This window comes from Mechercharimyces sp. CAU 1602 (assembly GCF_024753565.1).
In the GTDB taxonomy this organism is placed as follows: Bacteria; Bacillota; Bacilli; order Thermoactinomycetales; family JANTPT01; genus Mechercharimyces.
In genome coordinates this window covers 57672-115342 of record NZ_JANTPT010000001.1, presented here as the reverse complement: position 1 = coordinate 115342, position 57671 = coordinate 57672, and the positions used below count along the sequence as shown (strand labels likewise).

Below are 57671 nucleotides of genomic sequence, written 5' to 3'. Positions count from 1 at the left end.
TAGTAGCCAGACGCTTTCTCTCTTTATACGGCCCTCTAGGCGCAGGAATCCAAAGCGTTCCGCATTTCATCTACTCCGAGCCCAAGCCTGGACATCTCGATTTAACGGGAGAAGGCGGGAAGCTGGCTGAACCATCCTCACGCGTAAATTTAGATATTCCAATTATATATAAGGATTTCCTTCTCTACTGGCGCGACCTCGAAATGGCAGATAAGCTGGATACTCCGATCGACCTCAGCGGTGCAGCTGACGCCGCTGCTTATGTCGCTTTTAAAGAAGATGATCTGATCTTTAATGGAGATAACAGCCTCCATCTTCAAGGCATCATGAATGTAAAAGGTAGACATACCCTGCTTCGCGAAGATTGGATCAAAGCAGGGCACGCTTTCCAAGATATTGTGGAAGCACGTAGTAAGCTCTTAGCGGCAGGACATGCAGGTCCATACGCTCTCGTCCTGTCACCCGATCTATATGCCCTCCTCCACCGCGTTCATCCAGGAACCCACGTATTAGAAATTGAACACGTGCGGGAGCTTGTTACTGATGGGGTATATCAATCTTCTGCTATCAAAGGACAAACCGGTGTGCTGCTTGCTACCGGATCACAAAACTTAGATATTGCTGTTGGGCAAGATCTACATGCTGTTTATGTAGATGGAGAAGATATGAATCATCGTTTCCGCGTTTATGAAACGCTCGTGCCACGCATTAAACGTCCTACAGCGATCTGTACTCTAGAAAGTCAACATGCATGATTGAAGTAAAGTTTAGCGAATCCTCCTCGCGAGGGTTCGCTTTTCTTTATAAAAATAACAAAAAACCTGCTCGAACATGCGGCAGGCGAAGCGAAGGATTTATTTAGGCACTTATGCCCTTTTGTAAGAATGTAAACTCTTTATACTCGTTAACCGCATCCCAGCCGATATCTTCTATGATACGTAAAACCTCATCCCTTACCCCCGGTGATTGAAAGCCATCGCTCACATCCATCAATCGTTTTAAATAACAAATTAATTCGTGTTCCCGTTGTTGACGATATACTTGATTGCGCAACTCTTTTACACAGACATGGCGTGGTTTTACAATCATAGAAATTTCCCCTGTGTGAACAATGAGATGCTCACCATCTTCTGTCACCAACCCTACCGTATACACGTGATCACGTGTCCGCTCAGCAGAAACCACTACCACTTGAGAGAAAGACTCTCCCGTGCGCAAACGGACGCTCTCCGCTTCAATCGCACCTCCCAGCTTGCGTCGGTGTTGCAAGATGGTACTCATATCAATCAAACCGTGAACTGGACTATTCATGGTTCCCCCACCTTATTGAAATCAATTCTCATTCTCATTATAATATTATCTTAGCTCATTTATACATGGAAATCAAGGCAAAAGAAAAAGACCAGGTGTCCATCCTGGTCTTCGATCATATAAGGACATAGGGTTAAGATAAAGGAGTTCAGAAGCGCAGTATCCGTGATCGCTTCACGAGCATCGCGCATCGAAAACTATGTTATCATAATATCATAAAAAAAGAAATTTGTCGATAATTGTTGGATATCTTTTTTACGATGGCCACACCCGTCTCAACCAAATACGCAACATCGGACCAACTGCAATCCGTTCTTCATACTGTTTGATCGCTTGACGAAACTGAGTACGCAATCGTTTATCATGAGGATCTTCCATTACTGCCAGGCGCAAGTGTTCCACCGCTTCACTTCCTCTTCCCATCCTCATCAACAGACGCGCGCACTGACGATGAAAACGGGCATCTTTTTCCATATACGTAAGTGCCAATTCTAGATGAAGCGCAGCTTGTCCCATTCGTGAACTGAGTGCATACACTTCCGCAAGCAAAATATGCGAAAGAGCATCGCGCGGATTTAACTCCAGACACCGTATGAGACCGTGCTCTACTTCCTCCACTCCACCTTGTTCTAATAAGCAGCGCGCATATTCGCGATAAGCAGGAGCATACTCCGATTGCTCATTTACTAGTGCCTTATACCTAGTAAGTGCATGCTCTATCTGACCTGTCGCTTCTAAAATTTGGGCATATAGGAGCTGCCCTTCAAGATCATCTCGGTCTCGTTTCAATAACTCTTCAACCGTCTCTTTAGCTCTATCCCATTCTTTTCTTTGAAACTCCAACTTTGCCAATGTTAGATAGAGAAGGGGGTGGGGGTTATCTATTAGTATCTTCTTCAGATGAGATCGAACTTTGCGGTAATTTTTCGAGGCTGGTAACATGTCCAATAGCTTTTCTGACTCTGCTTTTTGCTTCTCCGTGATCATCAACCTTGTTTCGATCAATATCGTCTCCTCCTCTAGCCGTATTCTACACCTAGATGGCTTAGCCGTTCTCCATTTCTTTTCTACATTTTATCGTAATAAATCCATACTGTCACTCACTTTCTCCTACTCTATTAGTGGTAGGCTCACTCTATGCAAAAAATAAAAGAGTGATGAAACAACTTCAATGTTGTTGTTTCATCACTCCTAACTTTCTTCATATCCTTATCTTCTCTGCATTCGCACACCTGTCATATAGTCCGTCTCGTAGTATTCTAGCTCTTCGCGCAAGCCCTCAAAGGCTTTTGATAACGAGATCGTCACTTTATGAAGAGACGGTGCGGGCGGATAGCGAAACCGGATCGCATCCTGACCTGTATACGTGTACCGTCCATCTTCTTCATAGCATTCATGACGCGGATAATAAAAGTTATATATACATGTGTGTACTACTTCATACAATACCTTGTCCGCAAATTCGCGATTAAATTTTGCCCTGCGCAATACCAAACTAATCGTTTCATATGCCATCTCACACGACACGTTAAGGTGGCGTAGATCAGATAAGAAGTGGCGGTAGTATTGTTCCATTTCAACTTCTTTTTCAGTGGCTGTGCCTGATTCTGCAATCAGTTGTGGTATGTGCGTATAATCCAAAAACGCAGCTAATTGTTCGTTTACTTCCTTCAGTGACTGACGTGTCATCTCACACAGCTGTTTCGTCTGCTCAGCTGGCATACGGTATAGGTCGCCTCCTCAGACAACTTCTCTGAATAGAATGTAAGTATCAGTATAGCATGTTTTGCAATAAAGTCCTACCGTTAATTTCTTATTTGTATAGATTCCAGAGACGATGAAGTGATGTGACTCAGGGGATGATGAAAGCGCAAACCACTACTATATAATTGTTTTAACATATCCATAAACTTGCCTTCATCAATTTTTTCCCACGCATGAGTGAGACGGAAGAGGAGCTCGTGTTCCACAGTGGGATCTTTTAACGATCCAGCTAAGTCCAATGCCTGCTCGTAATAGGAGATCGCGTCAGACACTTTCTCTTCGGAGATAAAAGCATCCCCTTTACTGATATAAGACTTCATCTCTAGCCGTCGATCCTTTAATTGCAGAGCGAGATTTGTCCCTTGATCAATCATTTCATGCGCTTTCGCCCATAACTTCTGCTGAAAATAAAGAAGACCCATCTGAAGATATACATGAACGAAGACGGGTGTAACCTCCCCTTTTTCCTTTTGACTAAGAAGAAAGAGATAGCACATCTCTGCTTTAGTCCAATTCTTCTCTGCGACATACACATCGCCCATCACTTTCCATAAATCAAACATTGCACGTTCATCGCCACTGTGACGTACTTTCTCTAGTCCATGCAATGCTGTTTTTTCCGCTTCTTGATATATACCCAACTGGCACTGCAGCCTTGCCCGCAATCCATATGCCCCCACCTGTAGACGTGAATAAGAAAGACAGAGTACTTCTTCCCACATCTGATCAAGAATCACCAATGACTCCCGATAAGAACCCATTTTTTCTAAATAAAGCGCTTTATGATATCTTAATTGAAATTGCGTATCTGCTTGCTCTTCATCTTGTTTAAGAACTTTTAACCCTTCTTCTACGAAAGATAATGCCTGCTCGTATTGGTGTTTATCACTATAAATATGAGCTAGCCCCAAGTGGGAGAGTGCAGACATCTGACTAGAGGCATTCTCTTCATTTTCCTCGCCCAACCGGATCGCATTTTGAAAAGCACGCTCTGCCCTTTTGTATTTATCTTCTTTCAACAAACACTGACCCTTCATATAATAATAGGACGCTGCTAATTCATGGTGATCGTCCACCGAGATTTTCTCTAGCATCTCCCAGGCCCACTTGGTTTGCCCTGCATCACAAAATGAAGCGGCACTAAGAAGATAAAAGCGAATCTCTTCCGCTTGACGCTCTTCGCTCTGCATCAATTGAGGAAGCTTGTCCCTTTGTAAATCCATCTTTTCCATCAGGTATTCCATTTTCTTTTTATGTACATGTGGCACCCCCCGCTCAATATTACTAATCGTTGCAGGGGATATATTTTCATCAGCCAAATCTTCCAACCGTAGATTGCGTTCTTTACGAACCTTACGTATGATTTCTCCAATTTGAGCCATCTGTAAGTGATTCATATTCCTCGCCCCTTTAATAGACTGGTATAAGATGCCTATGCTATTATACACAAGGTGAAAGATTTTGGGAATCTGTCCATTCATTTTAATAGATAAATAAAAAAGCACTCCCCCTCGTCAGGTCGTCCCTAATGATGAGGGGAGTTTTGATAAAATTCGATGGTATGAGCGATGATTTCATCAATATCCTCTTCGTTAATCTCAGACAGTTCACAACGAACAATGACTTCTGCTTCTAACTCTTCTTTTTTTAGCAATTTATATAGCTTAGGGGAAACAGTGAGCACTAAGGTGGAAAGCTTCATCGTTGCCACAATGGGTTCACCCGCCTCATCCACCCTTCAACCATAACAAATAGGGTTGACTATATGGCATTATATGTTGAAGAGAAGAATTGTGTCTCCACGTTTCTTTATTCACCCTTTAGATACCTCTTGCAACAAAAAGCATGCTTATTTTTTTCCTACTAAGACTGCATGATCAACCTTGATACAGTGATCTTGCACCACTTGGAGCCCATTTTCCACAGCTAGCTGCGCCGCCTCCTCATGAACAATCCCTTGTTGCAACCAAAGTACTTTTGCATTCGCCTTAATCGCATCTTCTGCAACAGGAAGCACATATTCACTACGGCGAAACACGTCTACTATATCCACTTGTTCAGGAATATCTGCTACGCTAGCATACGGCTGCTCACCCAATACAGGGGAAGTTAATTTTGGATTAACAGGAAAAACTCGATATCCCGCCTGTTGTAGAGCTTCTGCAATCATATAGCTGGTTCGCTCTGGATTGTCAGAGCATCCGACGACAGCAATATTTTTTGCGTCTAACAAAATTTGACGACGTTGTTCATTGCTCGAGTTTATACTCATCTATTGCTCACTCCTCAATATACTGAGATCTTTACCTTGCAATCCATTATAAGGGTTATGGAATCCACCATCAAGAAGACCCTCCAAGTCCCTACATAGATTTGTATAAAAATATTTAAAGTGTAAAAAATATCTATCTAGCCGTAAGGAGGGATATGCATGTCAAGATCAGATCAGCAACTACCAATAGAAGAGACAGCTATTCAAAAGGAGCCAGATCCACGTTCCGCCGATGGACTCATTTTTCCAGGTGGTTTCTTGGATGACGATCTTCAAGATATCGATGAAGTGATTTTTGAATCCATCGCCTTATTGGATGGTCCTCATGCTTAAGGAATAAACATAAATAAGCCGCATATGCTGCGGCTTATTTATGTTACTTTGATGACAGTACCATTTGATCAAAAAACTGTAGCACCTGACGATATACTTCAATCTCATTTTCTTTCTTTGAAAACCCATGACCCTCATCTTCCAAGACGAGATACTCTACCTCTATCCCTTTTTCCCGCAATGCTGTAACAATTTGATCCGATTCCTTCTGTACGACCCTCGGATCATTTGCTCCTTGAATAATAAAAAGCGGTTTCGTCATCTTGTCGATATAGGTTAGCGGTGAATCTGCTACTAAGCGCTCACGATCCTCTTCCGGATCCCCCAACCAGCGCTTCATCAATGGCTTCCAATACTCCGGTACGGATTCAAGAAAGGTAAACAAGTTAGAAGGCCCAAATATATCCACAGCTGCTTTCACATATTCAGGATGCCTCCCTGCTAAGAGTAGTGTCATATAGCCACCAAAACTACCACCCATCACCAAGATCTTATCCCGTTCCACATAACCCTTCTCTATCATCCATTCCATGCCTTCTACGCAATCAAGGCGTGGTCCTTCTCCCCAGTCCCTTTCCACCATCTTGGTGAACGCCAATCCATAATGTGTCGATCCGCGAAAGTTGGGAGCAAAAATGCTGTATCCACGATAGACAAGGAATTGAAATAGCGCCCGAAATGATTTTCTCTCTGCCCACTGTGGGCCACCATGTGGCCAGAAGATGAGGTGCTGATTATCATTCTCTTCATTTGCTTTAAAATAGAGCCCTTCAATTTCCAAACCATCGAAGGAAGGATAACGAATAACTTCTGGATCTACCATTTCTAACTCATCTACACCGGGAACACGATTATGGGTTAACTCCTCCCATGCCGCATAATGACCATCCAACTGATAGCGATACAGGTTAGATGGCTTAGTCGCACTCATGCCCAGAAGATACAAATTCCCTGACTCTGGTATCTCCAATTGCGTAATCTGATCCACTGGAATATCGAGTTGAACCAAGCGACTATGGGTAAGATCATATTGATATAAGCAATCTACTACTCCACGGGAAGCAATCAAGTATAATATGTGACGCTCTCGATCAAATTTTACTCTCATCAGTTCCTCGTGCTCCAAGCGGAGCACTTCCGAAAACTCTTTTGTCTGTAAATTAAACTTTGCTAAGTAGGAGTAATCAGATTGATAGTTCGTTATGAGGTATATCTCTTCATCAGAGACATACATCACGTCAGAAACAACATGTTCTTCCTCCGTTTGGGGCGTTAGCGGAATATCTTCATGCCCCTTGTGAACATATGCGGTTTGATAAGTATTAGACAACGCTTTTGAGTAGACAAAGCTGGACTCTTCTGGACCAACAGCTTCAATAATTGTCATTGCTTCATTTCCTTCTAAAATCAGCTCTTCTTCACCCGACTGGAGATAATAGCAATATCCATTAAGGAATTGAGCATTCTCTTTATTAGAAGAGTAGTAAAGGCGCTCTCCATCTTCTGATAAGAAAGCAAAAGAATGAAACGCATCTTTATGTGTTCTAAGAGGCAAGAGTGTTCCTCCCTGTGGTCGCATCGCATAAAGAGCCGTATTTTCATCCCCATCATGGTCATATCCTACGATGGCAAACCGACCTTGTTTATCAAAATGAGCTGTTTGTACACTTTGCCCATTAAAAGTAAGACGATAGGGGAAATGATTAGGAAGATCCATCGCCCACAAATCAAACTTCCCGCTTAGATTGGTACTAAATATGATTTGCGCTTCATCGGGACGAACAGCAAATGTTTCGATCTCATTTGTTTGATAAAATTGCTCTACGTCGGATCTTGAAAATGATAGCATAGGTCCCCATCCTTTACGTAGTTTTTATCTTCATTATTCATCTCTACTACTTCTTCATTTACGGTAAATCCCCTGTCTCCCCGATTCCATCCACCCCCAATTCCAACAACCTCGTCCTTTATTAGTTTTCTTGACGACGGTTCCATCGAAAATACTTAACCGCCATCAAAGTAGAAATAATGGCGATCCCACTTAACACCCCAATCTCCATTCCATTTTCCCATAGAGATGACTCATTCCACGTCTGTTGTAACAAGTATATAACGTAGTACAGCGGGAGAAATTTAGCCACCCATTGTAAAAAGGTAGGCATCATTTCAAGAGGAAAAGCGGCGCCGGACAAGAACATCATCAAGTTAAACACGACCGAACTTATCGCCGCAGCTGTGCGACTGTTTTTAGCTAATGAGGTAATCAAAACGGAGAAAGGAAAGATCGCTATCACAGATAATGCGAGCGCCAAAATCGTACTAAGAGGATACTGTGGAAACGACAAACCATATGCGATTCGGCCAAAACTAAGCAAAATTATCGCAGAAATTAGCAAGATGACTGCTCCTTGCATCATTTGCGCTCCCACTATTGAGAGGGGACGCAGAGGAGTTGCTTGATAGCGGCGCAAAATCTCTTTTTCGCGATACTCCGTCAATACTGTTCCAATACCAAACAAACCGATAGTAAGGACGTTTACGCCCATCCATGCAGGGATGTAGAGCGTAGCAAATGTTTCCATTCCCATTTGCTCTCCAAACAAACTACCCATTAACCACAAAATAAGTACTGGGAACATAAAAGTCCAAAAAACTGCCATTTTCTCTCGAAAAAATAGTTTTACCTCCATACTGGCCAAACGCATAAATGAAGTCACGATATTTCCTCCTCTGCCTCGATATCAAGAAAGAGATCATCCAAAGTTGCTTGCGCAAATCGCAGTCCCTCGATCTTCCATCCCTCTCGTTCCGCCTGCTGTAACAGGTGAAGGGTTGTTTGTTGAAGATTATCACTGTAAACCTTATAATCCATCTCCTCCACTTCCACTTTTTCTACCGAAGGCAGTGGCACGATCATACTTTCTTCTGCTTCACGAGAAGAAAACATAAGTACTTGGGAAGCCGTTAATTGTTTCTTCAGCTCCATCGGAGTATCTAGTGCGACCAGTTCTCCATGACGAAACATGGCAATCCGGTCACAAAGCTGTTCTGCTTCTTCCATGTAATGTGTCGTCAGCACAATGGTTTTACCCCTCCCCTTGACCTCTAAAATTAAGTTCCACAAGTCACGCCGTGCTTTCGGATCTAACCCTGTACTTGGCTCATCTAAAAACACAATATCTGGGTCATGAAGAAGTGCTAATGCCAAAGTTAATCTTTGTTTCCACCCACCTGACAAACTTTCAAAGCTGTTATTGAGATACTCTTTCAGCCCTAATTTCTCCACAATATGATCCATATCAGCTTTGCGCTTATAAAAAGAAGCGAAGAGACGTAATGCTTCTCCTACCTTCATTCGATCTTGAATCGAAGTGGACTGAAATTGAATACCGATAAGTTGTCGTAACCCATAGGGATCCTGATCTGGATCTATCCCCAAAATTTCGATCTCTCCTTCATCCCGCGGGCGAAGTCCTTCCAACATCTCAATCGTCGTTGTTTTCCCAGCTCCATTTGGGCCTAAGATTCCGAATATCTCCCCCTTCTCTACCTCAAAGCTAACCCCACGCACGGCATAATGCTCCTTATACCGCTTATGTAGATTGGTTACCTTAATAACTGATCCCATCTCATCACCTCTTAATTTTGCTATCAAGACTCACTTATTTAAGAATACTTATAAAAGATAAAATTGTACACCCGCGTCAGCCGGATCATCTCTCCATCCAAAGACGGAGACTCTACAGCCACGCACCCCACTCCATTTTAAATTGTAGAGAAAGAAACCCGCCCTCATTATTTTAAAGGACGGGGTTCGGTACACGATAATTTAGACCATATTATCCGACTTGCGGGGTTGACATCTGCCTTGTTAAAACGTGTGCCAGGGTTGTCACTGCTACCTTCACTTCTTCCTTTGTCACCAGTAACGGTGGAAGTAGGCGAATCACATTAGGACCTGCGGGTAAAACGAGTAACCCTTCTTTTTCACAGCTCGTAATGATCGGACCTGCTTCCTGCAGAAGTTGAATTCCAATCATTAAGCCCATTCCTCGAATCTGCGTCACCGCAGGGTGTTCACCTATCCTCTCTTGTAAGAGGGAACATAGATACTCTCCCATCTCACGCACCTGTCCAAGGAGTGATTCCTGCTCCAGCTCTTCAAGTACAGCATTCGCTGCTGCCATCACTAACGGATTCCCTCCAAACGTAGTACCATGACTCCCAACACCAAAGTGCTCTTTTAGTTCTGCTCGTGCCAGCATCGCTCCAACGGGCAGTCCATTGCCTAACCCTTTGGCCACGGTCATCACGTCAGGATGAAGGCCATACTGCTGTGCAGCAAACAGCGTACCCGTACGCCCCATCCCTGTTTGAATCTCATCAACCACCAATAACAATCCTCGCTCATGACAAAATAACACTAGTTCTTGTAAAAAGGTCGGGTCGATCGGACATACTCCGCCCTCCCCTTGCACCAGTTCTAACATTACTGCAGCCGTCTGCTCATGAGTTGCCTCGCGGACTGCTTCCATCTCCGGCGCAATCGTAACAAACCCTGCCGGAAGAGGGGAGAAGCCAGTTTTCACTTTTTCTTGCCCTGTAGCTGTCAGTGTAGCCAAAGTTCTACCATGAAATGAACCTTTAAAGGTAAGGATTTCTGGGTTGGTTATCCCTCGCTTCTCCTGTGCCGCCTTGCGTACAAGCTTAATAGCCGCTTCATTTGCCTCTGCCCCCGAATTACAAAAGAAAGCAGCGCCCATACCTGTAGCCTGCGTTAATCGTTCGGCTACTCTTTGCTGAATCGGGATCGGAAAAAGGTTAGAAACATGCCATAAGCACGACGCTTGCTCTGTTAGTGCGGCTGTCACTCGCGGATGACAATGACCTAGGTTACATACTCCTAAACCCGAAGTGAAATCAAGGTAACGCTTTCCTTGTTCATCTATTAGAACATTCCCTTCTCCTTTTGCAGGTACCATCTCACGCTTCACATAAGTCGGAAAGAGTGCCATCAGTCTTCACCTCCTCATGAATCAACCGTGTTCCAAAAAGTCCTGTCTCGCGCGTATACGAAAACGTACTTTTCCCCCCACAAATAATCACTTCTTGCAAAGAGTGAGTCAACGCCGAGACACCTGCCCTCACCTTAGGAATCATGCCACCAGTTATTTTTTTCGTAGCAATCCACTTTTCCACTTCAGAAGCCGTCAGTTGCAAAACCACCTCTTTTTCCTTCCCTTCACCGTGCAGAATACCGGGTACATCTGTTATCAGTGTCAAACTCTTTGCCTGTAACGCATCCGCTATCGCTCCTGCGGCCGTATCTGCATTCACGTTGTATCGCTGTCCTTCTTCATCCACCCCTAACGAGGCGATCACAGGGACCCATCCTTTTGCCATCACATGCGTCAAAATCTCTGGATTCACCTGCTTCACTTTGCCCACATAACCCAGCGCTTCATCTTGTTTTGTCGCTTGCAAAAGCTGACGATCAACGCCACTCACACCAACTGCTGGTACTCCTGCCCGCTCCATCTGTGCTACGAGCCTCTTATTCACCTTCCCCGCCAGCACCATTTCCACTACATCCATCGTTTCTGCTGTCGTTACGCGCATTCCATCAACAAAGCGGGAACTTAGGTTCATTTTCTCCATCAATTGGGTAATCCACGGTCCTCCCCCATGCACGATGACCGGTTGAACCCCTTGTCTCATCATCTCGACACAGACAGGATAAAAAGTGGGATGCAATTCTGCCATTACACTGCCACCCACTTTGATCACAGCTACTTCATTTATTCTACTCATGCTACACTCCTCTCCAAAAGCATTACACTGCGCTTTACGTACGGTAGCAAGCGTTGATCTTCACATACTCATAAGTTAAATCACAACCCCACGCAACTGCCTCCTCCGTTCCCTGATGAAGATTGACGGTAAGCACCACTTTTTCTTCTTGTAATGCCTGACTGGCCGCATCCTCATCAAAGGAAAGAGGCAAACCTTTTTGAACAACGGCAACCGGACCGATGAATGCATCCACGCTATCGGGATGGACTGAGGAGTCACCATAACCAACGGCACAAACAATGCGCCCCCAGTTGGCATCTTGACCAAATACAGCAGACTTCACCAAATTAGAGCCCACGATCGCTTTGGCCGCTTTTCTTGCCCCCTCCACACTACTAGCTCCTTTGATGCGAGCTTCAATCAAACGGGTGGCACCTTCTCCGTCCCGTGCGATATCCATCGCTAAGGAACGAGCAACATACAGAAATCCCTCACGAAAAGTCTGCCAATCAGGATGTTCTTCCGTCAGCTGCTCGTGTTCCACTTGACCGCTTGCCATCGCCAAAACCATATCATTTGTACTGGTGTCCCCATCTACGGTGATCATATTAAAGGATTCATCTGTCACTTCCTTTAAAAGTTGATGCAACATAGATGACGAAATATTCGCATCTGTTGTCATAAAACCAAGCATAGTAGCCATATTAGGATGAATCATACCCGATCCTTTGGCAGTGCCTGCAACTGTCACCGGCTCGCCATTCACTTGAACCGTAACCGCTGACTCTTTCGTCTTGGTATCAGTCGTCAAAATAGAACGGGCGAAATCATGATGCTTCGTTAGTCCTCTTCCTAATTGCGGAGCCAACTCAATCAACCCCGTCGTCACTTTCTCCATCGGCAGACGTGTTCCGATCAATCCAGTGGAGACAACAGCCACTCGATGTACAGGTAAACCAAGTAAATCGGAACCTACTTTTCTCATCTCATAGGCATCGCGCAACCCCTCTTCTCCTGTACACGAATTGGCAACACCACTGTTGACGAGAATTGCCTGCAACGTCTCTTCCTCTGCCAAGCTTGTCTGGGTTACCTTCAATGGTGCCGCCTGAAACGCATTGGTCGTGTAGACAGCTGCCGCAGCTGCTGGATTTTCGCAATAAATCATTCCTAAATCCGGATGCTTGCGGCGAATCCCACAATGCAACCCTGCGCTAAAAAATCCTTTGGGGGCTGTTATATCCGGCTTAGAAACAACTGTAACTTTCGATTCACTATCCAGGCTGGTCTCAAGCAGCTCTGTTTGACCCATTTGGAAAAATCCTCTCCTTCATCATAATCACACATAATGGTTTCTTTTTTAGCAACTTGCTTATTCTACCGTCGCCCTTATGGGAACATCGGTAGTCCTGTTAGCCCTGATGTTTCAGGCCAATCAAAACGCAGATTCGCATTTTGAATTGCCTGTCCGGCCGCCCCTTTAACCAAATTATCGATGACAGATACCACTGTCAGGCGACCTGTACGTTCATCCATGCTATAGGATATATCACAGTAATTGCTTGCCTGCACTCCTTTGGTCTGTGGCCAACATCCTTCTGGTAATAAGCGAAGGAACGGTTGATTCTTGTAATCCTCTTCATATGCCATACGAACGGAATCTATATGAACATCTGGTTGTAATTTTGCCACCATCGTTACCAATAACCCACGGTTCATCGGAACCAGGTGCGGAGTAAAGCTAACATTAATGGGCTTTCGCGCTATCTTACTAGCAAACCGTTCAATTTCAGGGATGTGTTGATGCCCTTCCACTTTATAGGCACGTAAGTTTTCGCTCGTCTCACAAAACAGTTTGGATTGCTGTGTCGAACGACCGGCTCCAGTTACCCCTGATTTTCCATCAATTACGAGAAAATCAGGATCAATTAGTTCGGCTCGAAGTAACGGCAATAGCGCCAAAAGAGTTGCTGTTGGATAACAACCTGGATTGGCGATAAGTGTAGCTTCTTTAATTTTCTCTGGGAACCATTCGCTTAATCCATACACTGATTCATCAAGCCACCGCTTTGTTGCGGCTTTTTTTCCATACCACTTCCGATAATCTTCGCTGTTTAACCGAAAGTCTCCAGATAAATCGATGCAAATCTTGCCTCGTTCGGCCAACAGAGGGGCCCACTCACGACTTACTCCGGCTGGTGTAGCGAAGAATACAACTTCACCCGCTTCTATAATCGCTTCTACATCCATCTCCGCCAAGGTCCACTCCAAGTGGGAGAGATGCGGATAAAGAGAAGCATATGACTTGCCCGCCTGAGAAAATGAAAAGAGACCACCGATTTCAAGGTGCGGATGTCCGTCCAATAATCGAACCAGTTCCACGCCTCCATAGCCTGTAGCCCCAATGACGACGGCCTTCATGACAACCACTCCTCGATCGTTCCCATCTTCCTATTCACTTGCAAATGACTTAGAATAATAAGAATGCCTCCTCAAGTTCGATTTGCTCCCTATTTCAGATAAGTAAGGGGACTACTCATTCCCTAACATGAAGGAAGCACACCTTTCTTCATCCCTTACCCACTTCTTAAGGATGACAAACATCCCTAGAGCAAATAATTTCTAATTACCACTCCAGAAAGCCGAGACAACAACCCTATTACACGGTAAGAAAAGTTTTGTTAAAAGCTCTTGGACTTTGGTTCACTTCGCACAGGATGGAGACAAAGTACTTCCCTGACGGGTTCCGACGAATCGTAGCAGAAAGAATGCGTCCTTTTACCTCACGGGACTTGGCAAACTTCACCCACCCGAGCTTCGGCAGTTTGATCCGATTACCACTGACTTCAATCGATGCACGCCCTTGTTTCGGATGGTTACATTGACTCGTGTAGGATTGAACCTTGTTTCGTTTACTTTTAAAGCGGGATCGATCCGATTGCTTTTTGAAGTAGCGGGAAAAGGCATCCGCTAGGTTCTTTAGGGATCGCTGGAGAGAGGTAGCATCCACTTCCTTTAGCCATTCCAACTCTTTTTTCAATTGCGTCAATTGACGCGAGCAGGCGGGATAGGAGAGTCCCTTTTCCGTTTCCTTATAGGTTTCATTCCACTTGGCTAGAAAGTGATTAAAGAGAAAGCGACTACATCCTATCGATTTGTTCATGAGTGTCGCTTGTTCCGTGGTTGGACAGATGAAGCTTGGACTCTTTTATCAGCAAAAGATCTCCACGAATAAACGATCGAATACTCTCCAGTTGCACTATTCTCTTAACATCGTCATAAAAATATAGTTTCGCGAGGATATCTGGTCAAATTTAATATTTCGTCTGTTTCCCCTCGCTCTCCTCATTCGTTGCATTCAATATTTCCTCACATGAAGTTATCATATATACTGGATGTTAAGAACTGGCTACTCGCGAAAGGAGCCTTCGATATATGCAGAAGTATAAGCGTTTCTTATTCATCATTTTACTCATATTTCCTCTCATGTTGAGTGGGTGCATCGATGCCGATACCCATATAACGGTTCATAAAGATGGATCCGGAGAATACGAGTTTAAGGTACTCTTGACACAATCCATGCTGAGTGATTATGTTGATGAATCTTTCGTTGAAATTAAACAAGCCTTCATCGATGAAGGCTTTAATGTCGCCCCTCTCGAAGAAGACGGAAAGAAAGGGTTTCTCGCTACCAAAGAAGTAGATAACATCGCAGATGAGCCTCCATTTGAAGACATGGACAAATTTAAAGGAAAGCTGTCCTCCTATCTTGATCCTGATTCAGCAGATCAGCTGATGGCTTCAACCAATTCTGCTATGCTACCCATGGGAGCAACTTCATCTTTAACCGTCCCACCCCTATTTCAGAATGGATATCAACTGGAACAAAGCTTCTTATTCTATACCTTCCGGATCAACACGGAGGCTGACCTCACAGATATGGGAGGGGACGGGAGTCTCCTGTCCGACTTGATCATGGATCAGGTCAACCTTCGCCTCTTATTTACCCTTCCAGTAGAACCGCAGGAGCATAATGCAGATACCGTGGTGGACGATGGAAAGACATTAATCTGGAATGTTGAGCCTGGAAAGAAGAATCCAGTTGCAATGACTCTTCAAGTTCCTAACCCCTTTGGGTGGATTGTTCTCGGTGCAGGAGGTCTACTCCTTATCATAGGCATAGTGGTTCTCATCATCTTCGTATCTAAACGAAAAAAAGCGAGCTAATCCCCTCTACTCTTCCTAGTAGAAAAACCTTCTTACTCAAAAAACCGCCCTTCTGTAAGGGCGGCTTCACTTCTAAACATTTAATCTCCATACTAGACTTATTATTTCTTTTGTAGAGGGGCAATCTTTTCCTTCATGCCGTCGACTTGCTGAGATTGCGCTAAAACAGATTCAACCATTCCAAAGCCTTGCGCATTCTTTCCTCCTAGACCCACTTGATATCCCATTTGCTTTAGGAAAGGATCGCCACTCATGCGAAACGTTCCATTCCATGCCCTAATGAGAAACCCCTTATACCAAATCCGCTTTTGCTGTCGTTCATGTACATCTCCTACCGGTCTAATAGCAAACGGGCGATCTTCGAGATTCCAATCAAAGATTGCTTTCGCCTTTTTTATTAAATTCAAACGAATCAGTTTAGAAAAAGAATCATCGCGAACGTCGTAATAATACGTCACTTTGCGCCCTTCTTCACTTTCATAAGTAGAGTAAACCGTAATGGGAGAAAGAGTACGTACAATCAAGTCACCTTCATCTAGTGGTGGCTCTGCCAGCACCTCTACGTGATTAATCATAATCGCTTGTCCACGTAAAGAGATAACCGATGTAGACAGAAACGCACGCGCAAGCTCTTCTATCAATGGTGGCCAACACGAGCTAATATAAAGTCGTATAGGTGGATAAAAGCGCACCTTATCCTTTTCAATCGAATACGAACCCTGCAGCCAGGAGAATACCATCGGCTTAAAACGGCGCTCTTCCCAAATGAACCCTTTATTGTGAAGGAAATCACGGATGTTTTCATTTTCTATCATATGATAAATCATGCCTTGCAACACTCGCTGATAATTCCTGGGCAACAGAATGGGACGTTCGCAGTCTAATTCAATTTGAAACCTCATCGCTCCTCCTCCATATAGATCCTATCCTGTACTTAAGTAATCTTATAGTAATCATAACATGATTACACATCATTTTCTATATTTTACTCTATTCTTTCATTCGAAATTACTTAAATATTGATGACTATTCTATATATTTATTGAAACCTACCGTAAGAGGCAGAAAACGGTCGCAAGTCCTATGGGGGACTTACGACCGTCAACTCGTTCTATATGTTGCGTTACCCTTTACGAAAGGATTCACACCCCTTAAACGTATCGTCCATAGAGGAAACACCTTGCTCATTAGCCTGCTGTTCTTTTTGTAACAAGCTCGTTAAGTGAATAAACCAATCCTTGTCATTACACGATAAAGAAATATCAATAAGGTTACGTAGCTGTCCCTCTTCATATGGCAAGACGTCATCGTGTGGGTTCAGTCGTTCTAGCGGACTAGTAATCACTTTGCCTATCACTCGTTCGTGGTCGGATTGAATGACGCGTACTTTGGCGGACTCGTGTTTCTCCTCCATCGACTCGATGTACCCTTGAAACATCTCGTCATAGATGGATGTTCCTTTCACCCAATCCCCTTCCTGAAATCCATGCTGTATCAATCTGGTCATGGACCTCACCACCTTTTTATTTAATATATATGAATGAACCATAGAAACAAAACATTTCCGATTCCTTCTCTTCAATGAAAAAGGTTCTCAATTACCCTTTATTTCATTGTAGCGAGAAACCCTCTGCCGAATCAAGTGGTAACCATTTGTTCATTTGTCAACATTTTTACCAAATGTCCCTATTAACTATACCTGTTCAGCTTTCTATTTTTTATTCCACGTCTTTCATAGATATAAACGTCTCACACCTCACAATAGATCCGTTTTCTTTATCTCGATTGCGTTACAATAGAAGAGCCGCTTAGAAGTTACATGAAAGGAAGAGGGTATATGCGACTAATCCTACGTCTATTGCTTCTACTATGTTTACTATTTTGTGGAGGGGTATCGTTTGCTTCTGCAGAAGAAACGAGTGAAAAAGAAAGAATCTCAGAGCTAGAGGAGGAAGTTCGTCGTCTACAATTAGAAGCCGCGAACTACGAGTATTTAAAGGAAGAGACCGAATCATATCGACAATCGGTCGAAGAAGAGATGAGCAGTTATCGTGAATTTGTACAAGCAGAACGGGAAAGTTTTTTAGATACAATCAATTTGCTCTTATATGTGGGGGGAAGTGTGATCGTCTTCATCGGCATTCTGATCACCTACTTCTTAGGTAGATCCGCTATTGATATGAAACAAACCATGGACAGCCACAAAAACACACTCTACAAACAACTGGGACAAGCTAAAAAACAGACCAATCGAGAGTTTCGGGAATTACTCCAGCAAGAGATGAATCACGCACAAGAACGAATTGAGGCTCTTACACACCTCGTCGATAAAGAGATGGCATATAAGAAAGCGCGTGTCCTAGTTACGGGTTCCACAGAGGATATCGAACGCATGAAGTCAGTTGAATTGTCCGAAATTCAAAAACGCGGCCTAACCAATATCGAGGTGGTATCGTATAGTTATGATAAAATGAAGCAATATATTCAAAATGATCTTATCGATATTCTTATTTTGCGTTATCGTCCAATTGACGGTGTAGATCCTCGCATGGGTGAATTAGTGGAGATGTTATCGCAACAACAATGCTCCATCCCACTTCTCATCTATACCTATCCTTTCGGAATGATGAGTCAGCACGAATACGAACAAGCGAATAGTTATCAATGGAGCATGATCGCAACATTACCCACGTCCCTTGCAGGTAACCTCTTTGTAACTGCACATGCATTCCACCGCTGAGGTTGGGTTAGTTGATGACATGATGTAAACAGAAGAAGGGAGCCCCCCTCTTCTACGCTTACATCATCCTTTCATCAAATTTAACCTTCTCTTATCCCTTCTCCCTTATTTTTCGTTTCTCCGCTCCAATGATCCGAAATGCTTTTTGAAAAGTCTCACGGTCAATCATGCCAAAATCCCTCATATCGCTAAGCTCGGACAATATTAGTTCTAAATCCCCGAGACCATCTCCCGTGTACACGTATACACCTACGCTATGTAATAAGCTTTTAATATCCTGAAGCGAATTCATCATCTTTCCTCCTTATCCATTACCCAGAGCCTGTTGTTTCATGTTACACTACCTGTTAAACATCTGTCGCCATCCTAATCAAAAGGAGATGACCCTATGTCTAACTTTATTAATGTCAAACCATTAGCCGGTGACCTCCTTATATACCAAAAACGCATTCATATAGGAACCACCCTAACCACAAAGGAGCTTATTTTGCAAAAACCATATATTTCATATCACATTATGCTCGATGATATGATTGGCATGGTTCCATTCACCCTACAGCGTGAGTCCGCACAAATGGAAGTTCCCTTTATAACAATAGGAGAAACAACCATTACACCCACCTTCTCTTCCCATTACTATCGCTTATCAACGACACGCTTACTCGTTATTAAGCCAAGCGGCCACTATGAACACAAAAAAGCAGATCTACTTGTTCCCTTAAGTGATCGCTTTGTCGATTATGTTCAGAAATACTCCCCTTTTATTTCTGTGCCTACACAATATTAATTCTTTAGTGATGATAAATCCCGTATGTACCCATTATCACAGGCATCCAAGGCTTTCTTCTCCGACATGCGCCCTTACCCTCCCCTATTGTCCTGCATACGATACTGCATAATGAAATAGCTGATGGGAGGACGACTATATGACGAGAAAACGAGCACGGGTGCCACGCCAATCCCCGTCTGAGTTGGCAGCACACCATCCCAGCAACTATTTTGTGCGTGTCGTTCGCCAAGTACGGAGCGGTGTGGCTACCATTGTTGCACAAGAAGAAGCAAAGCAAAACCTAACCAATCCCCTGCTTGGTCTCTTTCTACCCGAACTAAATCAGGAGACCACGCCTTCACAACACTTCGGCTCTGGCTTTGTCATTCACACTGATGGATATATTATTACCAACGAACACGTCGTACGCGACACTAGCAAGCTTTCCGTCAATCTCTATGGCTATAAAACCCCACTTCCCGCCCGAGTTGTCTGGCATGACTCCAAACGTGACCTCGCCCTCATCAAAGTGCACCCCCCCACCCCACTCAAACCTGTCCGTCTCGGCTCATCCAAAACAACCGAAGTGGGCGAATGGGTGATTGCCGTCGGCAACCCCTTAGGCCTCGACCATACGGTTACTCTCGGGGTTGTCAGTGGCAAAGACCGCCCCCTTAAGGTAGCAAATCGCTTCTACAGCAATGTTATTCAAACCGATGCTGCTATCAATCCCGGCAACAGCGGTGGCCCCTTAATAAACATTAAAGGGGAAGTGATCGGGATCAACACCCTTATCATCTACCCCTCACAAAGTATCGGTTTCGCTATTCCCATTGACGAAGTGAAGCGTTTGATGAGCATCGGATTCCGGGAATAGATCCATCAAAAATAAAGATTCCCATGCAAATGCCACCGCTAGACCTTCCTCCCAGTTACGAAGAAAACGACAGCCCCGTTATAGGCACTGGTCGAGGAATCCGCAACCATTCCAAATCCAACATCGCGAACGGTTCCACCAATAAACATGTCCCGATATAGTGAAGCCTCTCTGTAATGAATGAGATAGTCTATATCAAATGTAAATATATAGTAGTAAGATGATAGAGATACGGAAAATTTCGAGGGTGGCGCCATAAAAGTCATGCAGTGGGTGTATCGACAGTCCAACGTTACATGCGTCACATGCGTCACCTTCACGTACCGCGATACCCACGCAATCAATCGTATGCCTACTTAATTTATACGCCACCCCCGAAATAAAAAAATAACGCCCATCGTAATTTCAACGCCTTTCCCCATTATAAAAACGCTATCAACTGCCTTATCTCCGAGTTATCCGAAATTCTCAGTGACTCTATGAATACACCCTTACCCATACACCATCTTGTTTCTCAAGGAGAGAATGACAATTGCAATGGTACCTTTCTACATCAACCTCTACATTTAGTCTGGCGTCACAAAATGGACAGGTTACTTTTGTGACCGGATAACCGATCTGTTTTATTATGGCGAAGATGCAAAATGGAAGTAGCATAACAGCTATTGGAAATCCGATTATAGTTACAGTACTGAAAATGATGAATACACCAGTACCGTAAGCCATTTTCCACCACTTAGCTCGCCTGGGCATCCTCTCGGAAAGATATTTTAACATTAAAAACATTCCCCTCATTAATGTGTCTACTTTTAAAGCCGTTTTGAGAATACATGCATATTAATTTTATCAACAGAAGGAATTATATGTCTACCTTTCCTCGTTTCGTCGATAACGTAGCAATCACTTCGCGTATGTTCTCCCATATCGGTAAACGAAAAATGACAACGGTCCTTCCCGATGTTAAAGAACTTCTTTGCGGCTTCGATTTGCTGATGTGATTTAGCTTAAAATGGCCGGCCTGAATGATCAGCGTAGTTATTACCTCCTATCGAAAATAACGTTCCATCAGGTTTATCCAAACAGATACGACACATCCTCTCTCGTAACTCTTCGATTGGGTCATTGCCTCCTTTTTTTGTTTGCGGAATTAGGCATAAAAAAGGTGCCTGAAATGGCGATATGTTAAATTATACCTTTAAAAAGTCTTTCCCATCGATTATCCAATAACGTTTATTCTCTGGGACTTGATCGAAAAATTCCACGTAGTCTCCTTTCCAACCTTTCGGGACATAATGCTCAAAGGAAGCTGGCTCAGGATACCAAGAATACAAATGCTTGTTGTCGAAATCAACAAATAGTGACGGAAACAGATCGGATAAATCCCACCTATCGATTTTGGTCTCAGTATCATTTACAAACTCTCGTAATTGACTTGTGCTAACCTTATAATCGGAGACTCTATCCAAGAAATCTTCCAAAGTTTTGTCATTTACGACTGCTATATGAAACCTCTGAGAGTAATCAGTGTTCTCATCAGGAAAGACTGCATAGTCGAGAAACCACATTTCCTTCAGAGAGACATACCAATTCCAACCTCCCTTATATTTAACTAATACAATGATTCTGTTAGCATATTCCGGAAGAGGAATTTCGTCATTGTTCGGTCTCCGTACTTCTCGAACAAATCTCTCTTCAATAGCTTTAAACTCCATATAGTTTTTATATCCTTGAATTAAACTTACTTTATTAGCTCCACCAGTATATGTCATATCATAGTATTGAGTCGTGTCATCTTCCCAATAGCAGACAGGACAAACTTCAAATGTTCCAGGTGGCTTTGCTGACAAGGTTAGAAAATCACAACAAGGGCAAGGGTAAGTACTACTTTTTTTCACCGCTAATTCACACATCCAATTCGTTTTAGCCCATTATATCAGATTCATCGTGTCCCTCTAACTCTGTCGCCTTCTCTACGTTTTCTATTTCCGCTTTCTTGCGATAAGCCTCGAATTGACGAATGCTACAACTTTATGCGAATTTACTGGCGGGAATATGCGACACTCTCCGTTCTCGTCTACATACGAGTAGACGTCACTGAAATACGTGTTTTCATCGGTATAATCTTGATATGCCGGTATGGCCCCCTTTTAATAAATAAACAAGTCCGGATACTTGCGCTATCCGGACTTGTTTATTTATTAATATGTGAGATCTATGTGAGTATCTGTAGCGTTACTTTCTGTCGCTCCGGTCAATGCTATCGAACCAGTGGTAATCGCTACACTAAATCCTGTCGGCTGTAATGCATGGGTATAGTGACCGTACAGGTCAGCAGTATTATCATTAGTTTTATCCTGTTCAAAAGCAAACATCATAAACCCTTCATGATTATTTGCTCTTACAGTTGGAGTAAACAACTGTAAATCGAAAATATCAGCAAATCCGTGTTGATTCTTCACCTCAAAATCATATTCACTGTCATTGTAAGTCTTATTACCATTATAATCCGTATAACTGTGCATCGCGATCATCATATCGTCGAATTTGTCCACATTATCTCCATGAGTAATACCAATAACATCTTCAAAACCCAATACCGGCATCTTCAACCACTCATAACTCAATTTTGCGGTATAATACGGGCGACCATAGTCATTGTTTGGCCCGTCACCTCTATAAGATATAGTAAGAGTTTGCTTTAGCCAACTATCCTTTGATGTAGCAGAATCTTTTTGCAAAACACTACTTTCCATTTTCTCATTTCTTATTTGTTTTTCTGCTTGATCTTCCGTTACTTTTGTCACCTCAGGCGATCCTGTTCCTCTTTTATCGTCAAATTCGAATTTAAAAAACTCCTCTTTTTCTTCAATAACTTTCCAATCATCTCCTTTATATTTCTCTTTTATCTCTTGATATATGTATTCTGGTAAACTGTTAACCTCTTCTTCAGTAAAACCAAGTCCTTTAAGCCACTTTCTCTGAGATTTACTTCATCCCTATCTAATGTTGGCTTATTATGCTCATTCAGCTCATTCCCAGAGCCGTCTCCCAAACTAGTAGTATTATTTGCTATAGCAAGTGATGATCCCGGCATAGCAAACCATATACTAAAAATAGCTAAAAAAGATAATGAAAATATTTTATTCATTTTAATGTCTCCTTTTAATTTTTTTGGTTATATTACCATTGTTCACAGAGTAACATTCAATACTTATGTAAGTAAAGGGTTGTATTTGAATTTCTTTTTTACTAGAGTTTATAATATATATCTCATTTGCAAAGGGGGCTGTAAAATGGCAAGGAATCTTTTAATGTACACCTTACTCTTTTGTGCAATAGGGACTGGATTATTTTTTTTAACTGGGTGGATTATCGGTGGGATAGTAGCATTTGGATTAATAGGTGGATTGTTAGCTAGTATATTGAGTCATTTATTTGAGACATCGAAAACAGACGATAGAGAGCAGGATACATTTTCATAGAAAGTCCTTTATGGCAGAGGTTTGTGCCTTTGCCTCTATACTAATCCTGTCCATCCATTTTCCAACAGATGATGCATATTAAAAAACCCCTTCTATAACGTATAGCCGTCTGAAAGAGTGAAATACAGGTAGTTTACGGAAATTATTTTTTCCATGATAACGAATAGGTACATCTATATTACATAACAACTAAGGGTATCAAATCTGGCACAGACTCAACGTTTATGGTCACTTTACATGACAGCGGTGGCCCCTTAATAAATATTAAAGGGGAAGTGATCGGGATCAACCCCCTTATCATCTGCCCCTCACAAAGTATCGGTTTTGCTAGCGTAGTTATTACCTCCTATCGAAAATAACGTTCCATCAGGTTAATCCAAACAGATACGACACATCCTCTCTCGTATCTTCTCGATTAGTCATCGCCTCCTTTTTTTTGTTTGCGGAAATTTGCGCATAAAAAAAGCGCCATAAGCGCGATTGTAGTCAATATTACAAAATTACCTTATTCAATCCCAGGTTGTACCCCTATTAGTTAATAGCCTTTCACAACGTGAGCATCGAAACCTTTTAGCATTAAGCTCAACTTCCCATTTTTTATTGCAATACGGGCACGATATTTCTTTTACGGGTATACTGTACCTATAGAACCAACAGATTATCGCTGCAAGGAAAATAAACGGGGAGAAAACCATCCCAATAACCGTTATAAACAGGAAAATTGCCACCCCAACTAACGACCATGATAATTCAATTAACCCATACCTTCTTGGTTGTCTATCCCCTAGAGTTCCGAAGTTTAAAAATCCACGAATAATAACGCATCACCACTCTACTTTTTACGCGTAAGAAACGTTATCCAGACACCGTTCTCCGAAGGGAGCCAGCTATAGTTACGGTCTTCTTCTTATGATTTCGAACTTGATAGATTTCGATGATGACAGAGACTATACGGTACTTGACGAAAGATTTGTCGCCAAAAAAGGACAGATAATTCCAACACTCTATGGGACAACCTTTATTAAAGAACATGTACTCTATGTAATTCATTTGATAGGATCACGTTGTTTCAGTTACAGCATCCGAAGATCATTTCGCCTTTGTCTGTTGTAAAATAACGGTTTTCTTAGAAATGTTCATCAACACCCCCTTTTTTAATTCACAAATTTCGCATAAAAAGCGTCCGTTGGGATGACAGATTTCCTTCCTTTTCTCCTGGCAGACTTTTAGACAGAAATAAAACAGCCTAACTCTCGTAGATGTCAAGCTGTTAACGAAAATTTAATTCAAGTTTCTTTAGAGGCTTTATTCAACTACAAATTGTGTGATATTCGTATTGCTAACATCAAATGAATCCCCATTTAGATACAATGACCAGGGGCCATCACTAAAACGGAATGAATCAACCTCAGTAAAGGAGATTTGGTTTGTTTGGTCGATGCAGCTTGTTGAGTCAGAGTTGATATAGTACATATCCGACCCCATTCCTTTACCATAAAACACGATTGGGGTTTCTCCTGCTAGCGAGTAAACATAGTCACCACTTACGTCGTCGGCAATTGAAATTCTTACAGTATCACCATTCTCAATACAACTCTGACTGTTAAAAAAATTCTTGTACAACAGGTGGATATCCAATTTTGTCGCGTCAGTACTATCCGATGTCCCACTTAAAGTACCATGAATGGTTGGGTGCGAATAGTCCGTGTCCACTTTCACATATGTGTCGCCACTCTTCAGATAGACATCATTTAAGTCTTGCGATGTTCCAGCATAAACTGTCCCTGAAAAAGATACCACACAAACGAGAGCGAGACCTAACATGATTGACATCATTGATTTTTTCACAAATATAGCCTCCTTTTAGAAATTCATGAATATTATAGCATTTTATTTTGTCAATATCAAGCCAGTGGTACCTTTTATTTTATTAAGATAATAAAAATTGGATAAGTTTGATCCCTTTGGATGTGAATCTGTGTGGGCCGTTTGCTTTTTTCCTTCCGCTGTCCATTGAAACCTAACCAGTTTTCCTTCGTGGAGGAATCCTTAAAATACGCTACCATCCGAAAAAGGTGTAGGCATTACTAGCCTGTTAACTTTATTCGTGCTTGACCATCCTTCGCCCCAGTTCCGTTCTTCGTTTAACGCTTTCTGTTCGTTTTGCATGATCAAAAAAAGCATCCGCTTCGGGATGCCCTCTCCGTTATATAGTGTTAACCGCTAAACTCTCCTCCTCCACCAGTGCCACGCGGGCCTCTTGGCCCTCTTGGACCACGCCTTCCTCTTGGTCCTCTTGAACCTTGCGATCCAGTTGTTCCAGCTGGACCGGTAGGACCTGTTGGTCCGGTTGCGCCTACCGAAGTGAGTTGCCCTACTTTGGTGATGAAGGCATCATCTGACCCTCCCCCAAATTGACTCTGGAAAGCAGCGAGGGTGACAGGGAAATTAATGGATCGAGTCTCTCCAGTAAAATAGGCACTTTCAAGTGAATCAATCGCTACATCATCTCCTAAATCATCGGAAGTTCCACCTAGGTAGGAGGAAAAGGAAAGTCCTTGTCCTGAGAAGCTTACTTGTGTGACAAACGCATCGCGTCCTCCCGCCAAACTATCTTGGAAAGCATCCGAGGTAATAGGGAAATCAGTTGAATTTGTAAATCCTGTCACCCAAGCCGCTCCGAACGAATCAACCCCAATTCCAGTTCCCCGCTCATCAGAGGACCCACCTAAATAGGTAGAGTAGATGAGATCGGTTCCCGCCGTATTTAACTTGGTGACAAAGGCACCCGAACTCCCCAACAAGGTGAGTTGAAATGCATTCGGGGTGGTCGGAAAGTTGGTAGACGATGTATTTCCGGTTACATAAGCATTACCAGCACTATCTAAATCGATACCTCTTCCTACATCTATATCTACTCCACCCAAGTAAGTGGAATACACCAAAGCCGATCCCGACACATTCAAGCCTGTGATAAATGCATCCGTTGCCCCCCCAAACATGGTTTGAAAAGAATTAGTAGTTATAGGAAAGTTTGTCGAAGTCGTTTGACCAGTTACAAATGCTTGATTGTTGTTATCGAGTACGATCCCTCGTCCAAATCCAGTACCCGCTCCCCCTAAAAACGTAGAGTAAGCCAACGCTGATCCCGTTCCATTCAGTTTGGTTACAAAAGCCTCAATAATCCCACCAAAAACTGTCTGAAACGCACCTGTTGTCGTCGGGAAACTAGTGGAAGCTGTACTTCCTGTTACATACGCGTTGTTCGTCTCGTCTACAGTAATCCCAAATCCAGCATCTGTAAAGTTCCCACCTAAATATGTGGAATAAACGAGAGAGCTCCCGTCTACATTAACTTTACTTACAAATGCATCCTGAAATCCTGCGTTTACGGTTTGAAAAGCACTGGGTGTAACAGGATAATTAGTAGAGCTTGTTTCTCCTGTCACATAGGCATTAAAAGAACCATCCACTGCGATACTAAACCCATTATCCTGATTGCTACCTCCAATGAGGGTAGAGTAGACCAGTGAGCTCCCATTCACATTAAATTTGCTTACAAATACATCCCCATTTCCTGCGTTTATGGTTTGGAAAGCACCTGTCGTAATAGGGAAGTTGGCAGAAAATGTAGTGCCTGTTACATAAGCGTTTCGAGCAGAATCGACGGCAATACCCGCACCAACATCAGTAGAATTCCCCCCCAGGTACGTCGAATAAAAAACGACGGGGTCAATGACAAGTCCCTTCGTGGGATCATATGCTTCCCCCACCTCAAATCCGATCGATCCATCGGGACAAAGTTGAAAACGCGTTGGTACGTCTATCTTTTCCCGTTCCGTCCACTGAAAGCTAACCGGTCTTCCTTCGCGAAGAATCCCCTCTCGTTGATAGACAACCAAATCCCCTTGTTCGTTTAATGCGATCCCCTCTGCATTTTCATACCGAAAACGGATTTGATCCAACCTCGCACCCGGTTGGACCATGACATCATACTTTAGGTGCTCTTCATTTCCTGAGAAAACAAGGTCAATCCCTCTCCACACTTCGTTGTACGTCACCTTATCTGCAGCCGAATCTAGCCTCAATCCCACTTGAGGATTGGAGTCTACAAAACGCAAGATAAGATCGGCTTCCTTCTTCCCCAGGTCAAACAGAAATTCCACATAGTCTCGATAAAAGAAGAACCGACACCCTTCCCCCTCTGCGCGATAATGATGTCCCGCTTTCCCTTTCCTTTCATTCGCTACAAAAATAAGTGAATGCTTCACTTCTGGATTCACTTTGAATTCCCCTCCCGGATAGTTACATTCGATAATATAGACTATATTTTGCTATCCGATGGGTTATGTTGTCGTACAGGTTAATAACTTTATAACAGAAATAAAACAGCCTGACTCTCGTAGATGTCAAGCTGTTAACGAAAATTTAATTCAAGTTTCTTTAAAGGCTTTATTCAACTACAAATTGTGTGATGTTCGTATTGCTAACATCAAATGAATCCCCATTTAGATACAATGACCAGGGGCCATCACTAAAACGGAATGAATCAACCTCAGTAAAGGAGATTTGGTTTGTTTGGTCGATGCAGCTTGTTGAGTCAGAGTTGATATAGTACATATCCGACCCCATTCCTTTACCATAAAACACGATTGGGGTTTCTCCTGCTAGCGAGTAAACATAGTCACCACTTACGTCGTCGGCAATTGAAATTCTTACAGTATCACCATTCTCAATACAACTCTGACTGTTAAAAAAATTCTTGTACAACAGGTGGATATCCAATTTTGTCGCGTCAGTACTATCCGATGTCCCACTCAAAGTACCATGAATGGTTGGGTGCGAAAAGTCCGTGTCCACTTTCACATACGTGTCGCCACTCTTCAGGTAGACATCGTTTAAGTCCTGCGATGTTTCAGCATAAACTGTCCCCGAAAAAGATACCACACAAACGAGAGCGAGACCTAACATGATTGACTTCATTGATTTTTTCACAAATATAGCCTCCTTTTAGAAATTCATGAATATTATAGCATTTTATTTTGTCAAGATCAAGCCAGTGGTATCTTATATTTTATTGAGATAAGAAAAATTAGATAAGTTTGATCCCTTTGGATGTGAATCTGTGTGGGGGCGTTGGCTTTTTTCCTTCCGCTGTCCATTGAAACCTAACCGGTTTTCCTTCGTGGAGGAATCCTTAAAATACGCCACCATCCGAAAAAGGTGGAGGCATTACGAGTCTGCTATCTTTATACGCGCTTGACCATCCTTCGCCCCAGCTCCGTTCTTCATTTGATACCTCCGGTTCGCGTTTTGCATGATCAAAGAAAAAAGCATCCGCTTCGGAATGCCCTCTCCTCCATATAGTGTTAACCGCCAAATTCTCCTCCTCCACCAGCACCACGCGAACCTCGCGGTCCTCTTGGACCACGCCTTCCCCTCGACCCCCGTGGCCCTTGTTCCCCGGTGGCTCCGGTGGCTCCAGTGGCTCCGGTGGCTCCCGTTGGACCGGTGATCCCGATGGGGATGGATCTCCCTACTTTCGTAACCAAAGCATCCATCTCTCCCCCAAATATGGACTGAAACGCCGCAAAGGTGACGGGAAAGTCAGTAGAAGTCGTATAACCTGTAAAATAAGCAGACCCAACAGAGTCAACCGCGACATCCCTTCCCATATCACTTCCCCTACCCCCAAGATAAGAGGAGAGCATTATCCCCTGACTTGAAAAACTCATCTGTGTAACGAATACATCTTCACTTCCACCCAAGCTATCTTGAAAAGCATCCGAGGTAACAGGAAAATCGGTCGAATTTGTCAGTCCTGTCACCCAAGCCACTCCAAACGGATCCACCGCAATGCCTTTTCCTTCATCGATCTTACTCCCACCTAAATAGGTGGAGTAAATCAGGGCGCTTCCCGATGCATTAAGTTTCGTAACGAAAGCATCTAATTCCCCCCCAAAAACGGTTTGGAAAGCGTTATTTGTCGTGGGAAAACCAGCAGATGCTGTCCCTGTGACATAGGCATTGTTCGCTCCATCCAAATCAATGGAATTTACTATGCCACTTAAATAGGTGGAATACACAAGCGAGGAACCAGACACATTTAGTTTCGTAACAAACCCCTCAGCGGCTGTGGTTTGAAAAGCACCTGAAGTAACAGGGAAATCAGTGGATCCTGTAAATCCAGCTACATACGTACTTCCAATACTATCCACTGCTATGTCTTCTCCTATAGTATAAAAACTTCCTCCCAAATAAGTGGAATACACCAGTGCCGTCCCCGACGTATTAAATTTTGTGACAAATGCATCCTCCACTCCCCTTTTAAGGGTTTGGAAGGCACCTGATGTCGTCGGGAAGTTACTTGAATTTGTAAAGCCTGTTACATAAGCATTGAAACTATCGTCTACGACAATACTATTTCCTTGAGTCGCACAACTATCTCCCTCATCAAAACCACCTGGACCACTTAAATAGGTTGAATAAAGTAAAGAGCTTCCTGTCTCATTCAGCTTTGTAACAAAAGCTTTTCCAAATCCCTGATATACCGTCTGGAATGCTCCTGATGTCACAGGATAATCAATGGACTTTGTACATCCAGTCGCATATACATGATTTGCTGCATCCACCGCAATTCCCTTTCCTTCATCCTCGCTGCTTCCGCCAATTAACGTCGAGTAAAGGAGGGAAGCTCCCGCCACATTCAATTTACTGACAAATACATCACTAGATCCAGAAAGATTGGTCTGGAAAACACCCGAAGTAACGGGGAAATCAGTAGAAAAAGTTGTTCCTATGACATACGCATTATACATAGCATCCACCGCGATACTATTCCCCTCATCGCCACCCATTCCACCTAAGTAGGTCGAATAAAAAACAATGGGATCAATGACGAGAACTTTCGTTGTATCATACTCCTCTTTTTCCACCGCAAACCCAATCGATTGATCAGGATTCAAACGAAATTCAGTCGGAATATTACGATTCCCCTGCGACGTCTCTTGCAAGCTAATCGGCTTCCCTTCGCGGAGAATTCCTTGGGGTGTGTGGACAAACAAGTCGCCCTTATTGTTTATCGATACTCCATCCCCGCCTTCATAACGCAAACGGATATCCTCAATACATGCCTTTGGGTGAACGATAATATCGTACTTTAGCTGCTCATCATTCCCGGAGAAAAGGAGGTCAATTCCTCTCCATACTTCTCGATAAATCACCTTTCTTTCCGCCGAATCCACAGCCGTATTCACATGTGGATTGGCGCCTACAAACTTTAAAGTGAGGATCTCCTGCTTATCCACACCGACAAAACAAAACTTCACGCAATCTCGATAAAAGGTACATCGGCACCCTGCTCCATCTACGCGATAAAGATCGTTCATCTTCGTCCCTCTCTTCCCCCTCAGCTACAAAAACAAGCGAACAAAACACTCCCTCCTCCACTTTGTATCCTGGTATTGGGTATTTGGCTTGGTTCCATATGGACGTTCTTCCTTATAGTCAGCTTATGTCACTACCCAATAAGAGGTGTAGGTACAAATTTTCCCACTTTACAACTCTGCTGCGCTAACCGCCTCCCTCTGCCGTAGTCGAAACACCTACCGGAAGGGTTTGGATTTCGAAGAGTATGGTGTTCGCTTCTTTGGAGATAAGAGTGAAGTAAATCTATATCCCCATCAACTAACATGTTAAAAAATGGGTCAAACACTTCTTCATATAAAGTGTTTGACCTTCTCTTTTTCAGATATTCAAATCTTACAAAAAATCGATAAAAAACGAGTGATATAATAAACCTATTAAAGCCCCATCTCTCCTCCACCTGCGCCTCGCGGACTGAAACGCACCTGAAGTAACAGGAAAATCCATGGACTGGGTACTGCCTGTAATGTATGCATTTTGGTCTGAGTCTACACAACACTGGTTGCTTCGTCGACGCCACTTCCCCCTAGATAGGTGGAATAAAAAACGACTGGGTCAATAACGATCACAGCCGATGGATCGTACGCTCCTTGTTCAATATGAAACCCGATAGTCTCATCGGGGTTCTGCTGAAACTGAGTCGCTATTACCTTCCTCCCTTCCTCTGTCCATTGGTAGCTAACCGGCTTCCCTTCACGCAGAATACCTAGATGTGTATGAACGAACAAGTCTCCGTTCATATCAACGCTTACCGTATCTCCACCCTCATATCGTAAGCAAATATCGTCTATGCATGCTCCCGGATAAACAACGACGTCATACTTTAATTGTTCATCGTTCCCTGAGAAAATGAGATCAATCCCATTCCACACCTCTTTGTACGTAACTTGATGCTCATCGTCCAATTGAATATCTATATCTTGATTCGCGTCTACAAACCGCAGAGCAAGATTCGCCTGCCCATCATCTGCTGGAAACCGAAACTCCACGCGATCACAGTAAAAATAAAATCGACAACCCCCTCCCACTGCACAGTAGCAATACTCTTCGTCCCATTCATCTCTGGACTCAAATACAAGATTGGAGACGTTTCTCACTCCACACTTCCCCCTTATAGTCCCGTGACCCATAGTGTTCCTCACAATAACCATATTCCATGACCTAGGAGAGGGTGTAGGCGATCATTCCCCATAGAGGTTCGCAACACTATGGACTCAGTGTTTTTCGACCACTACGATTATTCGTCAACACTTCATCATTCAAGCTCAATTGAGCAGATACCTAGAGTGAAGCATCTATTCCTTTGATAAAGGGTTTACATAAGATGTAACCGAGATTTAATCTAATGGATGAAATGAGGAAAATTCATCATGGCCATAAAAATAGGATACAAGTGGAGAGTTTATAAACAACTTATGGGGAATAAGAGGTTGTCCTCTGCACTGCCTGAAACCAGACTTTGGACCATTCCAACCATGTGGAGAATGTTAAATAGACACAAATCTATTATTTTGAAACCGTCTGCTGGTACCGGTGGCTATGCGGTCATTCGTCTAACCTTCTTACAAAATGGGAGAGTGGAGGTAAGGTACGCGGGAAAAAGGTACGTAACCCGTCGCAAAAGAAAAGTTAATCAATTAATATGTGCACTTGTCGACTGGGGAGGTTCGGCATACATTGTACAACAATATATCCCCCTGGCAACGATTCATGGCTGCCCGATCGATCATCGAGTGATGCTACAGAGAAAAACGCTGCGTAGTCCTTGGGTGATTACAGGCTACCACTCAAGAAAAGCGGGAAAAGATGAAAAGGTGATTACCAATGTCAAACGTGGCAAGGCGAAGGTACTGCCAGTAGAAACTACCCTAATTCAAGCAGCCGTCAAAGAATCTCCCCAAAAAGTACTACAAAAGATGAAGAGATTAAGTATTCTTATTGCAAAACATACTGCACGATCTCCGCTCTGCAAAGAAATCGGGGTAGATCTGGGCGTAGACAAAAAAGGGAAAGTATGGATTATTGAAACCAACCCTCAGCCCGATGTTCAGCCCTCTATTGGAGGGTTTCGCATGCTCTCAACAAGAACGATGTTTAATAAAATCATTCAATATCGGGGTAGCCGCTATCCCAAAAAGTACAAAAAAGATAATAGAAAAGCGGATAAGTTGCTAGCAAAAATATTTGAAGGATTTAATCCTCTAAATCATTGATATTCTTTATATTCAATAGAACTCAGCCTACAGAGGTAAACAAACGTAAGCCCTCGGGTGACCGAGGGCCCTATAATAGATAACGCGCTATCGTGAAAACTCTCCACCCCCACTAAAACCACGAGGACCTCTTGGGCCTCTCGGTCCACGCCGACCTTCTGGCCCTCTTGGACCTTGCGGCCCGGTTACACCTGTGGCTCCAGTCGGCCCGGTGGCTCCCGTTACTCCCGTTGCCCCAGTAGGTCCCGTTGCTCCCGTTGCCCCAGCAGGCCCCGTTGCTCCCGTTGCTCCTGTGGCTCCCACTGATGTTTGTTGCCCTACTTTCATTACAAAGGCGCTGCCATCTCCAGGAGAGGGGTTGGATCTCTGAAACGCACCGAAAGTAACAGGATAATTAGTTGATTGTGTCTCCCCAGTAACATAAGCACTCCCCTGATTATCCACTGCAACAGCATTGCCTACATCAGTATCACTTCCGCCTAAGTATGAAGAAAAGGAAACCCCTCGACCGGAAAAACTCATTTGTGTGATGAAAGCATCAATATTTCCCCCAAAGCTATCTTGAAAAGCATCTGATGTAAGGGGGAAATTAGTGGAAGTAGTCGCCCCTGTTACCCAAGCGGAACCAAAAGAGTCCACTGCAATGCCCACTGCAAATTGATCGGAATTCCCACCTAAATAGGTAGAGAATATCAATGAACTCCCCATCGAATTTAGCTTCGTTACCAAGGCAGCGGATGAACCAGGTAAAGTGGTTTGAAAAGCAATCTTGGTTATCGGAAAATTGGTGGACCGAGTACTGCCAGTTATATAAGCATTGTTGGCACCATCTAAGTCAATAGCAAATCCACCATCGCCATCACTTCCGCCTAGAAAGGTAGAGTACACCAACGAGGAACCAGCAGGATTAAATTTAGTGATATAAGCATCAAGGGATCCTCCATATACCGTTTGAAAGGCACCAGACGTCACAGGAAAATCAGTAGATCCCGTAATACCTGTCACGTACGCACTTCCAGATGTATCAACCGAAATGCCATTCGAAGCGTCTGGCCCACTCCCCCCCAGAAAGGTAGAATACACCAACATAGAGCCTGCAATGTTTAGTTTTGTGATAAAACCATCAATTATCCCACCAAATACTGCTTGAAAGGCACCTGACGTCACAGGGAAATCAGTAGAGTCAGTCTGACCGGTTATATACGCAAAGTTGCTGTCATCAACATCAACCCCATTGCCCTGATCGCTTCCACTACCACCTAAAAAAGTTGAGTACACCAAAGAAGTCCCTGATGCATTCAATTTTGTGGCAAACACCATGGAATTCCCTGTAAATAATGTTTGAAACGCACCTGACGTAATAGGGAAATTAGTAGAGTCAGTCTCTCCAGTCACATAGGCATTATTTAAAACATCCACCGCAATTCCGTTCCCCATATCATCCTCAGTTCCCCCTAGATAGGTTGAATATAGAAGAGAACTTCCATTTGCGTTAAGTTTACTAACAAAGACATCCTCTCCACCCGCATTCATCGACTGAAACGCACCTGATGTCACTGGAAAATCAGTGGAATCAGTCTCACCGGTGACATATGCATTTCCTATGGAATCGACTGCAATACTAAGAGCTTCATCATCATCAGATCCCCCTATGTAAGTAGAGTAAAAGACAACAGGATCAATGATAAGAACGCTACTCGGATCGAATTCCTGTATCTTAATTTCAAATCCAATCGATCCATCTGAGAGCAGTTGAAAATTCGTGGGAATATCTCTTTTTCCTTCCTTCCTCCATTGAAAGCTAACAGGCTTTCCCTCACGTAAAACACCTTGGTTTGTATAAATTAACAATTCACCTTGTTCGTTAAGTAACACTTCGTTTCCGCCCACATACTTTAAACGAATATCTTCGACCGATGCACCTGGATACACGATGACATCATACTTTAACTGCCCCTCAAAACTAGAAAAGATAAGATCAATACCATCCCATACCTGCTTATAGATGACTTTCTCTTTCCTTTGATCTAACTCCATGTTCACATGTAGATTGGCGTGAACAAATTGAAGGACGAGATTTTCTACCCCTTCAGTAGTAGACAACCAAAATTCTACGCAATCCCTGTAAAAGAGGAATCGACATCCCTCTCCATCTGCACGATAGCAATTCCCATCCCGTATCTCTCCCCTGTTACTCAATACAAAACTAAGCGAACTAGGCACACACTGGTTCACTACACATTCCCCCACCAGATAATTTCCCACGCGGAATTAGATTTCCCTACACATACTGTATGTCGCCATTTATCGGATAGAAGATGTTGATCATGATCTAATGTCCTCAAAATTTTCACCAACAAATATGTTGATTCTCCCTTTAAGTCATAATAGCCAGCTTTGTTCCTACATGAAGAAAGATAGTAAACCACCGACCCAGTATTAGGTGGTGGTTTACTATCATACCAGATGATGATCATCATTCTTCCTAACAGCCGGTAAATTGGCCGATAGTAGTAGATCCGTTTTTTTTGTACATACACAAGGAACTGTTGATCCGTAGCAGGTACCTTGATGCAAAAACGAAATACGCTACTTTGATCATCTGCTATTGTTTTGATAGAACCACTTCCTTGCCCATTTAAACTAAGAGGAGCTCTAAGAAAATCTAATTCTGCACTATTTTCTTCCTTAGTATCTATATTAATTAAGGTTCCAAAGCCAGATAAAATTAAAATATCACTGTTGGTTGCTTGTCCGGATATCTGACGATTATTAGAGCGAAAAACATAATCGGTTCCTCCAATGTTAAAATTGATAAATAACGGACCCCCGACTACCGTTCCTGAAGGAGAGCTATAAAATAGGTCTCCTATAACAGCTATATCAACCGAACTTCCATTACTAACTCCTGAAAACGACGTTGGTGGCGAAAAAAAGCGAGCTCTTTCAGTGACAGACATCATTTCTCTCCTTTCTTCAACTTTATACTTATAGTGGAATAAAATATTTTAATAGGTTCTAAATAAACCAATAGTAGTAGACCCGGCATTTCTGCGCACATGCACAAGGAAATCCTCCACTGTATCCGGTACAGTAATCATAAATCGAAATACACTAACTTCATCTAAAGCAATCGTCCGCATCACACCATTTCCTGCAGAATCTATCAGAAGCGGCGCTCGGAGAAAATCCAGCTCTGCATCATTTTCTTCCCCAGTATCTACGTTAATTAAAGTTCCTGAACCAGATAAGACAAGAATGTCACTGCTGGTTTTCGTACCCGTTAACTCACCATCAGTAGAAAAAAAGCTATAATTGATGCCATTGATGCTAAAAGAAATAACCAATGGTCCACCTGTTGTGAGAGCCGAAGGCGAATTGAAAAATAGATCTCCTACAACGTTTATATCAACCACCGTTCCATCTCGTTCCACACCTGAAAACAATGTTGGTGGTGAAAAAAAGCGAGCTTCTAACTGAGTAGACATCACTTTTACCTCCTTTCTATCTACTCTATTATATGATTTAAAATCGTAATAGTTTCCAATATTAGTTATAGAGTGCGATAGGTCTCATAAGAGATACACTTATAACTGGAGTTGAACAAAAAATCATACAAAAAAGCATCCCTACAGCGGATGCTTTTTTGTATGATAGGTTTTAACCTCCAAACTCTCCTTCTCCACCCATACCACGTGGCCCTCTTGGACCTCTTGGTCCACGTCGTCCTCTCGGTCCACGTGCGCCCTGAGCCCCTGCTGCTCCCGTCACTCCGGTTGCACCCGTTGGCCCTGTAGGTCCTGTTGCGCCTACCGAGGAGAGTGGTCCAACTTTGGTGACAAAAGCGCTATCCACCTCAGGGGATGGGTTCATGGTTTGTATCGCTCCGGAGGTAACAGGAAAATTAAATGATGCAGTTTGCCCCGTAAGGTAGGCAGCCTCTAGCGGACCAACCGCAACACCATTTCCCTCATCTTCAAAGCTGCCTCCTAGGTAAGAAGAGAAGGAAATCCCTTGACCGGAAAAGCTAATTTGCGTAACAAAAGCATCAATAAGTCCTGCTAAGCTGTCTTGAAACGCATCAGAGGTAACGGGAAAGTTCGTCGAATTCGTTTGCCCGGTCACCCAAGCGCCTCCAAAGGAATCGACTCCAATTCCAAACCCTATATCATCTCCCAGTCCGCCGAGAAAAGTGGAGTAGATCAATGCACTCCCTATTGGGTTTAGTTTGGTGACAAACGCATCAGACGCGGTACTTGCTGAAAAGATTGTTTGGAAAGCATTATTGGTTGTGGGAAAATCCGTGGAGAAAGTCCTCCCAGTCACATAGGCATTATTGCCTCCGTCCAAATCAATTGCGTTTCCAGCATCCGTATTAGAGCCTCCCAAATACGTAGAGTAGACCAACGCAGATCCTGTCGTGTTCAGCTTGGTGATGAACGCATCGCCACCTCCACCAAACACCGTTTGAAACGCACCCGTGGTTGTAGGGAAGTTGGTTGAATCTGTTAAGCCTGTCACATAGGCTTGATTACTCTCATTGATCACGATCCCTCGTCCTCTATCATTATCTGTCCCACCCAGAAAAGTAGAGTAGACAAGCGCTGTGCCCGCAGGGTTTAATTTCGTGATAAATGCATCGATTCCTGTACCTGCATTCACTGTCTGAAACGCACCCGTCGTGATGGGGAAATCGGTTGAATTGGTCTCTCCTGCCACATAGGCATTGTTGGTATCATCAACATCTATCCCAAAACCATCATCATCATCCCCGCTTCCCCCTAAGTAAGTCGAATAGAGTAGGGAAGTTCCGGTAGCATTTAATTTTGTCACAAATGCATCTGCTAGCACTGAGGCAACTGTTTGGAAAGCGCCTGATGTTACAGGATAATTTGTTGAAGATGTTTGTCCTGTCACATACGTATTTCCCGTCGCATCTACTGCAATACTTCGCCCTATGTCACCACCCGTCCCTCCAACGAGAGTCGAGTAAACCAAGGAGCTGCCCGCTACATTTAACTTGGAGACGAAAACATCACCGCCGCCCATGTTTATCGTTTGAAAAGCACCTGTAGTCGTCGGGAAATCGGCCGAATCCGTTACCCCCGTCACATAAGCACTTCTGCTTGAATCAACGGTGATGCCATTCCCTATATCCGCTTCTGTTCCTCCTAAATAAGTGGAGTAAAAAACAACAGGATCAATCACAAGAAGCATCGTTGGGTCATACATCTCATTAGCAATAGCAAATCCAATGGAATCGTCTTTGTTTAATTGAAAATGAGTCGGAATGGATACTCTTCCGTTCTTCATCCATTGAAAGCTGACTGGCTTTCCTTCCCGAAGAACGCCATTTTGCATATGAACAAACAAGTCACCCTCTTCACTCAGTGAAACTTCTTCTCCGCCTTCGTACCGTAAACAGATATGTTCCACACATGCTCCTGGATGAACAATTATGTCGTATTTTAGCTGCTCTTGATTCCCTGAAAAGATGAGGTCGATGCCTTCCCATACTTCTTTATAGATGACTTGATGTTCGGTTGAGCTTATCTCCATGCCCGCCTGCGGCTGTACATTTACAAAGTGCAGGGATAAAGTTGCTGTCTCTTCATCAGTTGAGAAGCAAAACTCCACACGATCACGGAAAAAGTAAAACCGGCACCCGTCTCCATCTGCCCAGAAATGGTATACCTCGTCCCTTCGTTTCCCTTCACTTGGTATAAAAACAAGCGGACACAATACGTTTGAATTCATCTATAACTCCCCTTCAAGTGATTCCGTTTAATAACATCCTCACCATAACTATATTCACCAATAGAAAAGGGGTTTGGGCGCAGAGGTACTATACTTAACTTTTGCATCAAAAAAGATTGCCTATAGCCATTTCACTTCTGGTATACAGAATAAACGTTTAGCCACATTGACAAGGGGATTTATTCTATATATTCCTTTGTTAACGTCTTGCCTCATTTAAATAATCCTTCCCGTACGAGCAATCTATTAAATTTAAAGGAAAACAAAAGAAAATATAAGTAGGCGTCATCTATTATTCTTTAATACTATGGTAGTTTCAGCCTTATTTTTCCCCTAACTATTTCTTTATGTAGAAATAATCTTATGCTACTGGTATAATAATCATGGATATAAGTAGATTGTAAGAATTAATACTGTTCACACTATCGATCTGCTTACTATACTAACGAACTATTCAGAATTTAAGGAGGAACTTTATATGATCGCTCGTAAGGTTCGAACTTATGGATTACTATTACCTCTTGTGTTTGCCCTACTTAGTGGCTGTGCTTTAATTGAGTCTCAAGCAGACGAGGGCAAACAAGCCAACGAAGCGGGAGAAGAGGCAACACCAGTGGAAGATGAAGCTGTAGAAGGGGCACAAGAGGCAAAGTCGGTGAAAAATCAAGTATGGTATAAAAAACAGGAGGTTTTAAGCGAAGCCCTCCCTCATATGTCAACAGGGGGAATATGGTATTTCAATGAGTTCGAACACCCTGGGAACTCATCTGAAAAATTTAATTTTGATGAGTACGATATTCTTCACATCCAATTGTCAGATAAAGAGTACTATGGACACATCATCGATCCCCTTGGTATAGAAATAATTAATGACTCTACCGTACGTGTTGTCCTCACTATGAAAGAAGACAGTGGGTTTGTCTTCCAACGTGAAGCTAAAGAAAGTGAGCCTGCTCGAGTCTACATCAAAGTGAAAAAAGGCGCCCTTAAAGGTAAGAAATTCTTAGTAGAGACAGATCAAGGTGAGAAGCTGAGCACGAATTAACCTGAATATATAAATAAGCCCCTCCGATTCTAAATAACGGAGGGGATTTCCCCTATCAAAGCTCCAGATTATATTATTATATATCACTCTCTCCCACCCAATTATCTATGTAGAGGTTCCTTTACTCCCCTTTTCCTATTTTCTTATCTAGCTCTTCTTGCTGCTGCTTCTCTGTCTCTTGAATCTCCTTTAAGCGCTCTTCCTCCTCCATTATCAATAAAGACTCAATCTTGTTGTCACGGTCAATAAAGTACTTGCGTAATAGCTGTTTTCGATTTGATACCTGCTGTAATACCCCTGACTCACTCTGAATTTTCCCCTTGTCCGCTAGGAAAGAAATCGCTTCTTTAAATTGCTGATATTCACTATCTACTAAACCAAGTGCCTTTTTTTTAATTAATTTATCTAACCCTAATTGATTATCTGTATCACCACTATCCACCTGCTTCTCACTCATTTGTCGCCAGTCGCTCCATGCTTTTTTTAAGCGTTCATATTCTTTATCGAAGTAACGCTGCATATCCTCTTCATTGTCTGCCTCGATGTACTTCCCACCACCTGCAAAAGCTACTTCCTTTAGTTGTACTTGTCCTTTGTTATCCATATCTAATCCAATAATATTCACTACAGCTTCAATATTAGATTCATGTAAGGATTTAGCAGCTGCCACTGGGTCTCCATCACAGGTCTCAACGCCATCGCTCACGATATAAACAACATTTTGCGCGTTACCATCGCTAAAGTCACTTTTTGCTGATTGAATCGCTTTCGCTAGGGGAGTCCATCCCACAGGCTTTGCCAAATCTAAAGCTTTGCCAAAAGATTTGCCATCATACTCTTTCATCCCATATACCATTTCGTTACTATTACAGGAGAGGGATTTATCGCTGTCTCTGTTGCTTCCTTTGTGTCCGTAAATCCGTAACCCTACCTCCACTCCTTGCGGTAGAGAAGAGACAAACTTCTCAATCGATGCTTTTGCCATGTCCATCTTGCGTTTGCCATGCACTGTTTGTGCCATACTCCCACTCGTATCTAATAAAATTTCCACTTGCATCTTTTGCGCTACTTTTACTTCGGGATTATTTACTCCACCTGGTTTTGTTATATTGGTGGTTATGGATGGATCAAATTCATCAATCTCTTTATCTATCATAATATAATCTTCCGCCATAAGCGAAACTAACCGACTATACGCTTCTTTAGTTTCTGTTCCTTCTGGAAACTTGAGTAGTTCCTGTTCGATTTTCCCCTGATCAAAATTGCGCCCAACATATTTACCAGGACCCGCTTCGATCATGCTTTTAGCATCGGTTGCCACTTCTATTTCTACACCCATTGATTCAGCACTATCCTTCGTTGTATTTGCCTGTCCACCATTTAGTAACGTCGAGCATCCAGTTAATAGAATAAACATAAAAAAGCAGTAATACCCCTTGCGAATCACTTTTTCACCCTCCTATATTCATGGCTAATAAATTCGAATACAATCCATATTATATTCGTTATTCTTGGTAGTGTCACCCATATTTTCCGCCTAACTATTTCTTTATGTAGAAATAATCTTATGCTACTGGTATCATAATCATATAAACGTGAGGAATAATCTAAGTTTAGATAATTGTCCGCATCCTTGTTCCAAGCGGAACATACCCCGTATTTTAAACCTTACTTCATATTCCTTAGCACTCACTGATGATCATTATTTCATACACCCATTCCAAAAAAATCTCCATTCCCTCGATTGAGAATGGAGATTACTCGTAATTAGTAAAATCAAATTAATCTCTGTTACCGAAAATCCGTAACAGGAAGATAAACATATTGATAAAGTCGAGGTACAGCGCCAGAGCGCCCATGATGGCCGCTTTTGCATGGTTATCTTCATCCATCGAGATCGCTTCCATGCGTTTAATCTTCTGTACATCAAATGCTGTTAAGCCACAAAAGATTAATACGCCTACGTACGATATCACCCAGTACAAAACACCGCTATTCATAAAAATATTGGCGATACTAGCAATAATAAGACCAATCAACGCCATAAACAAAATACTACCTAACTTAGACAAGTCTCGCTTGGTTACATAACCGTATAGCGCCATGGAACCAAACATCCCTGCTGTAATAGCAAAGACGACCCCGATCGAACCAACATTGTAGATACTAAGAAGTGGACTTAAGGTAAAGCCATTAAGTGCCGCATAGAAGAAAAAGAAAAAGCTAGCAGTCGCTACAGACATCTTATGTACGCGCGCCGCCAAGAAGAAGACTAGAATTAACTCGCCAATCAAAAGCCCATAAAAGACCATCATATTTTGTTCAAAGTAGGTAATCATCCCTCCGTCTGCCAGAACAAAGAAGGAGATGATCGCTGTTAGCGCCAAACCTGCAAACATCCAAGCAAAGACACGGGTCATCAACCCAGAGCTAGCTACGTGCTCTGAGCCTACGTAATGTTGATTATCCATGATTCACATTCCTCCACTACTAATCTACCCACTATCATAGTATATTTTGCTACTTTGGTCTATTCTTTGCATTTACTATCGCTTAGGATTTATTTGACACTCCCCATGCATGAATGCAGGGGATTCTTGGGAACTCCCGTCTAGTGACAGGATCGACTCCAAGCTTAGACGGTCTGCCCGACCGCAGTTAATCGCAGTCCTTCTTTCAAGATGTTCAGGGAGGCGTTAATGTCTCGATCATGATGAGCGTGACATTCTGGACATGTCCACTCCCTACTCTTTTTTCAATTGCGTTAATTGACGCGAGCAGGCGGGATAGGAGAGTCCCTTTTCCGTTATTTTATAGGCTTCATTCCACTTTGCTAGAAAGTGATTAAAGACCCCTTTGTCACTATATATATACGGGGTTGGTCGGACTTGTGCAAGAAAGAGATGAACCCTCCCTTGTCCGACACTCGCTTTCATCCCCATAGCTAAAGCCAGAGGTTTTCCCGCTTGCAAAGATATAAACAGAATCTATTTCATTCCCTTGTTTCCACATTTACAATTGTTTGAAAGGAGATATGTTCAGTATGGTCAGCTCCCTGAAGCCTAATATAACGATCAATCGCATTAATGCTCGTAATAACACCCTCATAACTCTCAATTCCATATTTACCTGCACACTGCACCAGTACTGGGATCAGCTCCACCATTGATTTTTCAATCGCAAATCCAATCTCACGGATAGCATCTTCAGATAAATCAGGAGCTTGATACTTCTTCGCTGCTCGGTTTTGTTCGTGCAAATGATCCACATGCTCGGGAAGGATCATACGGTGACCCTCCCACATCTTATTTCCTCGCTCCAATACACGGCTCATCTCCATCACCTCAACATCTATTATACACGAACACAGGTTCTATTAGAACATGAGTTCTCAAATAATATGTGAAGTCTGCCGCTACTATATACATCATGAAAAAAAGCTTGCCGTCTCCTCTAACCCAATCCACCGAGCGAAATATATTTCACCTCTACGTACGACTCAATTCCATGGTGACTACCTTCACGACCATACCCGCTCTCCTTAAAACCACCAAACGGCGCTTGTGCCGCAGACGGAGCCCCATCATTTAGTCCAATCACGCCGTACTGCAAGCCATCTGCCAATTGCATCGCTTCTGCAATATCGTTGCTGTATGCATAAGCTGCCAGGCCAAATGGACTATGATTCGCACGCTTAAGCGCTTCCTCTACAGTCCGGAATGTGGTGATCGGAGCAAGTGGACCAAAAGTTTCCTCTTGCATGCATAACATTTCATCGGTTACACCCGTTAAAACAGCAGGCGTCATAAAATAACCCTGATCTTCCATAATCATTTCCCCACCCATCACCAGGGTAGCTCCCCGCTTTTTGGCGTCATCAATATGCTCCTTCACCTTATTAAGCGCAGCTTTATTGATGAGGGGCCCGATATCAACCCCGTCGTGTAGACCATCACCGACAACCAGAGTAGATACCTTTTCTGTAAAACGCTCAATGAAGCGATCTGCAATTTCCTCATCGATGTACATACGATTACTACAAATACAAGTTTGTCCTGCATTGCGAAATTTAGAGATGATCGCTCCCTCTACCGCACGCTCAAGATCAGCATTTTTCGTCACGATGAAAGGAGCGTGCCCACCCAACTCAAGTGAGAGTCGTTTCATGGTTCCCGCTGCATCCTGCATAAGCTGTTTCCCTACGGGAGTGGAGCCGGTGAAGGTCAGCTTTTTAACGCGTTGGTCTGCTTGCCACGCACCTACGATCGTCTGTGCATCCCCCGTCACCAAATTGATTACCCCTGCGGGCATGCCTGCTTCTTGCGCCAACTCCATCAGGAGAATCGCTGTAAATGGGGTTTCACTCGCTGGTTTTGTCACTACCGTACATCCTGCGGCCAATGCAGGAGCTACTTTCCTTGTAATCATTGCCGCCGGGAAATTCCATGGGGTGATAGCAGCCACCACCCCCACCGGCTCTTTTTTGACAAAGATTCGCTTCGCGGTTGAAGATGCGGGAATGCTTTCTCCATAGAGACGCTTCGCCTCTTCGGCGTACCATAAAATATAATTGTTCGCATAATCAATCTCTCCGCGCGCCTCCTGCAAGGGTTTCCCTTGTTCCATCGTCATCATACGCGCAAGCTGCTCTTTATTTGTCTCAATTAGCTGGTACCAGCGATATAGCAGTTGACTGCGCTCCTCCGCTGTACGCGCCGCCCATGCCGGAAAAGCTTCGTGTGCAGCTGTCACGGCTCGCTCTGCTTCTAGGGTTCCCGCCTGTGGTACATATCCGATCACTTCTTTATTCGCAGGATTAGTTACTGCCATCCTCTCTTCGGTTTTGATCCAATTTCCTTGAATCAAGTTTTCCTTCGTTAACATGGAATACCTCCTCCGCTTTTATCCTCATAAAGTCGTGTTTCTTTCCTCGTTATATCTTCTATTCCCACCAACCCATCCCCTTAAGCATCCTCTTTTTTTGGAAGAAATCAGGGGGAATCGGTGGAATTATTGTAGAAACTATTGATCACAAGGAAATTAAGAATATACGAAAAACGTCGCTCAAAAAAATCATTCATACGGGATCAGATCACGAACCACATAAGTATAAGCAATATCAAAAAGGGGGTATCTACCATGAATCGAACGTTTGCATATACTTCTCTTACAATCGGACTTCTCCTCACCTTTTTTACCCAATGGACATTCAGTTATGAGCGTCCCTTCCTCTATATCATCCCTTGTATCTTCCTTCTCTTAAGTTTTATTTTTAGTGCTTATGATGAGTTTGGGAATATGAAAGAGTGGCTACGACAATTTTTCTAAATGAGAGAATCGGGGCATGCGAACCAAAAAGCTTGTCCCTTCTCCCCATATATTTTCGTCACACCATCAGCTTGAATCCAACTCTTCCTTCTCATTCCATATTCTCTCCTCTCTTCACTACTGCTCTCTCTCAACCTATACTTCTGATCTTCACATCCTAACAAGAAAATCTCAAGATCTACTTAAGGGAGCGCATTTCTTTACTAATGCGCACATAAAGATAGGGGAGGAATAAGAGAAGAAGAGGAGGCCGACAATATGTACTGGCAATACCCACCACACGCGTATTATTCACAGTATCACTACGGTTATCCACCTCAGGTTCAACCGACTCAAGGAGTACCCTACTCTCCATGGAAACATCTCTCCACTCCCCTACCAGATGAGCTCATTTATGAAACCGATGTTACAAAAGCATTGGAGCTACTGATGGAGGGGATTCAGGGAGAACAACAGGATGAAATGTTTTATGATTACCTGCTAACCAAAGCTCCTGACGAAGAAGATCGTACCATTATTACTGGGATTCGTGATGATGAACGTCGTCATCGCAAGATGTTTCGACAAATCTATTACGGTTTAACGATGCAACAACCCGTTCAAAAGGAAACAGAGACACCTTTCCAAGCTCCCCGAAGCTACTTAGATGGACTTAGTCAAGCCATTATGGGGGAGAGTGACGCTGTACGAAAGTACCGCAAACTATATTTCACTGTTCCTGGTGTGGTATATAAAAATATGGTATTCTCTATCCTGACTGATGAGTTGATCCACGGCTCTCGCTATAACTACCTATATGCCAAAAACAAATAACCGGATCTATCCTAGAATGAAGATTTTTTAATTCAGACTAAAAGAAGAGGCGATTTCCCTTCATTGAAGAAGGTCGCCTCTTCTTTTTGATCGAGATTCACTAAGTCTGATCCTTCGATTCCTTCATTCCCTCCATCAATATCTGCACCACCTCAGGACGAGAGAATTGAGAGGGAGGGGCTTTACCCTCCGCTAACATTTCTCGTACTTTCGTGCCTGAGAGTAGCACATGATGCTGTGCACTATGCGGACATGTTTTATAGGAGGCCATCCCTTCACAACGTTTACAATAAAAGCTGTGTTCAAAGCAGAGAGGTGTTATTCCTATTTCGTCAGCAGAAAATTGCGAGAATATTGTCTGTGCATCATACGTGCCATAATAATCCCCTACACCTGCGTGATCCCGACCCACAATAAAGTGGGTACACCCATAGTTTTTACGTGCGAGCGCGTGTAAAATCGCTTCACGTGGGCCAGCGTAACGCATCGCCGCAGGATAAATCCCCAAACATACACGATGATGTGGGTAATAGAGGGAGAGGATCTTCTCGTAGCTACGCATTCTCACTTCGGCAGAAATATCCCCCGCCTTCGTGCTTCCCACCAAAGGATTAAGAAAGAGGCCATCCACCGTCTCTAGTGCTGCTTTTTGGATATATTCATGCGCACGATGAACCGGATTACGTGTTTGAAAGCCTACTATGCGCTTCCACCCTCGCTCTGCAAACAGACGGCGTGTTTGCAGAGGAGTTAAGTGATGCTGAGGAAAGCCTTGTGGGGGACGTTGCAATAACTGAATCGGACCACCTACACACACGGGAGAAGATGAATATAACTTAGCCACCCCCGGGTGTTTCGCATCTTCTGTCTGATAAATTGCCTTTGCTTCCGCTTGTAGACTACGCCGAAACAGACTGGTTATTGCCATGACCGCATAGATAGTGCCACTTGGAGAGGTGAGAGCCAGCCACTCCCCTGTTTGCATCTTCTCCCCTTCACGCTCAGGAACAGGTAAGGTGATCGGGATGCTCCAAACAGTCCCATCAGCCAGGCGCATCTCACGGCAGACTCGCCGATAATCTTCTTCCCCCAAAAAGCCTTGTAGTGGTGAAAAGATACCCGTCGCGATACACTCCAGATCTGAAAGGGACTCCTCTCCAATAATCAGCCGCTTCATACTAGGTGCCTGCTTTAACCACTGTGCACGCAACCTGCCGTCAACCACTTGGTTAACCAATATTCCCCCATGCGGGGATATTCGCTCTTGTACCACCAATCATCCCCCTGTCTAGTACAGCTGACACTTCACTTCGTACAGCAGTAGAGCATCCCTTTACCTCATATGCTTACAACATCATCACGCCTGTCGCCAATAAAATACAAATAATAAACCCTCGCAATAATTTATCCGGGACATGTAGAGTAAGCCGTCCACCTAACAAAATACCTGGGATGGATCCCATTAATAAATAACTGACAAACACCCAATCTACATTCCCAAACGTTGCATGGAGCATCCCTGTAGAAAGTGTAAGAAAAAAAGCATGCACTACATCTGTTCCCACCAACAAAGCCGCAGATAAGCTCGTACGCGACATCAAAAAGAGGATAAAGAGTGAGCCACTCCCCACTGATGTAATCCCGACTAACAACCCTCCGAGAAATCCTACGCGTTTCAGTGAACGATTCTTAACAAGCTTTCCTTCTGCTTTCTCTCTCGTCCACAAGAGGCGCACTAGCATCATAACAGCAAAGAGAATAAAAATGATCCCGAGAAATTTCTTTAATATGAGATCAAACGAAAAGGCGGGCGATTGATGTAAAAAACCGATCAGGATGACTCCGATGATGCCTCCTGGGATACTTCCCAATGCCAACTTTTTTACAACATCCCAATCCACCGTTTTCTGCTTAAAATGTTGTAAAGCACCGGCTGCTTTCGTCACTGCCGCATAGACCAAATCAGTCCCTACAGCCATGGTCGGCGAAAAACCGTATATTAATATGAGTAACGGTGTCATCAAAAGCGCCCCACCCATACCGGTCAAGCCCACCAACAAACCAACTAAAAAACCGGTTATGATAATCCAGAGCGCCATCATTTCTGATCCCTGTTCCGATGGAGTCCACACTCTGTTTTAGCGGATCCCGACCATCTCCCCGCACGTGGATCTTCACCAGGTTTTACAGCACGTGTACACGGAATGCAACCTATACTAGGATAGTCCTGGTCATGTAACGGATTATAAGGCACTTTATTTTTATGAATATAATCCCATACTTCTTCCTTTTTCCAAAAAGCTAATGGATTTAATTTACAAATAGAAAATGTATCGTCCCACTCCACTACTTGTGTATGGGCACGCGTTGGAGATTGCTCCCTCCGTATGCCAGTAATCCATGCTTTATAATGACTAAGCACCTTTTGCAAAGGTTCTACTTTGCGAATATGACAGCACTGATTAGGATCACGCTTCCATAAAGCCGCCCCCTTCTCTTTCTCCTGTTCATCCACGGTCCAACGCGGTACTACTCGAATAAATGTAAGATTGTAGCGGCGTGCTAACTCATCTCTCGTTTTATATGTCTGTGGAAAAAGCAAACCCGTATCCAAGTAAAAAATATCAATATCCGAACGTATTCTAGCTAGTTTATCTATTAAAACAACGTCTTCTGCACCAAAGCTGGATGCTAATGTTATCGAGTCTCCATACTCTTTTATGCTCCATGCTAGGATTTCACTCGGATCTTTAGTACGAAGCTGATGTGCAATCTGATCAAAATCCTTCATGGCATCTGGCTCCTCTATTCGAATTCAAACGAATGCTTCTATATCTTTGATATTCTGCCAACCAGAAAAGTGTCACCGTTATCGCTTGTTTTTTTTGCGAATTGAGGAACTTGCTTATATAATGAAGGCGTGTCTATACAAATTGGGTACAGAGAGGAGCCTCACAATGCATTCATTAACCGTCTATCTAGCGGGACAAATTCATGATGATTGGCGCGAACTCTTTCGGCAACAAACACAAGAAAGAGGCCTTCCTATTCATTTCAAGGGGCCTCAAGAAGACCATGACCTGTCTGACGACATCGGGGAAAAAATCAAAGGAAAACAGCCTACGAAAGAATTCCGCGATCAAGCCGCTTCTGAGATTAATAATCTACGCACACGTGTCTGGTTACAAAAATCAGATGTAGTAGTCGCTTTGTTTGGTGATCAATATCGACAGTGGAATACGGCCATGGATGCAGCATTGGCCCTAGAGGCTGGCAAGCCTCTCATCATCATTCGACCAGAAAATCTGATTCACCCTCTCAAAGAGCTGACACAGCGGGCACAACTCGTCGTAGAAAGCCCACAGCAAGCGATTGATGCCCTAGCATACCTGTTTACGGAATAATCATCCTCTTGAGATTGCAACATATAGGGGACGATCTCGTCCCCTATTCATTTAGCCCTGATGCTGCCGATTCCCAGCCAAATTGGCAGGCTGATTATCAAATACATAGTAATCAATATCAATATTCATAAGCAGAACATCTTTCCCCGATTGTTGATCACGAATCAAAATAAAATCCCGTCCTGCTTCACGCAGTGTTCCTGTAAACACCTTAGAAGGCCACTGTGGATTGTTTTCAAACGTTAAGTAAACCGTAATCAACTTGCCAATGTTCGCTCTCATCACATCTTCTGTGTAGAGTTGCGTCCCCCCTCGTTGGGAGGTTTTTGCTTGAAACATAGCCGTTTGCTCCGGATAGACAGACCCCGGTGGACGCCCATAGGTTGATGCATACGGATTCCAATACATGTTATTCACCTCCTTTTAGCGCGTATATACATTAGGACATTCTTGATAAGTCGGAATAAAAAAACAATGAGATTTGTAGCGTCCACTATTTATCTGCCCATACCACGTAGGAGGGCAATCCCCTGCTGGGCGATAAAACCAAAGAGAAATTTCCGCCGGACGATACTGTAACCCTCTTATCACTTTCTCAGCTAAACGCACATCTCTCTCCCTTGCTTTTTGATAAAAATAGGATTTTTGTACCGCTTCAAACCCACCAGGGCTTTGATACACCATCTGTTCAATCGTACGAATATCATCGAAGTCCAAGCAGTCAGCCAGGACACGGTTCACCCCGACATTACCCACTAGGAGCATTCCCATCTCTCCATCACCCTCGGCCTCTGCTCGCATTAAACGAGCCAACAACCTGGTTTGCTCACTATTCGTCGGAATCACAGCCATGGTCTTTAATCACCTCGCTGGTATCGTATGAGAAAAAAACAAAAAAAAGAACCGGGAACCGGTTCATTCTTTATATTGAATCTCACCACCGATGATGGTCATACGGGTAGCTATTCCTCCCCACTGATCAGGAGGTGTCTCCTTAAGCGAGCGATCATATACGCTTATATCTGCACGCATCCCTCTCTCCAGGGATCCACTTCGTTTCCCTTCGCCTACAGCCAGTGCACTTCCACGGGTATACAAAGAAAGGGCTTCTTCTACTGTAAGACATTCTTGCGGCTGATACCCTTCATGGTTCCTCTCTTCAGGAGGGCGACGCATCACTGCCGCCTGCATCCCTATGAGTGGATGCATGGATTCAATGGGAGCGTCACTTCCTCCCGCTACGGTTAAGCCATGTTTTAACATTGTCTTCCATGCATATGCATAAAGAAGACGCTCTTTACCCAGTCGCTTTTCTACCCAAGGAAAATCACTTAAAACAAATGAAGGTTGAATATCCACCACGAGAGGAAGCTCACGTAGACGACCAAGCAAATCCGGACGGAGTACTTGCCCATGTATTAAACGATCCGGCAAAGGAACATCCGTACGAGACAAAGGGTATTTTTCCACCATCCGAATCACTTGCTCCGCCGCCGCATCTCCAATCGCATGAACGGCAATGGGCAGGTTGGATTGACGGATTTCTTGCATCAAATGTTCCCACTTCTCCTCTGTACGAATCGCCATCCCTACTTTACTAGGGTCATCAGAGTAAGGAGATGATAACCAAGCGGTACGCCCCCCAATTGCCCCATCAGCAAACAGTTTAACAGCACCCAATCGAAAATACTCATCTCCATAGCAAGGGGGAATGCCTTCATCTCGCATCTCTTTCAAGTAAGGATAGTAAACAAGATGGTGAGAACGTAATTTCCAGCCTTCCTCACCCAACTCACGATAGATACGTATCAAATCGGAGAGACTGCCAATCTCTCGCAAATCATCCGTATGCACACCCGTCAAACCATATTGAAGAGCAAGTTTCATGGCACGGCGCACACACTCTTTACGCTCCTCGTAAGATAACTGAGGTTGCGCTCGATAAAAAGGAAGAGACGCATTTTCATACACCCAACCATCAAAGCGCCCAGCGATGTCTCGCCCCCACGACCCCTCCTCAGGGTCAGGGGTACCTTCACGGATGCCAGCACGTCGAAATGCTTCCGTGTTGGCTAAAGAGATATGGTAACATGAGCGAAGCAAAAACAGCGGGTGAGCTGGGGCAACCTCGTCCAGTTCTTGCAGTGAAGGAGGCTTACCTTCCAAAAGACGGTTTTCATCCCATTGGATGGCAATCACCCATTCCCCACGATCTGTCTGCTCCACCCTTCTCTTAAGCAAATACAGCATTTCTTCCTTCGTGCGTGCTCCCGATAAATCAAGAAAGGACATCTTTTTTCCTTGAGCTGCTAGATGCATATGGCTATCCATCAAACCGGGGTAAAAAAACCCTCCCTCTAGATCTACACGTGCTACATCAGCACGTCCGTGTTGAAGCAACATGTCAGCACTCGATCCTCGATCACGTATTGTTCCCTCTTCCACATAAAGTGCTTCTAGTGGTGTCTGACCTTCTTTCTCCCCCGAAAAGACTCCATCGTAAAATATCTTTTTCATCTTCCTGCCTCCAACAGACAAACGGCCTCTACATGTGCCGTCTGTGGGAATAAATCAACTGGGATTACCTGTTTGACTCGATACCCAGCTCGGACCAATTCTGCACAGTCTTTTGCCAATGTTGAGGGATTACATGAAACATAGATAAGACGAGGGATTGGTGACTGCACTAGTGCTGTTCGTAATGGCTCACCCAGCCCCGTTCGCGGCGGATCAACAACGATTACGTCTGGCTGCAACCCCGCTTTCATCCACTTCGGAATTAATTTTTCTGCTGCTCCCACATGGTACTCTACGTTGGTGATGCCATTATGCTGTGCATTTTCATTCGCATCGACAATCGCTTCTTTCGTCGTATCCATCCCTATGACACGCTCAGCCGAAGCGGCTAACCATAATCCAATCGTTCCTGCACCACAATAGGCGTCAATTACCGTCTCCGCGCCTTGCAGATTGGCCACCCTCTCTACCTGCCTGTAAAGCTGTACCGTCTGTTGAGGATTAAGCTGAAAAAAGGATAAGGCAGATAGGCGGAAAGTAAGATCCCCTAACTTCTCTTCAATTTTCTCTTTACCCCAGAGCACACGGCTTTCTGTCCCAAAAATGCGTGATGTTTTGATCGGATTCACATTAAGCACTACACTAGTGATAGCGGGAAATTGTGTAATCAGGCGTGAGATAAACGCTTGCTGCTGAGGAAAATCTGAGGTTCGACTCACTACGACTACTTGTAATTCTCCCGTCGTAAATCCCACGCGCGCCACCAGATGACGAATGGCACCTTTATGTTTTTTTTCGTGATAGATAGGTACACCTAAGCTCTCCAGTTCTCTGCGCGCCAACTCTAACACCTTGTTCACCTGTTCGTGTTGGACACCGCAATCCCCAATCTCTACCAACCGATGAGACTGGGCGGAGTACATTCCCATCGCTACCCGATCTCCCACTTTTTGTAGTGGCAACTGTGCTTTGTTTCGATATGCCCAGGGGGCGTTCATACCTACTGTTTCTTCAAGGGGAAGATTTCGTATACGTGTATAGCGACTAAATGCTTCCTTCACTAATTCTCGCTTCTCAACTAGTTGTTTCTCATAACTCATATGCTGTAACTGACAACCACCACACTCGTCATAGACAGGACAAGGGGGATTGATGCGCGCTGGAGATCGCTTGATGATCTTCAGTAGCGAAGCACGTACAAACTGGCGCTTCACTTCTTGTACACGGGCAAGTACATGTTCACCCGGGATCGCTCCTTCTACAAAAACAACTTGTCGTTGATAAAAGCCTACGCCTTCGCCATTAATCCCCATTCTCTTAATGGGCAGTCGTATCACTTGTTGCGGCTTGAGCTGAATATGCGTTCCCTCATGTGCCATAATATAAAATCCTTTCTTCTCTACCATATGCCCACCTATATGAAAGTGAGCCTTTTTCTTTCCTTTCTTATGTTCACATTGTACACAATCCCTTTGCAAAAAGAAAAAACCTCCCCTTATTTTCAGAAGAGGTTTACCTATTCGTACGTACTAAACGACTTCGGTTTTTAATACACCTAGCTTTTCTATCTCCAGTTCAACAATATCACCTGGGGAAATCCATGGATGAACTTCTGTTCCTAACTCAAGAATACAGCCTGTTCCTACTGTCCCTGAACCGATTAAATCACCTGGTATCAATTCACAATCGATTGAAGCGCGTTCAATCATTTGAGCAAAAGACCAGTATAAGTCTTTAACATTCCCTCTGGATAAAGTAGACCCGTTAATCCGTGCCTCCATCTGCAAATTCCAGTGCTCACCGCTTCGTTTTTCTTCCACTTCATCTAATGTTACTAAATAGGGTCCAATGGAAGTTGCAAAATCCTTTCCCTTAGCGGGCCCTAATCCTACTTTCATCTCTTGCCGTTGCACATCCCTTGCACTCCAATCATTTACAATACAAAATCCCGCTATATATGAGTGCGCATCGGTACGCTTAATATTCTTCCCGCGCTTCCCGATCACACAACCAATCTCCAACTCATAATCGAGTGCTTTTGTGCCCTGGGGATAGGGAAGGGGCTGATATGGACCCAGAATAGAACGATGATTTGAAAAATAAAAGACAGGAATTTGGTACCATTCGGCAATCATCTCTAACTCTCGCTTCGCCCTCGATGTTTTCACATGTTGCTCAAAGGCATAAAAATCACGAAATCCAGCCGGGTTGGGCAAAGGAGCACTAAGCTCCACCTCGTCTAGTGAGAGAGCAATCGGCTCCCCTTCCACAGTTAACTCACGAACGTCAAAACCCTGGGTTGCTTCATACACCCGCTCTAACTCCACTCTACCTCGTTCTTCTAACTGCAGTAAAGGAATCATTTCCGACGGTAAAGTTAAGGTTAATGGCAGCCCTTGTGCAAAGGTGGCCCACTCTTGCGCAAAGCTTATATCTACCACATAGTCTGCTTCAATCCATCCTACTCTCCCACAAACAGGTTCTGCTTGAATCATCAGATCCTGCTCCTTCATCTCATAGGTGACTAACTTCATATAACGTCCTCCTATCTGCTCTATCGTTAAGATATGCGTCCTGCTCTTGTTTTTGCACGTGACAAGGTTAGATGGACGATTTGTTTGGCAGCATCATCAGATTGTAGTCGTTGGAGGCGATAATGAATCGACATCAAGGCCTCGGGTTGCTGCAAATACCGTAATACTTGTTCACGCACACGGGCTTGTGAAGTGATCTCTGCCACTCCTTGTTGTACAAGGTAACGCTGGTTCGCCTCTTCTTGTCCTGGAAGTGGTTCGTACAACAGCATTGGTAGACGTTTTGCTATCGCTTCTGACACAGTAATACCACCCGGTTTGGTAATAAGTAGATCAGCTGCCTCCATCCATAAATCCATATCTTTCCGGTATGCTTCCACTCGGATAGGGAGATGAGCATATTCTTTAGATAATCGTTCATGCAACGCTTGATTTTGTCCCGTCATCACCACTAATTGCATAGTAGGTAGGTCTTTAAGCTCATTTACTAATTCCATCATTGGCCCCATCCCCATCCCTCCACCCATGACTAAAACCACCGGCTGTGCGGTGGATAGATGTAATTGGGAGCGTACTTCGGTTGGGCAAGCGGATTGGATAAAATTACGGTGGACAGGAATCCCTGTTTCCACCATTTTACAACCATAGTGCCACTGTATCTTTTCACGCAACCGCTCATCTAGCGAAATTCCCTTGGGAGTACATAAATAGTCTGGAGCTTGTGCCATCCATAGGGGATGCAAATCGTAATCGGTAAGCACTCCCACTGTATAATAATATTTATTCCACTTGCTCGGTAACATCGCAAGCGCAAAGGGATGTGTGGTCACGATTCGAGTAGGCCGAATCGACTGATGCAACTGCTTCATCTTAGGTCGCAACATCCATCCCACTTTATCAATAAATTCAGCTGACACATATCGAAATACGCGCGACTGTTGAGTCCAGTCATATAGTGTGTGGTAGAAATTAGGGAATTTCTTCAACATATGATGGTACCCTGATTGTAAAAAAGGATGAAAGGAGCTAGGAGTAAACTCCAACAGGTCTACCACTTCGGCAGTGACATCAGGCACACTTTCAAATTCAGTTTGTAGCGCCTTTGCGGCCGCGTTATGTCCAGTGCCAAAGCCCATTGATAGTATAATGACGCGCTCCATTTCAACCTTCCTCCTCGTGAAGTACTTCTGAACTCATTATGACAGATTTCACAGTGAATAGTGAGTAGCCCTATATTATCTTAAAAGAACATTTATACAAAATTCAAATCGATACCGAAAACCAGCAAAGCATTTGCTTCATACATTTCATTGTTATCCTGTAACGAGTTTAATTACGCTGATGTCTCCATTGATTTAATCCACGCTGAACCAATTCTTTAACCATCGCCCCACCGATCTGTCCGCCTACTTTACCTGTTTGTTTAGCCTTCAGCTCTCCATTATATCCTACTTGCATAGGTACGTGTAATTCTTTTGCGATCTCCAATTTCATCTGTTCCGGACTTACATGTCCTCTACCCAGCTGTTTTTGCATGATTTCTGTTTTTAATTGCTCCATTCCTGCTTCCGCCGCAGGAACTAATAGAGATCTGCGTTTTCTTTTACGAGTCACTGTACTTATTCCCTCCTTTATTCTTAGGATGACATAGAAGGGGCAATCCCATCACTACAATCATTAGTTTATTTGCACCTAATGTGGTTTAAGTCACCTATTGGCCTAATGTCATACGATACATAAAAGCCTACCCCAGTGGGGCAGGCTATGCAAAGTCTATTCTGCAAATACATGTCTTCCGATTTTCACCGTCTGTTCACGAGAGCGAATCCACGTGGACGAAGCAGTATCTGGATTATAGAAAAACAATGCTTCCAGCGATGGATCCCAACCATTAAGTGCATCGTCTACTGCTTTATATGCAGTTGCATTTGGTTCATCCCAAAATGTTCCGTTGGATACAGATTCAAAAGCATGCTCTTCAAATACGATTCCTGCAACAGAATTAGGGAAATCCTTCGATTCGATACGATTCAAGATGACGGCGGCAACTGCCACTTGCCCTTCATAAGGCTCACCGCGTGATTCCGCATAAACGGCACGTGCCAGGTGGGTCACCTCAGCTTTAGAGTAGCTATTGGCTTTTATCGATTTCCACGTCTGTGTACCAACAATACCATCTACTGCCAAGTCTAAGTCCTCTTGAAACTGCATAACAGCACGTTTGGTATGATATCCAAAAACCCCATCAAGTTCACTTGTATAATATCCCATCTGATTTAATCTATACTGCAAATCCCAAACATCACCGTTTTGGCTATGCATCTGTAATGTTTGTGGTGCATTTGCCTTCGCATTAAGTGGTATCAGTAGAGTGGCTAACATGGCAAACCCAATTGCCAATAATCCTAATTTATAAATAAATTTCATCTTATAATCTCCTTTCGACCTTCGAGGTTTATTCGTCGAGGGTTTCAGGATCGATTACTGCTTATAAAGCTGTATTTGATTTGTCACATTTACTTTTAGCCTCGACTTTGCCTGTTTCAAAAACAAGATGTCACTTCGCTTGCGACGGTCATGAGCTTACAAGTTTATTATAAAGGTGACAATTTGTCATATCAATGTAAATTAAATGTAATATGAGGGATAAAAATGTAATGAAATCGAAATAAAACAGGTGAGAAGTATGGTCTTCTCACCTGTTTTAATGTTTGTTCATACTTAGCGGTTTAAGAAGAAGGATAAGAGCGCATTAAGAGCCCCACCCAGAAGCGCCACCAGAACAATTCCTAATCCAAACTGCATTTGAAATGAACCATCTGCTTGCATCACCGTCTCAAAAATGACTATACTGCCCAAGTGCAACTGGAGGGGAGGCCAACCTTCGATCCCACCCACAGCACCATAAACAAAGAAGAAGGTGATCATCAAAACAAATAGAATAAGAGAACCTGAGATAAAGGCAACTAATGGGTATTTTTTCTTTCTATTTTTTTTACTCATACAGATTCATCCTTTCGAACAGCAAGTTTCTTGTGTAGTCTCATAGCTATTCCCGCTTCCAGCA

Annotated in this window: 61 protein-coding genes and 2 pseudogenes (2 of these 63 cut by a window edge); 13 read left to right on the top strand and 50 right to left on the bottom strand. The window is 43.5% G+C overall.

Annotation, left to right across the window (positions count from 1 at the left end; translation table 11 throughout):
* A protein-coding gene (locus NXZ84_RS00635; protein WP_258838372.1) for a family 1 encapsulin nanocompartment shell protein crosses the window boundary here: on the top strand, positions 1-755 show its 3' portion. The gene continues 82 nt to the left of window position 1, outside the view; the window shows 755 of its 837 coding nt (coding positions 83-837); the start codon falls outside the window, past its left edge; it ends in the stop codon at positions 753-755.
* A 103-nt stretch (positions 756-858) separates the two neighbouring features.
* Here the strand turns inward: NXZ84_RS00635 and NXZ84_RS00630 are convergent, their stop codons facing one another.
* From NXZ84_RS00630 to NXZ84_RS00605, 6 genes are all read right to left on the bottom strand, one after another.
* Positions 859-1311, bottom strand: a complete 453-nt coding sequence (locus NXZ84_RS00630; RefSeq protein WP_258838371.1) for a hypothetical protein — start codon at positions 1309-1311, stop codon at positions 859-861.
* 255 nt (positions 1312-1566) lie between these two features.
* Positions 1567-2316: a tetratricopeptide repeat protein gene (locus NXZ84_RS00625; RefSeq protein WP_258838370.1), complete on the bottom strand. Its 750-nt coding sequence runs from the start codon at positions 2314-2316 to the stop codon at positions 1567-1569.
* A gap of 204 nt (positions 2317-2520) precedes the next feature.
* Positions 2521-3033 (bottom strand): YpuI family protein, encoded by a 513-nt coding sequence (locus NXZ84_RS00620; RefSeq protein WP_258838369.1) that lies wholly within the window; start codon positions 3031-3033, stop codon positions 2521-2523.
* Positions 3034-3116: 83 nt separating this feature from the next.
* A complete protein-coding gene (locus NXZ84_RS00615) occupies positions 3117-4472 on the bottom strand; it encodes a helix-turn-helix domain-containing protein (RefSeq protein ID WP_258838368.1) in 1356 nt (451 codons plus the stop codon).
* Between the two features lie 128 nt (positions 4473-4600).
* On the bottom strand, positions 4601-4786 hold the full coding sequence (locus NXZ84_RS00610) for a hypothetical protein (RefSeq protein ID WP_258838367.1): 186 nt from the start codon (positions 4784-4786) through the stop codon (positions 4601-4603).
* Positions 4787-4924: 138 nt separating this feature from the next.
* A complete protein-coding gene (locus tag NXZ84_RS00605; protein ID WP_258838366.1) occupies positions 4925-5347 on the bottom strand; it encodes a CoA-binding protein in 423 nt (140 codons plus the stop codon).
* A gap of 159 nt (positions 5348-5506) precedes the next feature.
* On the opposite strand from NXZ84_RS00605, the gene NXZ84_RS00600 reads away from it, so the two are divergent.
* Entirely contained in the window at positions 5507-5680 is a 174-nt protein-coding gene (locus NXZ84_RS00600; RefSeq protein WP_258838365.1) for a hypothetical protein, read from the top strand.
* A gap of 43 nt (positions 5681-5723) precedes the next feature.
* On the opposite strand, the gene NXZ84_RS00595 is transcribed toward NXZ84_RS00600, so the two are convergent.
* From NXZ84_RS00595 to NXZ84_RS00560, 8 genes and pseudogenes are all read right to left on the bottom strand, one after another.
* Entirely contained in the window at positions 5724-7529 is a 1806-nt protein-coding gene (locus NXZ84_RS00595) for a S9 family peptidase (protein WP_258838364.1), read from the bottom strand.
* 121 nt (positions 7530-7650) lie between these two features.
* Positions 7651-8397, bottom strand: a complete 747-nt coding sequence (locus NXZ84_RS00590; RefSeq protein WP_258838363.1) for an ABC transporter permease — start codon at positions 8395-8397, stop codon at positions 7651-7653.
* Positions 8394-9308, bottom strand: a complete 915-nt coding sequence (locus NXZ84_RS00585; RefSeq protein ID WP_258838362.1) for an ABC transporter ATP-binding protein — start codon at positions 9306-9308, stop codon at positions 8394-8396. The genes NXZ84_RS00590 and NXZ84_RS00585 overlap by 4 nt, the downstream gene beginning before the upstream one ends.
* A gap of 211 nt (positions 9309-9519) precedes the next feature.
* The gene (locus NXZ84_RS00580) at positions 9520-10695 is read right to left on the bottom strand and encodes an acetylornithine transaminase (RefSeq protein WP_258838361.1); all 1176 of its coding nucleotides are present in this window, start codon (positions 10693-10695) and stop codon (positions 9520-9522) included.
* Positions 10664-11491, bottom strand: a complete 828-nt coding sequence (argB, locus tag NXZ84_RS00575) for an acetylglutamate kinase (protein WP_258838360.1) — start codon at positions 11489-11491, stop codon at positions 10664-10666. Before argB ends, NXZ84_RS00580 begins: the two co-directional genes overlap by 32 nt.
* Before the next feature lie 34 nt (positions 11492-11525).
* Positions 11526-12785: a bifunctional ornithine acetyltransferase/N-acetylglutamate synthase gene (gene argJ, locus NXZ84_RS00570; RefSeq protein ID WP_258838359.1), complete on the bottom strand. Its 1260-nt coding sequence runs from the start codon at positions 12783-12785 to the stop codon at positions 11526-11528.
* Positions 12786-12862: 77 nt separating this feature from the next.
* Positions 12863-13894 carry an N-acetyl-gamma-glutamyl-phosphate reductase gene (gene argC / locus NXZ84_RS00565; protein WP_258838358.1) on the bottom strand — a complete coding sequence of 344 codons (1032 nt, stop codon included), beginning with the start codon at positions 13892-13894 and terminating at the stop codon, positions 12863-12865.
* 271 nt (positions 13895-14165) lie between these two features.
* Positions 14166-14666: pseudogene (locus NXZ84_RS00560) on the bottom strand (RNA-guided endonuclease TnpB family protein); the annotation flags it as partial.
* A gap of 242 nt (positions 14667-14908) precedes the next feature.
* Between NXZ84_RS00560 and NXZ84_RS00555 the strand changes: the two are divergent.
* Positions 14909-15700, top strand: coding sequence for a GGIII-like transmembrane region-containing protein (locus NXZ84_RS00555; protein ID WP_258838357.1), 792 nt, complete (start codon positions 14909-14911; stop codon positions 15698-15700).
* A 101-nt stretch (positions 15701-15801) separates the two neighbouring features.
* Here the strand turns inward: NXZ84_RS00555 and cas6 are convergent, their stop codons facing one another.
* Both cas6 and NXZ84_RS00545 read right to left on the bottom strand, forming a co-directional pair.
* Positions 15802-16602: a CRISPR-associated endoribonuclease Cas6 gene (gene cas6, locus NXZ84_RS00550; protein ID WP_258838356.1), complete on the bottom strand. Its 801-nt coding sequence runs from the start codon at positions 16600-16602 to the stop codon at positions 15802-15804.
* A 221-nt stretch (positions 16603-16823) separates the two neighbouring features.
* Positions 16824-17207 carry a group-specific protein gene (locus NXZ84_RS00545; RefSeq protein ID WP_258838355.1) on the bottom strand — a complete coding sequence of 128 codons (384 nt, stop codon included), beginning with the start codon at positions 17205-17207 and terminating at the stop codon, positions 16824-16826.
* A 330-nt stretch (positions 17208-17537) separates the two neighbouring features.
* Here NXZ84_RS00545 and NXZ84_RS00540 point away from each other — a divergent pair, with 330 nt between their 5' ends.
* The gene (locus NXZ84_RS00540) at positions 17538-18440 is read left to right on the top strand and encodes a hypothetical protein (RefSeq protein WP_258838354.1); all 903 of its coding nucleotides are present in this window, start codon (positions 17538-17540) and stop codon (positions 18438-18440) included.
* A gap of 91 nt (positions 18441-18531) precedes the next feature.
* On the opposite strand, the gene NXZ84_RS00535 is transcribed toward NXZ84_RS00540, so the two are convergent.
* Positions 18532-18732 (bottom strand): YqgQ family protein, encoded by a 201-nt coding sequence (locus tag NXZ84_RS00535; RefSeq protein WP_258838353.1) that lies wholly within the window; start codon positions 18730-18732, stop codon positions 18532-18534.
* 96 nt (positions 18733-18828) lie between these two features.
* Here NXZ84_RS00535 and NXZ84_RS00530 point away from each other — a divergent pair, with 96 nt between their 5' ends.
* The 3 genes from NXZ84_RS00530 (at position 18829) to NXZ84_RS00520 (ending at position 21084) form a co-directional block, all read left to right on the top strand.
* Entirely contained in the window at positions 18829-19227 is a 399-nt protein-coding gene (locus NXZ84_RS00530) for a hypothetical protein (RefSeq protein WP_258838352.1), read from the top strand.
* Between the two features lie 139 nt (positions 19228-19366).
* Entirely contained in the window at positions 19367-20086 is a 720-nt protein-coding gene (locus NXZ84_RS00525; protein WP_258838351.1) for a S1C family serine protease, read from the top strand.
* Positions 20087-20949: 863 nt separating this feature from the next.
* Positions 20950-21084 carry a hypothetical protein gene (locus tag NXZ84_RS00520; RefSeq protein WP_258838350.1) on the top strand — a complete coding sequence of 45 codons (135 nt, stop codon included), beginning with the start codon at positions 20950-20952 and terminating at the stop codon, positions 21082-21084.
* A gap of 189 nt (positions 21085-21273) precedes the next feature.
* Here NXZ84_RS00520 and NXZ84_RS00515 read toward each other — a convergent pair whose 3' ends face one another.
* From NXZ84_RS00515 to NXZ84_RS00505, 3 genes are all read right to left on the bottom strand, one after another.
* Positions 21274-21981: a CPCC family cysteine-rich protein gene (locus tag NXZ84_RS00515; RefSeq protein ID WP_258838349.1), complete on the bottom strand. Its 708-nt coding sequence runs from the start codon at positions 21979-21981 to the stop codon at positions 21274-21276.
* 303 nt (positions 21982-22284) lie between these two features.
* Positions 22285-22890 carry a hypothetical protein gene (locus NXZ84_RS00510; protein WP_258838348.1) on the bottom strand — a complete coding sequence of 202 codons (606 nt, stop codon included), beginning with the start codon at positions 22888-22890 and terminating at the stop codon, positions 22285-22287.
* Positions 22891-22988: 98 nt separating this feature from the next.
* The gene (locus tag NXZ84_RS00505; RefSeq protein WP_258838347.1) at positions 22989-23234 is read right to left on the bottom strand and encodes a hypothetical protein; all 246 of its coding nucleotides are present in this window, start codon (positions 23232-23234) and stop codon (positions 22989-22991) included.
* A 145-nt stretch (positions 23235-23379) separates the two neighbouring features.
* Between NXZ84_RS00505 and NXZ84_RS00500 the strand changes: the two genes are divergently transcribed.
* Positions 23380-23568 carry a hypothetical protein gene (locus tag NXZ84_RS00500; RefSeq protein ID WP_258838346.1) on the top strand — a complete coding sequence of 63 codons (189 nt, stop codon included), beginning with the start codon at positions 23380-23382 and terminating at the stop codon, positions 23566-23568.
* A gap of 1305 nt (positions 23569-24873) precedes the next feature.
* Here the strand turns inward: NXZ84_RS00500 and NXZ84_RS00495 are convergent.
* The 7 genes from NXZ84_RS00495 to NXZ84_RS00470 form a co-directional block, all read right to left on the bottom strand.
* Entirely contained in the window at positions 24874-25416 is a 543-nt protein-coding gene (locus NXZ84_RS00495) for a hypothetical protein (protein WP_258838345.1), read from the bottom strand.
* A gap of 368 nt (positions 25417-25784) precedes the next feature.
* The gene (locus tag NXZ84_RS00490) at positions 25785-27851 is read right to left on the bottom strand and encodes an SBBP repeat-containing protein (protein WP_258838344.1); all 2067 of its coding nucleotides are present in this window, start codon (positions 27849-27851) and stop codon (positions 25785-25787) included.
* A 169-nt stretch (positions 27852-28020) separates the two neighbouring features.
* Positions 28021-28563: a hypothetical protein gene (locus NXZ84_RS00485; protein WP_258838343.1), complete on the bottom strand. Its 543-nt coding sequence runs from the start codon at positions 28561-28563 to the stop codon at positions 28021-28023.
* Positions 28564-28765: 202 nt separating this feature from the next.
* Entirely contained in the window at positions 28766-28948 is a 183-nt protein-coding gene (locus NXZ84_RS00480) for a hypothetical protein (protein ID WP_258838342.1), read from the bottom strand.
* A complete protein-coding gene (locus tag NXZ84_RS00475; protein WP_309495421.1) occupies positions 28938-30956 on the bottom strand; it encodes an SBBP repeat-containing protein in 2019 nt (672 codons plus the stop codon). The genes NXZ84_RS00480 and NXZ84_RS00475 overlap by 11 nt, the downstream gene beginning before the upstream one ends.
* A 373-nt stretch (positions 30957-31329) precedes the next feature.
* Positions 31330-31461 carry a hypothetical protein gene (locus NXZ84_RS15155; protein WP_396654020.1) on the bottom strand — a complete coding sequence of 44 codons (132 nt, stop codon included), beginning with the start codon at positions 31459-31461 and terminating at the stop codon, positions 31330-31332.
* A gap of 20 nt (positions 31462-31481) precedes the next feature.
* Positions 31482-32090, bottom strand: a complete 609-nt coding sequence (locus tag NXZ84_RS00470; RefSeq protein ID WP_258838341.1) for a DUF7948 domain-containing protein — start codon at positions 32088-32090, stop codon at positions 31482-31484.
* A 273-nt stretch (positions 32091-32363) separates the two neighbouring features.
* On the opposite strand from NXZ84_RS00470, the gene NXZ84_RS00465 reads away from it, so the two are divergent.
* Positions 32364-33206 (top strand): YheC/YheD family protein, encoded by an 843-nt coding sequence (locus NXZ84_RS00465; RefSeq protein WP_258838340.1) that lies wholly within the window; start codon positions 32364-32366, stop codon positions 33204-33206.
* Between the two features lie 87 nt (positions 33207-33293).
* Here NXZ84_RS00465 and NXZ84_RS00460 read toward each other — a convergent pair whose 3' ends face one another.
* From NXZ84_RS00460 to NXZ84_RS15065, 4 genes are all read right to left on the bottom strand, one after another.
* Entirely contained in the window at positions 33294-35441 is a 2148-nt protein-coding gene (locus NXZ84_RS00460) for an SBBP repeat-containing protein (RefSeq protein WP_258838339.1), read from the bottom strand.
* Positions 35441-36166 (bottom strand): hypothetical protein, encoded by a 726-nt coding sequence (locus NXZ84_RS00455; RefSeq protein WP_258838338.1) that lies wholly within the window; start codon positions 36164-36166, stop codon positions 35441-35443. The genes NXZ84_RS00460 and NXZ84_RS00455 overlap by 1 nt, the downstream gene beginning before the upstream one ends.
* Before the next feature lie 48 nt (positions 36167-36214).
* Positions 36215-36694: a hypothetical protein gene (locus NXZ84_RS00450; RefSeq protein WP_258838337.1), complete on the bottom strand. Its 480-nt coding sequence runs from the start codon at positions 36692-36694 to the stop codon at positions 36215-36217.
* A gap of 172 nt (positions 36695-36866) precedes the next feature.
* Entirely contained in the window at positions 36867-38963 is a 2097-nt protein-coding gene (locus NXZ84_RS15065) for an SBBP repeat-containing protein (protein WP_309495418.1), read from the bottom strand.
* 478 nt (positions 38964-39441) lie between these two features.
* On the opposite strand from NXZ84_RS15065, the gene NXZ84_RS00435 reads away from it, so the two are divergent.
* The gene (locus tag NXZ84_RS00435) at positions 39442-40008 is read left to right on the top strand and encodes a hypothetical protein (RefSeq protein ID WP_258838336.1); all 567 of its coding nucleotides are present in this window, start codon (positions 39442-39444) and stop codon (positions 40006-40008) included.
* A 121-nt stretch (positions 40009-40129) separates the two neighbouring features.
* On the opposite strand, the gene NXZ84_RS00430 is transcribed toward NXZ84_RS00435, so the two are convergent.
* From NXZ84_RS00430 to NXZ84_RS00405, 6 genes and pseudogenes are all read right to left on the bottom strand, one after another.
* The gene (locus tag NXZ84_RS00430; RefSeq protein ID WP_258838335.1) at positions 40130-41455 is read right to left on the bottom strand and encodes a VWA domain-containing protein; all 1326 of its coding nucleotides are present in this window, start codon (positions 41453-41455) and stop codon (positions 40130-40132) included.
* A gap of 334 nt (positions 41456-41789) precedes the next feature.
* Positions 41790-42479, bottom strand: a complete 690-nt coding sequence (locus NXZ84_RS00425; protein WP_258838334.1) for a Bax inhibitor-1/YccA family protein — start codon at positions 42477-42479, stop codon at positions 41790-41792.
* Positions 42480-42643: 164 nt separating this feature from the next.
* A pseudogene (locus NXZ84_RS15150) lies at positions 42644-42727 on the bottom strand (hypothetical protein); the annotation flags it as partial.
* Positions 42728-42752: 25 nt separating this feature from the next.
* Entirely contained in the window at positions 42753-42980 is a 228-nt protein-coding gene (locus NXZ84_RS00415; protein WP_258840402.1) for a hypothetical protein, read from the bottom strand.
* A 20-nt stretch (positions 42981-43000) separates the two neighbouring features.
* Entirely contained in the window at positions 43001-43342 is a 342-nt protein-coding gene (locus tag NXZ84_RS00410) for a YolD-like family protein (RefSeq protein WP_258838333.1), read from the bottom strand.
* Between the two features lie 119 nt (positions 43343-43461).
* Positions 43462-44892, bottom strand: a complete 1431-nt coding sequence (locus tag NXZ84_RS00405; protein ID WP_258838332.1) for an NAD-dependent succinate-semialdehyde dehydrogenase — start codon at positions 44890-44892, stop codon at positions 43462-43464.
* 255 nt (positions 44893-45147) lie between these two features.
* On the opposite strand from NXZ84_RS00405, the gene NXZ84_RS00400 reads away from it, so the two are divergent.
* A complete protein-coding gene (locus NXZ84_RS00400) occupies positions 45148-45336 on the top strand; it encodes a hypothetical protein (protein WP_258838331.1) in 189 nt (62 codons plus the stop codon).
* A gap of 258 nt (positions 45337-45594) precedes the next feature.
* Positions 45595-46149 carry a ferritin-like domain-containing protein gene (locus tag NXZ84_RS00395; RefSeq protein ID WP_258838330.1) on the top strand — a complete coding sequence of 185 codons (555 nt, stop codon included), beginning with the start codon at positions 45595-45597 and terminating at the stop codon, positions 46147-46149.
* Positions 46150-46249: 100 nt separating this feature from the next.
* Here the strand turns inward: NXZ84_RS00395 and sat are convergent, their stop codons facing one another.
* From sat to NXZ84_RS00380, 3 genes are all read right to left on the bottom strand, one after another.
* Positions 46250-47422 carry a sulfate adenylyltransferase gene (sat, locus tag NXZ84_RS00390; protein WP_258838329.1) on the bottom strand — a complete coding sequence of 391 codons (1173 nt, stop codon included), beginning with the start codon at positions 47420-47422 and terminating at the stop codon, positions 46250-46252.
* A gap of 73 nt (positions 47423-47495) precedes the next feature.
* The gene (locus NXZ84_RS00385) at positions 47496-48281 is read right to left on the bottom strand and encodes a sulfite exporter TauE/SafE family protein (RefSeq protein ID WP_258838328.1); all 786 of its coding nucleotides are present in this window, start codon (positions 48279-48281) and stop codon (positions 47496-47498) included.
* Positions 48248-48940: a phosphoadenylyl-sulfate reductase gene (locus tag NXZ84_RS00380; RefSeq protein ID WP_258838327.1), complete on the bottom strand. Its 693-nt coding sequence runs from the start codon at positions 48938-48940 to the stop codon at positions 48248-48250. Before NXZ84_RS00380 ends, NXZ84_RS00385 begins: the two co-directional genes overlap by 34 nt.
* Positions 48941-49106: 166 nt before the next feature.
* On the opposite strand from NXZ84_RS00380, the gene NXZ84_RS00375 reads away from it, so the two are divergent.
* Positions 49107-49553: a YtoQ family protein gene (locus tag NXZ84_RS00375; RefSeq protein WP_258838326.1), complete on the top strand. Its 447-nt coding sequence runs from the start codon at positions 49107-49109 to the stop codon at positions 49551-49553.
* A 51-nt stretch (positions 49554-49604) separates the two neighbouring features.
* Here NXZ84_RS00375 and NXZ84_RS00370 read toward each other — a convergent pair whose 3' ends face one another.
* The 10 genes from NXZ84_RS00370 to NXZ84_RS00325 form a co-directional block, all read right to left on the bottom strand.
* Positions 49605-49961, bottom strand: coding sequence for a spore coat protein GerQ (locus NXZ84_RS00370; protein WP_258838325.1), 357 nt, complete (start codon positions 49959-49961; stop codon positions 49605-49607).
* A gap of 15 nt (positions 49962-49976) precedes the next feature.
* A complete protein-coding gene (locus tag NXZ84_RS00365) occupies positions 49977-50405 on the bottom strand; it encodes a cell wall hydrolase (protein WP_258838324.1) in 429 nt (142 codons plus the stop codon).
* 63 nt (positions 50406-50468) lie between these two features.
* Positions 50469-52070, bottom strand: coding sequence for an amidohydrolase (locus NXZ84_RS00360; RefSeq protein WP_258838323.1), 1602 nt, complete (start codon positions 52068-52070; stop codon positions 50469-50471).
* The gene (gene rlmD / locus NXZ84_RS00355; RefSeq protein ID WP_258838322.1) at positions 52067-53548 is read right to left on the bottom strand and encodes a 23S rRNA (uracil(1939)-C(5))-methyltransferase RlmD; all 1482 of its coding nucleotides are present in this window, start codon (positions 53546-53548) and stop codon (positions 52067-52069) included. The genes NXZ84_RS00360 and rlmD overlap by 4 nt, the downstream gene beginning before the upstream one ends.
* A 51-nt stretch (positions 53549-53599) precedes the next feature.
* On the bottom strand, positions 53600-54604 hold the full coding sequence (locus NXZ84_RS00350; protein WP_258838321.1) for a fumarylacetoacetate hydrolase family protein: 1005 nt from the start codon (positions 54602-54604) through the stop codon (positions 53600-53602).
* A gap of 26 nt (positions 54605-54630) precedes the next feature.
* Entirely contained in the window at positions 54631-55764 is a 1134-nt protein-coding gene (locus NXZ84_RS00345; protein WP_258838320.1) for an MGDG synthase family glycosyltransferase, read from the bottom strand.
* 169 nt (positions 55765-55933) lie between these two features.
* A complete protein-coding gene (locus tag NXZ84_RS00340) occupies positions 55934-56218 on the bottom strand; it encodes an alpha/beta-type small acid-soluble spore protein (protein WP_258838319.1) in 285 nt (94 codons plus the stop codon).
* A 159-nt stretch (positions 56219-56377) separates the two neighbouring features.
* Positions 56378-57031 (bottom strand): spore cortex-lytic enzyme, encoded by a 654-nt coding sequence (sleB, locus tag NXZ84_RS00335; RefSeq protein ID WP_258838318.1) that lies wholly within the window; start codon positions 57029-57031, stop codon positions 56378-56380.
* Positions 57032-57325: 294 nt separating this feature from the next.
* A complete protein-coding gene (locus NXZ84_RS00330; protein WP_258838317.1) occupies positions 57326-57607 on the bottom strand; it encodes a hypothetical protein in 282 nt (93 codons plus the stop codon).
* Positions 57604-57671 carry the 3' end of a PqqD family peptide modification chaperone gene (locus NXZ84_RS00325; protein WP_258838316.1) on the bottom strand. 847 nt of this gene lie beyond the right edge of the window, so only the last 68 of its 915 coding nucleotides appear in the window; the start codon falls outside the window, past its right edge; it ends in the stop codon at positions 57604-57606. Before NXZ84_RS00325 ends, NXZ84_RS00330 begins: the two co-directional genes overlap by 4 nt.

What these genes read in the sequence shown, in the direction of transcription:
- NXZ84_RS00545 (WP_258838355.1), bottom strand. Translation starts at nt 17,207, where the DNA reads ATGACCAGATTGATACAGCATGGATTTCAGGAAGGGGATTGGGTGAAA.
- NXZ84_RS00465 (WP_258838340.1), top strand. Translation starts at nt 32,364, where the DNA reads ATGGCCATAAAAATAGGATACAAGTGGAGAGTTTATAAACAACTTATG.
- NXZ84_RS00595 (WP_258838364.1), bottom strand. Translation starts at nt 7,529, where the DNA reads ATGCTATCATTTTCAAGATCCGACGTAGAGCAATTTTATCAAACAAAT.
- NXZ84_RS00615 (WP_258838368.1), bottom strand. Translation starts at nt 4,472, where the DNA reads ATGAATCACTTACAGATGGCTCAAATTGGAGAAATCATACGTAAGGTT.
- NXZ84_RS00600 (WP_258838365.1), top strand. Translation starts at nt 5,507, where the DNA reads ATGTCAAGATCAGATCAGCAACTACCAATAGAAGAGACAGCTATTCAA.
- NXZ84_RS00425 (WP_258838334.1), bottom strand. Translation starts at nt 42,479, where the DNA reads ATGGATAATCAACATTACGTAGGCTCAGAGCACGTAGCTAGCTCTGGG.
- NXZ84_RS00370 (WP_258838325.1), bottom strand. Translation starts at nt 49,961, where the DNA reads ATGTATTGGAATCCGTATGCATCAACCTATGGGCGTCCACCGGGGTCT.
- NXZ84_RS00350 (WP_258838321.1), bottom strand. Translation starts at nt 54,604, where the DNA reads ATGAAGTTAGTCACCTATGAGATGAAGGAGCAGGATCTGATGATTCAA.
- argB (WP_258838360.1), bottom strand. Translation starts at nt 11,491, where the DNA reads ATGAGTAGAATAAATGAAGTAGCTGTGATCAAAGTGGGTGGCAGTGTA.
- NXZ84_RS00405 (WP_258838332.1), bottom strand. Translation starts at nt 44,892, where the DNA reads ATGTTAACGAAGGAAAACTTGATTCAAGGAAATTGGATCAAAACCGAA.
- NXZ84_RS00410 (WP_258838333.1), bottom strand. Translation starts at nt 43,342, where the DNA reads ATGAGCCGTGTATTGGAGCGAGGAAATAAGATGTGGGAGGGTCACCGT.
- NXZ84_RS00375 (WP_258838326.1), top strand. Translation starts at nt 49,107, where the DNA reads ATGCATTCATTAACCGTCTATCTAGCGGGACAAATTCATGATGATTGG.
- NXZ84_RS00455 (WP_258838338.1), bottom strand. Translation starts at nt 36,166, where the DNA reads ATGTCTGTCACTGAAAGAGCTCGCTTTTTTTCGCCACCAACGTCGTTT.
- NXZ84_RS00580 (WP_258838361.1), bottom strand. Translation starts at nt 10,695, where the DNA reads ATGGCACTCTTTCCGACTTATGTGAAGCGTGAGATGGTACCTGCAAAA.
- NXZ84_RS00330 (WP_258838317.1), bottom strand. Translation starts at nt 57,607, where the DNA reads ATGAGTAAAAAAAATAGAAAGAAAAAATACCCATTAGTTGCCTTTATC.
- NXZ84_RS00530 (WP_258838352.1), top strand. Translation starts at nt 18,829, where the DNA reads ATGTCTAACTTTATTAATGTCAAACCATTAGCCGGTGACCTCCTTATA.
- NXZ84_RS00345 (WP_258838320.1), bottom strand. Translation starts at nt 55,764, where the DNA reads ATGGAGCGCGTCATTATACTATCAATGGGCTTTGGCACTGGACATAAC.
- NXZ84_RS00630 (WP_258838371.1), bottom strand. Translation starts at nt 1,311, where the DNA reads ATGAATAGTCCAGTTCACGGTTTGATTGATATGAGTACCATCTTGCAA.
- NXZ84_RS00505 (WP_258838347.1), bottom strand. Translation starts at nt 23,234, where the DNA reads ATGAATAAAATATTTTCATTATCTTTTTTAGCTATTTTTAGTATATGG.
- NXZ84_RS15065 (WP_309495418.1), bottom strand. Translation starts at nt 38,963, where the DNA reads ATGAATTCAAACGTATTGTGTCCGCTTGTTTTTATACCAAGTGAAGGG.
- cas6 (WP_258838356.1), bottom strand. Translation starts at nt 16,602, where the DNA reads ATGAGGTTTCAAATTGAATTAGACTGCGAACGTCCCATTCTGTTGCCC.
- NXZ84_RS00360 (WP_258838323.1), bottom strand. Translation starts at nt 52,070, where the DNA reads ATGAAAAAGATATTTTACGATGGAGTCTTTTCGGGGGAGAAAGAAGGT.
- NXZ84_RS00535 (WP_258838353.1), bottom strand. Translation starts at nt 18,732, where the DNA reads ATGAATTCGCTTCAGGATATTAAAAGCTTATTACATAGCGTAGGTGTA.
- argC (WP_258838358.1), bottom strand. Translation starts at nt 13,894, where the DNA reads ATGAAGGCCGTCGTCATTGGGGCTACAGGCTATGGAGGCGTGGAACTG.
- NXZ84_RS00585 (WP_258838362.1), bottom strand. Translation starts at nt 9,308, where the DNA reads ATGGGATCAGTTATTAAGGTAACCAATCTACATAAGCGGTATAAGGAG.
- sleB (WP_258838318.1), bottom strand. Translation starts at nt 57,031, where the DNA reads ATGAAATTTATTTATAAATTAGGATTATTGGCAATTGGGTTTGCCATG.
- NXZ84_RS00380 (WP_258838327.1), bottom strand. Translation starts at nt 48,940, where the DNA reads ATGAAGGATTTTGATCAGATTGCACATCAGCTTCGTACTAAAGATCCG.
- NXZ84_RS00475 (WP_309495421.1), bottom strand. Translation starts at nt 30,956, where the DNA reads ATGAACGATCTTTATCGCGTAGATGGAGCAGGGTGCCGATGTACCTTT.
- NXZ84_RS00520 (WP_258838350.1), top strand. Translation starts at nt 20,950, where the DNA reads ATGTCTACCTTTCCTCGTTTCGTCGATAACGTAGCAATCACTTCGCGT.
- argJ (WP_258838359.1), bottom strand. Translation starts at nt 12,785, where the DNA reads ATGGGTCAAACAGAGCTGCTTGAGACCAGCCTGGATAGTGAATCGAAA.
- NXZ84_RS00620 (WP_258838369.1), bottom strand. Translation starts at nt 3,033, where the DNA reads ATGCCAGCTGAGCAGACGAAACAGCTGTGTGAGATGACACGTCAGTCA.
- NXZ84_RS00365 (WP_258838324.1), bottom strand. Translation starts at nt 50,405, where the DNA reads ATGGCTGTGATTCCGACGAATAGTGAGCAAACCAGGTTGTTGGCTCGT.
- NXZ84_RS00400 (WP_258838331.1), top strand. Translation starts at nt 45,148, where the DNA reads ATGAATCGAACGTTTGCATATACTTCTCTTACAATCGGACTTCTCCTC.
- NXZ84_RS00605 (WP_258838366.1), bottom strand. Translation starts at nt 5,347, where the DNA reads ATGAGTATAAACTCGAGCAATGAACAACGTCGTCAAATTTTGTTAGAC.
- NXZ84_RS00435 (WP_258838336.1), top strand. Translation starts at nt 39,442, where the DNA reads ATGATCGCTCGTAAGGTTCGAACTTATGGATTACTATTACCTCTTGTG.
- NXZ84_RS00540 (WP_258838354.1), top strand. Translation starts at nt 17,538, where the DNA reads ATGCGACTAATCCTACGTCTATTGCTTCTACTATGTTTACTATTTTGT.
- NXZ84_RS00395 (WP_258838330.1), top strand. Translation starts at nt 45,595, where the DNA reads ATGTACTGGCAATACCCACCACACGCGTATTATTCACAGTATCACTAC.
- NXZ84_RS00450 (WP_258838337.1), bottom strand. Translation starts at nt 36,694, where the DNA reads ATGTCTACTCAGTTAGAAGCTCGCTTTTTTTCACCACCAACATTGTTT.
- NXZ84_RS00500 (WP_258838346.1), top strand. Translation starts at nt 23,380, where the DNA reads ATGGCAAGGAATCTTTTAATGTACACCTTACTCTTTTGTGCAATAGGG.
- NXZ84_RS00555 (WP_258838357.1), top strand. Translation starts at nt 14,909, where the DNA reads ATGCAGAAGTATAAGCGTTTCTTATTCATCATTTTACTCATATTTCCT.
- NXZ84_RS00525 (WP_258838351.1), top strand. Translation starts at nt 19,367, where the DNA reads ATGACGAGAAAACGAGCACGGGTGCCACGCCAATCCCCGTCTGAGTTG.